We start from the raw sequence: 51,452 nt of genomic DNA on the forward strand, positions 1-51,452 counted from the left end.
CGCGTCTGCCGCGCCCTGGATCCGAATGCGTTCGGGCAGGTCGTGCCCGCCATGATCGGCGGTCAGCACCGCCAGATAGTCGATGCCCGCCGCATCGAGCACCGCGAAGAACTGGCCGAGGTCCTCGTCGAGCGACATGAGCTGCAGGCACATCTCGGTGCCCTGGTTGCCGAATGTATGGCCGACATAGTCGGTCGCCGACACGCCGACCGCCAGGATGTCGGTCGCCTCGCCTTTGCCCAGCCCCATGTCCTGGACCAGCCCCGCCGCCAGCGCGAGCGTTGCGCCGTCGAGCGCGGGCGACGCACGAAAGCCGCGCGCGTCGCCCGGCGCGCGCTGGAACCGGCCCGTACCGACGCTGTTGCCGCCACCGATCGCGATCGGCTGATCGACGCGCGCACATGCCGGCGGCAGGTCAAGCGGCGGCTGGCCCTGCGCGATCAGGCGCGCGACGGCGGCGTTCGTGCGATCGACCACGGGCAGCGTGGCGCGGCCTTTGAACGTCGCGAACTGCTTGCCGTCCCACCACCAGCTCTGGTCGGTGCGGCCGCCGCCCATCATTACCGCGGCGCGATCCTTGCCCGCGACGGCGACGTTGCGCGATCGCGGGTTCGCCGCCTTCAGCCGCTCGCCGAGCACCGGCACCTTCAGATGCACGGCGGAAACCGTATAGTCGGACGACGTGCTGCCCGGCGCGGTTTCGTCCTCCGCGCAATAGACGCTCTTGTCGGCACGCGCGGCGTTCAGGTCAGTCCAGTTGTTCGCGATGATGCCGCTGCGATAAGGCAGCGCGCCGGTCAGGATCGTCGAATGGCCGGGACAAGTTTCCGTCGCCGCATGCGCCTGGTAGCCGGAGGGAAACACCACCCCACTCGCCATGCGCGCCAGCCCGCCGGTAAAATGCGGCCGATATTGCGCGAACAGGTCGGCGGCGAACTGGTCGACCGAGATCGCGACGATCAGCCTGGGCGGGGCGGCGGGCGCAGCCGCGGGTCGATCGGCCGCCGGTGCGCGGGCGGGCTCGGCCGCGGGCGCATCGCTTTTTTGCGGCGCGGTCTGTGCATGTGCAACCATCGGTGCCGCGAGCGCGAACAACAGGGCGGGAGCATGGTGACGAAGGACGCGCATCGAATATCCCAACTGCTTTTTCGGATCGCCCGCGCTATGTTCCAACGCGCCGGGCTGGGCAAGGATGACGCATGGGTTCTGGATATTTCGGCGCGATGACAAAGGCCGCCTTGCGCCGGCTTTCAATCGTCACGCTGCTGCTCGTCACGCCGTTCGCATCGGCGCTGGCGCAGGAGGAGCTGCCCGGCCCGCATATCGCCATCGACCTGATCGCCGAAACCGATCGTCCCGCCCCGGGGCAGGAGGTGACGCTCGCATTCGCCTCCACCCCGCAGCCCGGCTGGCACGGTTACTGGAAAAATCCGGGCGAGGCCGGCATCGAGACCCAGCTCGCCTGGACGCTGCCCACCGGGGTCGCGGTCGGCCCGCTGGCCTATCCGGTGCCCCAGAAGCTGCTGATCGCGGGCATCATGAACTATGTCTATGAAGGGCCGTTCACGCAATTCGCGACGGTCCGGATTCCCGCCGACGCGGCGGTCGGCACGCGCCTGCCGCTGCGGGTGCGCACCGATTACCTGGTCTGCACCGACGAGATCTGCGTCCCCGAAAGCGCGGAGCTGTCGACCGTCCTGACCGTCGGCGACGGCGCGATCGATCCCGCGCGCCGCGCGCAATTCGACCGCTGGCGTCGCGCCCTGCCCAGGCCGATCGGATCACCCGCGACCTTCGCGGTCACCGGCAGCGGCGCCGACGCGCGCGTCCGCATCGCCATCCCCTACCCGGCCGACGCGCCGCTGGGCGACCCCGCCGCCGCCTATTTCTTTCCGCTGACCGCCGGCGCGATCGATTATGGCGCGGCCCAGACCGTGACGCGCGACGGCGACAGGCTGCTGATCGACACCGTCGCGGCGGGCAGTCCAACGGCGATCGAAGGCGTGCTTAAGCTCGGCGAAGGCGACGGGTTCCAGGTGCGCGCAGCCCCCGGCGCGGTGCCGACGACCGCGGGCGGCGGCGGTGCGGTCGACTGGCAGCTCGCCGCGCTTGCCCTGCTCGGCGCGATCGCCGGCGGGCTGATCCTCAACATCATGCCATGCGTCTTTCCGATCCTCAGCCTGAAGGCGCTCAGCCTGGCAAAGGCGGGCGAGAGCGACGCGCATGCCCGGGCAGAGGGCCTGGCCTATACCGCCGGCGTCGTGCTGGTCTGCGCCGCGCTGGGCGCGATGCTGCTGGGGCTGCGCGCGGCCGGCGCCACCGTCGGCTGGGCCTTCCAGCTTCAGGACCCGCGCGTCATCCTCGTCCTGCTGCTGCTGGTCAGCGCGATCGCGCTCAACCTGGCGGGGCTGTTCGAGCTGCCGACCCCGCAATTCGCGGCGCGCGCCACGGGCGGCGGGACAAAGGGCGCGTTCGCCACCGGCGCGCTTGCCGCCTTCATCGCGACACCGTGCACAGGCCCGTTCATGGGCGCGGCGCTCGGCGCGGCGCTGATCCTGCCCTGGTGGGCGGCGATGCTGATCTTCATCGGGCTGGGACTCGGGCTGGCGCTCCCCTTCCTGCTGCTCGGTTTCGTCCCCGCGCTCCGGCGGCGGCTGCCGCGACCGGGACCGTGGATGGACAATTTCCGCAAGGCGCTGTCGGTGCCGATGTTTCTGACCGCGCTTGCGCTCGCCTGGATCCTCGGGCGACAGGCGGGGGTCGACGGCATGGCGCTCGGGCTGGGCGCGGTGCTGGTCGCCGCGATCGGACTGTGGTGGACCGGGCGACGACAGGCGGACGGCAAGGGGCGGCAATGGCTGCCCGCGCTTCCCGCGCTCGCCCTCGCGCTTGCCGCGACCGCGCTTGTCCAGCGTGCGCCCGCCCAGGCGACCGATGCGGTCGCCGCGCTGCCGGACGCACAGGCGTTCAGCGAGACGAAGCTGGCCACCTTGCGCGCCGAAAACCGGCCCGTTTTCGCCTATTTCACCGCTGACTGGTGCGTGACGTGCAAGGTCAATGAAAAGGCCGCGATCGAAACCGCGGCGGTGGCGAGGGCGTTCGGCGACGGCAAGGTCGCGGTGCTGGTCGGCGACTGGACCAATGGCGACCCCGCGCTCGGTCGCTTCATCGAACGCCACAACCGCGCCGGCGTGCCGCTCTACCTATGGTATGCGCCGGGCAGTGATGAACCCAAGGTGCTGCCGCAAGTGCTGACCCAGGCGATGCTGACCGATCTGGCCGGCGGGGGAAAAGCCGGGGGGTGAGCGTCGTGTCGGCCGCGCGCCGGCTCTGCCGCCCAGTTCGGCAAAGGTCGCGGTGCCGACCGGATAGTCGCGCCAGGTTGCGTGGTCGAAATGCCACCATTCCTCCGGGATGACCGCAAAGCCCTCCGCTTCCATCGCGCGCCGCAGCAGGTCGCGGTTCGCGCGCGCCTCGGTGGTGCCGCCGCGAAAGTCGGCCGCCGCGCGGTGCGAGAATTCGTCATAGCGGCTCGGCATCGGCACGATGCGCCCGGTCGCCAGCTCGGTCAGGCCCAGATCGACCGCGCAACCGCGATTGTGGCGCGACCCCTGCGCGGGATCGGCCACGAATTCGCGGCTTTCGGGCGGCGTCGCTTCCCAGAACATCCAGGTCGCGTACCAGGGCCGATACGCGTCATAGATGACCAGCCCGAAGCCCTGCGCACGCAGCGCCGCCAGCACGCGGCCCAGCGCCTCGGCCGCCGGCCGCTGCAAAAATGCGCCCGGGCGGTCATAGACCGGCAGCCCCATGAAATTGTCCGCGGTCGCATAGCGGATGTCGAGGCGCAGCCCCGCGCCGGTCAGCGCGACAAGGTCGGCCGCACGCGCGCCGGGCTGCGGCGCGGGCGGGGTGGCGGCGAGCGCCCGCTGGCGCAGCGCCGCCGGGTCGGCGCGCACCGCGGCACGGATGCGCGCCTGCGCCTCCGCCCCGAAATCGCGGCGCGGGTTAAGCAGGCCATTGATCACCACCGACTGTCCGCCCTCGCTGAAATACAGCCTCCGCCCGTCGACGGCGCGCCACACGCCGGGTTCGGCCGGGGTCAGCATGCCGTCCAGCCCCATACCGATCGCGAACAGCGCGCCATCCGCCTCGCCGATCGTCACGAACCGTTCGGGTTCGCCATAATCGCCGATCAGGTCCATGCCGTAAAAGCACCGGTCCTGCGCCCAGCCCGGCGTGGCCAGCATCAGCGCCGCCCCCGCCACCAACCCGCCACGCAACACTGTCCGCCGCGCAATCATCGTGCGATCCGCCGGTTGAGCCATGTCGCCACCTCGCCTGCACCCTGCTTGTCGGTATCGCGGTCGACCCGGTAATTCGCCTCGCGCATCGCCTCGACCGGAATCGCGCCGACCAGCGGGCGCAGCGCCGCCAGAAAACGTTCGTCCTGCGTCCGCTTGGGCGCGACCAGCAGGATCGCGTCATAGCCCGGGATCGCGCCCTTGGGATCGCTGAGCACCGCCAGCCCCTGCGCCGCGATCCGCCCGTCGGAGGAAAAGGCGGAGATGACATCCGCTTCGCCGCTGTCGATCGCGCGATACATGAAGGTCGGATTGTACGCCCGCGCCGAGGCGAAACGCAGCCCGTAGGCGTCGCGGATCGCCCGCCATTCGCCGCGCTCCAGAAATTCGAGGTCTGCGCCCAGCTTCAGCCCCGGCGCGGCGCGCGTCAGGTCATCGAGCGAGGCGATATCGCGCGCCTTTGCATCGTCACCGCGCATCGCGAAGGCATAGGCATTCTCGAACCCCAGCGTGCCGACCAGCCCGACACCGTGCCGCTTCCGCGCCCATGTCGCCACGCCCGCGACGATCGCCGCGCGGCCAGGTACATCCGTGCGCCGCATCTGGTTGGTCCAGAGCGTCCCCGTATAGTCGACATAGACATCGATGTCCCCGCCGGCGAGCGCGGCAAAGGCGACACCCGATCCCAGCCCCTCGCGATAACTGACCCGGTATCCCGCCGCTTCAAGCCGCTGGCCGATGACGCGCGCCAGGATATATTGCTCGGAAAAGCCCTTGGCCCCGACCACGACGTCGCGCGGGGGCGTGACGAGCAGCGGTGCGACCGCAACCGCCAGGCCCGCGCCGAGCAGCGCCACGCTCGCCCATAATTGTCCGCGCCGCCGCGCCCGGATCGCCCCTTCGGCCAGCCCCAGCAGCGCGTCGACCGCGATCGCCAGCGCGGCGGCGGCGATGCAGCCCGCGAGCACCAGCGACCAGTTCTGGGTCTGGAGCCCGGCAAAGATCAGGTCGCCCAGGCTCGGCTGGCCGACCGTCGTCGACAGCGTCGCCGCGCCGATCGTCCAAACGGCCGCGGTGCGGATGCCGGCCATCAGCACCGGCGCGACCAGCGGCAGCTCGACCAGGCGCAATTTCTGTCCCGCCGTCATGCCGACGCCATCCGCCGCCTCCAGCACTGCGGGATCGAGATGGGTCAACCCGGTCACGCCGTTGCGGACGACCGGCAGCAGCGCATAGAGGCTGAGCGCGAGCAGCGACGGCAGGAAGCCGAGCGCCGGGATGCCGCCCCCCACCAGCCCCGACAGCCACAGCAGCACGGGATAGAACAACGCCAGCAATGCAAGCGCGGGCACGGTCTGGATCAAGCTCGCGAGCGCCAGCACGATGCGCGCCACCGCCGGCCGCCGCGCCGACCACAGGATCAACGGCGCACTGACCACCAGCGCCAGCATGAGCGCGGCCGCCGCGAGCAGCAGGTGGCGGGCCGCAAGCTCGGGCACGCGCGCGAATGCCTCGATCATCCGCGCGCCTCGATCTCGGCCAACCGGTGCGCCTGGTCGCGCGGCACCGCCACCAGCGCGTCGGCGGCGGAACCCGCGCGGCCGGCCAGCAGCTCGGCGGGCGTCGCATCGGCGACGATTGCACCACCCGCCATTACCAGCACGCGGTCGGCGAGCAGCAGCGCTTCGGCCATGTCGTGCGTGACCATCAAGGTCGTCAGCCGCATCCGATCGTGCAGCGCGCGGATCGCCTTGCCCAGCCCGTCGCGCGTCACCGGATCGAGCGCGCCGAACGGCTCGTCCATCAGCATCAGCCGAGACTGGCAGGCCAGCGCACGCGCGACGCCGACGCGCTGGCGCTGGCCTCCCGACAGCGCATCGGGCATCCGCGTGGCGAGGTCGGGGCTGAGTTCGACCAGCTCGAGCAGTTCGGCGACGCGTGCCGCATGATTGCGTTCACCGCTCAGCCGGAGGCCGATCGCGATATTTTCCCCGACGCTCAGATGCGGGAACAGCCCGACATTCTGAAACACATAGCCGATCCGTCGGCGCAACAGATGCGCGGGTTCGGCATCGACCGCGCGCCCATCGATCCGGACCGCTCCCGCGCTCGGCTCGACCAGCCGATTGACCATCTTGAGCAGCGTCGACTTGCCCGACCCCGACGTGCCCACCAATGCGACGAAGCTGCCGCCGGCAATGTCCAGCGTGACACCGCGCACCGCCGTCACCCCGCCCGGATAGGTCTTGGCCGCGCCGTCGAATTGCACCGCCGGGCCGGGATCGTGGTTTTGCGCTGGCATTGAAGCGGGTTGTGCGGGAAGGATGACGGAAAATCAAAGGGGAGAGCATCGCGTGGCGGCAAGCGTCGGCAAATCGGCATTCATCACCGGCGGCGGGTCGGGCATCGGCCGCGCGGTCGCCCGCCATTTCGCCGCGCAGGGCTGGCGGATCGGCGTCGCCGACATCAATGCGGCGGCCGCGGCGGAAACCGTAGCAATGCTGCCCGAAGGCCGGGCGGGTACTTACATCATGGACGTGCGCGACCGGGACCAATGGCGCGCTAGCCTGGACGCCTTCACCGGCGGTGCGGGGCTGGACCTGTTGTTCAACAATGCCGGCATTCCGATGGGCGGACCGTTTGCAGATACCAGCGCCGCCGACCTGGAGCGCACGATCGCGATCAATTTCACCGGCGTCGTCCATGGCGCGCATATCGGCTATCATTATCTCAGGCTGTCGCCCGGATCCTGTCTGCTCAACACCGCGTCGGCGGCCGGGATTTACGGCACGGCCGGCGCGGCGATCTATTCGGCGACCAAGTTCGCGGTGCGCGGACTGACCGAATCGCTCGAGGCCGAGTGGCGGCGCGAGGGGATCAAGGTGCGCTCGCTGATGCCCAGCTTCATCGAAACCCCGCTGCTCGACGGCGGCATCGTCGGATCGAACCTCAACATCCGCGAGCGCGTGACGTCGGCGGGGCTCGAGCTCACCCCGGTCGAGGAAGTGGCCGAGGCCGCGTGGCGCGCAGTGCATGGCGACGACGTGCATACCGTCGTTGGCAAGACCGCGAAGCGGATGCGGTTCGCCGCGCGCTGGATGCCCAAGCAATTGCGCCGCCAGGCCTCGCGCGGCCTGTGAGCCGGGACCGATGAGCGACCGCGCCACCCCCAACCTGCCGTCGCGCGACTTCGACGCGACCGAAGCCTTCTACGCCGCGATCGGCGAATTAGCCGTCTTATTGCTTGACCATACAGTTAAGCCGAGGCGACGCTCAGCAGTAATTTTATCAGCTCAAACTATCGAAAACAAAAAGCCTAGACATTCAAGCGCTTGTAGCATATTTTCAACGAGCTAAAACGTTAATCCCGAAAGGAGAGTCGGATGCTCAATATCCTGCGCTCGAAGGCTATACGTGCTCTAGCCGCGACCGTTCTCGGTCCGGCAATGTTGGTTATGATGCCTTCGCAGGCTTTCGCGATGAGCCCTTACCAATATGCGATTCAATCATGCTGGCCGGATCGATGGCAAACGGTGAATGGCGGCTTCGGAAGCTACGAAGAATGCTTCGACTGGCATCGTGCGCAGATGTGTCGCGCGCTCCCCTCCAACAGTCCCTATCTTGAGCAGTGTGAATTCTGATCGGATTGACGCGGCGGGAAATGGTATTTCCCGCCCATTTTTGGGTATGCATACGTAAATTTGAGACTGTACGGCTTTACTGATATCGTCGTCTTGATGATTATCTTCCTGGGTTCATGCGACTCAAATTTTGGGCCTGCCTTGCTCCTGAAGCGTAGCGAACCGGCGGTGTGGAGACCTGAAGATTCGTCGTCCTACATGTGGTTCAAAGATGGCACGAGACTTCGCTCAAGTAACGCCGCCGTGAAAAGAACCTGCGTTAACAAGGCCTAAATTCTTTCCCTATCCCGACCTCGATCCGTCCGGCAGTTCATTCGGCTGCTGCCTGCGCGTCGACGACGTCGACGGGCTCCATGCCGCCTGTGTCGCGGCGGGGGTCCCGCACGCCCGCACCGGCATGCCGCGCGTCAGCCCGCCCGTGCGCGATCCGGCGGCCGGGTTGCGCATCGGCTATCTGGTCGACCCCGACGGCACGCTGCTGCGGCTGGTGGCCAACGCCTGACCGGGCCGCGTCCCCTCTGGCCGCGCGCGCAAATCGCGCTATGGTCGCCGCGCACGCGGGCCGGGGCACGCGCGCTTTCGTCACGCCAGGGGACAATTTCACCCGAATGACCAGGTTCCTGATCGGCATCGCCGGCATCATCGTCATCCTCGCCATCGCCTATGCCCTGTCCGCCAACCGCCGTGCGATCCGCCTGCGCGTCGTCGGCGCGGCGTTCGCGCTCCAGGCCGGCATCGCGCTGCTCGTCCTCTACGTGCCCGCCGGCAAGGCGGTGATCGCGGGAATGGCCGGCGGCGTGTCGGCGCTGCTCGGCTATGCGAGCGAGGGGACCAAGGTCATTTTCGGCCCGATCGCCACCGACGCGACCTTCGGCACCGCCTTCGCCGTCTCCGCCCTGCCGGTCATCATCTTCTTCGCCGCGCTGGTGGCCGTGCTTTATCATGTCGGCATCATGCAGATGGTCGTGCGCTGGATCGGCGGCGCGATCGAAAAGGTGATCGGCGTATCGAAGGTCGAATCGCTGTGCGCGGCCGCCAATATCTTCGTCGGACAATCCGAATCGCCGCTGGTGATCCGCCCCTATCTCGCCTCGCTCACCCAGCCGCAGATGTTCGCGGTGATGTCGGTCGGCATGGCGGGTGTCGCGGGCACCATCCTGGCGGCCTATGCCGCGCTGCTCGGTCCCACCGCGCTGCCCTATCTGCTCGCGGCGTCGTTCATGTCGGCGCCGGGCGGGCTGCTGATGGCCAAGATGCTGATGCCCGACGATCCGCTCGCGCCGACCGGCGAGCTGCCGCTGGGCGACGACCGCGAGGCGCAGGTGATCGTGGCGGCCGAACATGTCGCGGAGGAAGAGCGCGCCGCCAACATCATCATGGCCGCCGCGATCGGCGCGCAGACCGGCGTCAAGATCGCGGTCGCGGTCGCCGCGATGGTGCTTGCCTTCGTCTCGCTCGTCGCGCTCGCCAACGGGCTGCTCGGCGCGGTCGGCGGCTGGTTCGGCCAGCCCGATCTCACCTTTCAGGCGATCCTGGGCGTCATCCTGTCGCCCGTGACCTTCCTCCTCAACATCCCCTGGAGCGAGGCGCAGGCAGCGGGCGGCCTGCTCGGTACCAAGGTCGTGCTCAACGAGTTCGTCGCCTTCGCCCAGCTCGGCGCGACCGAGGGGCTGAGCCCGCGCACCGCCGGCATCATTACCTTTGCGCTGTGCGGCTTCGCCAATTTCAGTTCGATCGCGATCCAGATGGCGTCCGCGGGCAGCCTGGCGCCCAATCAACGCCCCGTGATCGCAAAGCTGGGCATCCGCGCGCTGATCGCGGGCACGCTCGCCAACCTGATGTCGGCTGCGCTCGCCGGGATGCTGCTGCCGGGCTGACCGCCGCGCTTTACCCGGTCAGCGCGTCGGCACCGGCTCCGCACCCGAATAGTCATAGAAGCCGCGCCCGGTCTTGCGCCCGTACCAGCCGGCCTCGACATATTTGACGAGCAGCGGTGCCGGGCGAAACTTGGGATCGCCCGTGCCCTCGAACAGCACGCGGGTGATTTCGAGGCAGGTGTCGAGCCCGATGAAATCGGCGAGCGTGAACGGCCCCATCGGGTGATTGAGCCCCAGCTTGCACGCGGTATCGATGTCGGGGATCGTCGCCACGCCTTCGCCCAGCGCGAAGCACGCTTCGTTGAGCATCGGCATCAGCACGCGGTTGACGATGAAACCCGGCGCGTCGTTGGCATGGACGATCGCCTTGCCAAGCGACGTGCCGAACGCCTCGACCGCCGCGACCGTCGCGTCGCTGGTCGCCAGGCCCCGGATCACCTCGATCAGCCCCATGACCGGCACGGGGTTGAAGAAATGTACGCCGATGAACCGCGCCGGATCGGGCGAGGCCTGCGCCAGCCGCGTGATCGGGATCGACGATGTGTTGCTGGCCAGGATCGCGCCGGTGCCCAGCACCTTGCCGACGCTTTCGAAGATTCGGCGCTTGATCTCCTCACGCTCGGTCGCCGCTTCGATCACCAGATCGGCGGGGGCCATCGCGTCGGCGCTGGCGACCGGCTCGATCCGGGCGAGCAGCGCCTGTGCATCGGCACTCGTCAGCTTCTCCTTCGCCACCAGCCGGTCGAGCGATTTGGCGATCCCCGCCTTCCCCGCTTCCGCCCGGTCGAGCGCGACATCCGACAACAGCGTGCGATGACCCGCCGCCGCCGATACCTGGGCGATCCCCGCCCCCATCTGGCCCGCGCCGATCACGCCGATGGTCTTCATGTCCGTCTCTCCCGTTCGCTTCGCGGCCCTCCTATCGCGGCGGATGCGCTTCGGCTAGGATCGAAGCCATGATCGCGCTCTTGCTGATGCTGCTCGCCGCCGGTCCCACGCCCGGCGACCTCAAGACATTCGGCGACTGGGTCGTCGGCTGCGACAATGCGAAGCGATGTGCGGCGGTATCGCTGACCGTCGACAACGGCGTCGGCGACGCGACGATGCGGATCGAGCGCGAGCCCGGCCCCCTGGGCGATTGGACCGTGACGCTGACCCCGGACGCGGCAAAGATCGGCCGCGTCGCGGTGCGGCTGGACGGCGCGACGCTGGCGCGCGGCGAGATCGCCGATGCGGGCCTGACGATTACCGGGGCGAGCGCCGACGCGATCGTCCGGCGCATGGTCAATGGCAAGCAGCTGACCGTCGAGCGCCTGGTCGATGGCCGGGTGTTCACCCGCGTTTCGCTGACCGGCGCGTCGGCGACGCTGCGCTATATCGACGCCGAGCAGAGCCGGGTGGGCACGGTGACCGCGGTCGTGGCGCGCGGCAGTCGCCCGGCCAGCAATGTGCCCAGCTCACGCCCGCTGCCGGTGGTCGTTCAGGTACGCGCGCCCCGCAGGCCGCCCGAGGCGATCGGCCCGACGCTGCGCCGCGCGATCGAACGCGAAACCGGCTGTGCCGACGAACAGGGCGGCCCCGACCTCACCCCCGATCCTGTCCGGCTGGATGCCAAGACGACGCTGGTGCTGATCCCCTGCGGCGCGGGGGCGTATAATTTCAGCAGCGTGCCCGTGCTGGTACGCAACGGCAAGTTCAGCGTCGCGCCGTTCGACGTGCAGGTCGGTTTCAGCCCCGATGCCACGCTGCTGGTCAACGCCGACTGGGATACAGATCGCGCCCGTCTGACCGAATATTCCAAGGGCCGCGGGCTCGGCGATTGCGGCACGTCGAGCGAATATGCCTGGGACGGCGACCGTTTCCGCCTGGTCGAGCAGGCCGCGATGAGCGAATGCCGCGGGTCGATCGACTGGATCACAGTGTGGCGCGCAGCGACGATCCGGTGAACGGGTCGCGCGGTTTGAACGCCTAACCCCTCACGGCGCCATCGGGCGCGGTTGCGCTTCGGCCAGGATCAGCCCGAACCAGTCGCGCGCGTCGGTCCATTCGGCAACCGGGGTCCAGCCCCCTGCACGCAGCAGCGCGCGGGCATCGCGCGGACCGTATTTGTGGCTGTTTTCGGTGTGGATCGTCTCGCCCGCAGCGATGCTGAACGCCCGGCCATCGACGTGGAACGACACGTCGCGCAGCGCCTCCAGATGCATCTCGATGCGTGCGGCATCGTCATTCCAGATCGCGCGATGGCGAAACGCGTCGACGGGCAGGTCGCCGTCGAGTTCGCGGTTGATCCGCTCGATCAGGTTGAGGTTGAACGCCGCCGTCACCCCGCGCGCATCGTCATAGGCCGGGACCAGTATGTCGGCGGGCTTGATCCGATCGATCCCGATCAGCAGCATCGACCCCTCGCCCAGCGAGGCGCGCATCGTGCGCAACAGGTCGACCGCGCCGAACGCGGTCAGGTTGCCGATCGTCGAACCGGGAAAGAAGCCGAGCTTGGGCAGGTCGGCGACCGGGGCGGGCAGCCGCACCGGCTGCATGAAGTTCGCCTCGACCGGGTAGACCTCGATCGCCGGAAACGCGTCGGCGAGGCCGGCCGCCGATTCACGCAGGAAGTCGCCCGAAATGTCGATCGGGACATAGGCCGCGGGAGAGATGCAGCGCAGCAGGATCGGCGTCTTGGTCGACGATCCCGATCCGAATTCGATCACGGCGCGCCCGGTGCCGACGCGTTCGCCGATGTCGGCGCACGCCGCGTCCAGGATCGCGGTTTCGGTCCGGGTCGGATAATATTCGTCGAGCGTCGTGATTGCCTCGAACAGTTCCGAACCCCGCCGGTCGTAGAACCAGCGGGCGGGAATGGCGCGCGGGCGCGCCGCCAGTCCATTGAGCACGTCGGCGCGAAAGGCGGGATCGGCGAGCGAGGCCTGACCGTCCTCGATTTCGGGCTTCAGCATGTCACAGGTCCCTGGCGAGCCGCACGCCGGTGAACTGCCAGCGTTGGTGGGGGTAGAAGAAATTGCGGTAGCTGGCGCGCAGGTGCCCGCGCGGCGTCGCGCACGATCCGCCCTTCAGCACGAACTGCCCGCTCATGAACTTGCCGTTATATTCGCCGACTGCCCCCGCCGCCGCCGTGAAGCCGGGATAGGGGCGAAAGGCACTGCCGGTCCATTCCCAGACATCGCCGAAAAATGCCGGTCCGCCGGTCGACGGCCGCGGTTCGACCGGCCCGGCCGTATCAAGCTGATTGCCGCCCAGCGGGTCCTCGTCGGCCACGGCGGCTTCCCATTCCGCCTCGGTCGGCAGCCGCGCGCCGGCCCAGCGCGCATAGGCATCGGCTTCGTAGAAGCTGACATGCGTGACCGGGGCTGCCGGGTCGATGGCGCGCCGCCCGTCCAGCCCGAAACGCGTCCACGCGTCGTCGCGCCGTTCCCAATAGAGCGGCGCCTCAACGCCCTCTGCGCGCACCCACGCCCAGCCGTCGGACAGCCAGTGCCGGGGGTCGGCATAGCCGCCATCGGCGATGAATGCCGCCCATTCGCCGTTGGTGACCGTGCGGTCGGCGATCGCATGCGCGTGGAGGAGCACCGGATGGCGCGGGCCTTCGCAGTCGAAGCTGAAACCATCGCCGCCGTGCCCGACCGACGCGATGCCCGCCGGCCCCTCGATCCAGCGGATCGGCCCCGGCATCGCCACCGGAACCTTGCGCGCGCCCGGCCACACTGCCGGCTCGATCGGATTGCGCGCGAACAGGTGGAGAAGATCGGTGACCAGCAGCTCCTGATGCTGCTGCTCGTGATGGCAGCCGAGCTCGACCAGGTCGCGCGCCGCCGGCGGCAGGTCGGGAAGCGCGGCAACCAGCGCCGCATCCACCGCGGCACGATAGGCCTTGACCTCGTCCAGCGTCGGGCGCGTCAACAGGCCCCTGGACGGCCGGGCATGGCGCGCGCCCTCTGCATCGTAATAGCTGTTGAACAGATAGGGGAAGCGATCGTCGTGCAGGCGATAGCCCGTGACGAAATCACGCAGCACAAAGGTTTCGAAGAACCAGGTGGTATGCGCGAGGTGCCATTTGGCGGGTGACGCGTCGTCCATCGACTGGGCGGTGGCATCCGCATCGCTCAACGGCGCGACCAGCTGGTCGCTCAGCCGCCGCACCGCCAGATAGCGTTCCGCGATCGGGGCGGCCCGTGGCCTGGCTATGGTCTTGGCCATTCACGCCTCCTTCGCTCCGCGTGTTCACTGTCTGTGTGTCAATCCGGGCGGCGGAAATCTGTCGCTACATTGCTATTGTGACGCCCCGGGCACCCACAGAACGTCGCCGTCCGCCAATTGGTTCACATGACGGGCGAAAACGAACAGAAAGTCGGACAGCCGGTTGAGATAAGTCAGCGCCAGCGGGTTGAGCGGGACCGTCGCCGACGCGGCGACCGCCGTACGCTCGGCCCGTCGCGCCGTCGCCCGCGCGACATGCAGCGCCGCCGCCGCCGGGCTTCCGCCGGGCAGGATGAAGCTGGTCAGCGGGGCCAGGCCGCCATTGACGCGATCGATCGTCGACTCCAGCCACGCGATCTGGCCCGCCACGATCCGCAGCACCATGTCGCCGGGGGTGTAATCGTCGCCCGGCGTCGCCAGATCCGCGCCCAGATCGAACAGGTCGTTCTGGATGCGGCGGAGCAGCGCGAGGTCGTCCCCGGCCAGCAGGGTCGACGCAACGCCGATCAGCGAATTGACCTCGTCGACATCGCCGATCACCGCAATGCGCGGATCGGCCTTCGACACGCGGCTGCCGTCGACCAGCCCGGTCGAGCCGTCGTCGCCGGTGCGCGTATAGATGCGGTTCAGCCTGACCATGCGCGCCCGGGCCGATCAGCTCCGGCCGCTGGCGAACAGGATCAGCACGACGACGACGATCGCCAGCGCCTGAAAGAAGATGCGCTGCTGCATCATCTTGTTCGACTGGATGCTCGAGCGCGCCGGGCCCTCGCCCTTCAGCTCCGCCTCGGTGGTGCGCAGGAACGAGATGATGCCGCGCACCAGCGCCACCACCGTCGCGAGCATCGCTGCAATCAGCAGGATGATGAGGAAGGTCTGCATGCCCCCTATCTAGGCCGTCGCCAGCGCGAAACCAAGCGGAAGTCGCCCCGCACGCAGCTTTTGGGCAAGATCGTCCAAGCGACCGTCCGCATCGCGGAAGCGGTCGAGCGTCGACGCGCCGTCGCGCTTGGCGAGCCGCCGACCGTCGGCCGAGACGATCAGCGGGTGATGGTGATAGCGCGGCACGGCCAGCCCGAGCAGCGCCTGGAGCAGGCGGTGGACATGCGTGGCGGCGAACAGGTCACGCCCGCGCACCACGTCGCTCACGCCCTGTGCAGCATCGTCGACGGTCACCGCCAGGTGATAGCTGGCCGGTGCGTCCTTGCGCGCCAGCACCACGTCGCCATGCCCGAGCGGATCGGCGCGGATCGTGCCGGCAGTCGCGTCGTGCCAGTCGAGCGGCCCCACGCGGGCGACCGCGGCCGCCATGTCCAGCCGCCAGCTATGCGGATCGCGCGCCAGCCGTTCGGCGCGCAATCCGGGCGGCAGCGCGCGGCAGGTGCCGGGATAGACCGGTCCGTCGGGCCCGTGCGGCGCGCTCAGGCTGGCCGCCACCTCGCGCGCGATGTCGGCGCGGGTGCAGAAACAGGGATAGAGCAGACCCGCATCGCGCAGCTGGTCGAGCGCGGCCGCATAGGCATCAAGCCGCTGCGACTGATACCAGACCGGCCCGTCCCAGCCGAGCCCGAGCGCGGCAAGGTCGGCGAGGATCGCGTCGACATGTTCCGGCCGGCTGCGCGTCGCGTCGATATCCTCGATCCGGACAAGGAAGCGTCCCCCCGCAGCGCGCGCCAGATCGTGCGCGCGCACCGCCGACAAGGCGTGGCCGAGATGCAGCCGCCCAGTCGGCGACGGCGCGAAACGGCTGACGATCGGTTCGCTCAATCTGTCGCTCAACATGGCCCTTGACCGCGAGTCGCTGCACATGCTGTCATACGCGCGTCATCCTTCTTGGCGAAAGGCGGGGAGGATAAGGGAAGGGAGCCCGATGTATCATCCCGATCTGATCCGGCACCCCGACGGGTGCCCCGCGCTCGTCCTGAACGCGGACTATACACCGCTCAGCTACTATCCGCTGAGCGTGTGGCCGTGGCAGACCGCGATCAAGGCGGTGTTCCTGGATCGTGTCGACATCGTGTCCTACTATGAACGCGAGGTCCGAAGTCCCACCGCGAGGCTGAAGCTGCCTTCAGTCATCGCGCTCAAGCAATATGTCAAACCTTCCCAATTCCCCGCCTTCACCCGCTTCAACCTGTTCCTTCGCGACAAGTTCGCCTGCCAATATTGTGGCCATCCCAAGGAACTGACCTTCGACCACGTCGTCCCGCGCGCCCAGGGGGGCCGCACCACCTGGGAAAACGTCGTCACCGCCTGTGCGCCGTGCAACCTGAAAAAGGGCGGCCGCACCCCCAAACAGGCCGCCATGCCGCTCCACATCGCGCCGATCCGCCCGACCAGCTGGCAGCTTCAGGAACATGGCCGGCGCTTCCCGCCCAACCACCTCCACGAAACCTGGCGCGACTGGCTCTACTGGGACGTCGAGCTGGAGGCTTGAAACCGGCTGTGGGGCGCACCTGCCCGCATCCGCGACGCGGGCACGCTGATCCCGTTCAACGCGCGAGGCCACGGTGCTTGTCGGCACTGTCCTATCGGGTTAATACAGCAGCCCGATGAAAGCGACGCTGGATCACCCGTTGGACAATGTGAAGGGCGCGCGCGAGGGCGTCGCGAAGATCCTGCGCACGCTGGGCGATGAGCGTCCCGAAGCGCCGCCGCCGTCCGCGCCGCCGCCCCCGTCGCCACCTCGTTCCGGCGGGACGCCGCCCCCGCCGCCGTCCGACGAGCCGCCGCCGCTTCCCGCGCGCTGGCGGCCCAGCCGGATGCGCTGGATTGTGCGCGGGCTGGGCGCGGTGGCGGTGCTGTTCGTCGTGCTGGTCGCGTGGCTGGCGCTGACCGCTCCGCTTTCCAAGTCGCTCGAGCCGCCCGCCTCGCCGTCCATCACGCTCGTATCGGCCGAAGGCACGCCGATCGCGCGCAACGGCGCGATCATCGGCGATCCCGTCGACGCCGAAACCCTGCCCGCGCATGTCCGCGACGCCTTTCTGGCGATCGAGGACCGCCGCTTCTACGGACATTGGGGGGTCGACCCACGCGGCATCGCGCGCGCCGCCTTTCACAACATGGTCAGCGACGGACGTTCGCAGGGCGGCAGTACCATCACCCAGCAGCTGGCGAAGAACGCGTTCCTCAATTCAGACCGCACCTTCGGCCGCAAGCTGCGCGAAGTGGCGATCGCCTTCTGGCTGGAGGCGTGGCTGAGCAAGAACGCGATCCTGTCGCGCTATCTGTCGAACGTCTATTTCGGCGACAATGTCTATGGCCTCGATGCCGCCGCCGACCATTATTTCAGCCGCGATCCCGAAGAGCTGACGATCGCGCAGGCGGCGATGCTCGCCGGGCTGGTGAAGGCGCCGTCGCGGCTCGCCCCGACCGGCAACCTGAAGGGCGCGCGCGACCGCCAGAAGCTGGTCGTCGCCGCAATGGTCGATGCCGGTTTCCTGGGCGCGGACGAGGCCGAGGATGTCCGCCCCGCCCGGCTGAAGGTCAACCGGATCAAGGCGCTGCCGTCGGGCACCTATTTCGCCGACTGGGTGATGCCCGCCGCGCGCGACCGCGCGGGCGGCATCGACAATGACGGGCGCATCGAAACCACTTTGGAGATCAAGGCGCAGCGCGCCGCCGAGCGCGCGGTGCGCGGTGCGGGCCTGCGCGAGGCACAGGTCGCGATCGTCGCGATGCGCCCCGACGGGCGGGTGATCGCCATGGTCGGCGGCAAGGATTATGCGAAGAACCAGTTCAACCGCGCGACGTCGGCCTCGCGTCAGCCGGGATCGACCTTCAAGCTGTTCGTCTATCTGGCCGCCCTGCGCGCAGGCATGACGCCCGATACGATCGTCGACGATTCGCCGGTCGAGATCGCGGGCTGGGCACCGCGCAACAATGACGGGCGCTATCGCGGCGACATCACCCTGCGCACCGCCTTCGCGGTGTCGAGCAATGTCGTCGCCGCGCGCCTGACCCAGCAGGTCGGTCCGCGCGCGGTGATCCGCGCCGCGCGCGACCTGGGCATCTCGACCCCGATCGATCCGGAGGCGTCGATCGCGCTTGGCACGCCGTCGGTATCGCTGCTCGAGCTGACCGCCGCCTATGCCGCGATTGCCGCGGGCGAGGCGCCGGTCCGCCCGCGCGGGTTGAAACAGGTCGACGAACCGGGCTGGCTGGAGCGGCTGGGCGGCGGCACCCGGCGGTTGGGCGAACGCGAGCTGGCGCAGATGCGCGAGCTGCTCGCCGCATCGGTGTCCGGCGGGACGAGCCGCCAGGCGGCGCTGCCCATCCAGGTCTATGGCAAGACCGGCACGACCCAGGACAGTCGCGACGCGCTGTTCGTCGGCTATGCCGGCGGCATCGTCACCGGCGTTTGGCTGGGGAATGACGACAACACCCCCAATGCCGGGCTGACCGGCGGCGGCCTGCCTGCGCGCATCTGGCGGGCATTCATGTCCGACGTGATCGATGTCGGCGCGTATCCCGAGGAGGCGATCGAGGTCGACGAGGCGATCGAAAATGCGATCGACGCGGGCATCGACAACGACACGCTGTTCGACGCCGAACTGGACGACGGCACCGGGATCACGATCACCAGCGAAGGCGGCGTGACGCTGCGCAACGGCGACGGGGAAATCCCGATCGTGCCGCCATCACGCGAAGGCAATCCATTGCGTCTCGAGCGTTTTTCCGGACCCGGCGACCGCCGCGGCGATCCACCGCCCGAACCCGACGACAGCAACCCGCCGCAATAGCGCAACCCGCCAGCATTGACGCTGCGCGCGCAGGGCGTAAGGCGGCGGCCGATGCGCTTCTTTTCAGATAATGCTGCGCCGGTGTCACCGCAGGTGATGGCGGCACTGGCCGATGCCGACCGGCTCGACACTGCCTATGACGGTGACGGCTGGAGCCGCCAGCTCGACCATCGCTTTTCCGAACTGTTCGAAACGCGGGTCGAGGTGCTGTGGGTGGCCACCGGCACCGCTGCCAACGCACTCGCGCTCGCCGCATTGTGCCCGCCCCACGGCGCGGTTCTGTGCCACCACGACGCGCATATCCAGAACGACGAATGCGGCGCGCCCGAATTCTACATGCACGGCGCGAAGCTGATGCTGGTCGACGGGGTCGGTGCCAAGATGACCGCGGCGACGCTGGCCGACCGGCTGGCGACGATCCGCGACGACGTGCATCAGGTTCAGCCGCACGCGGTGTCGATCACCAACGCGACCGAATATGGCCTGACCTATCGCCCCGATGAAGTGGCCGCGATCGGCACGCTCGCCCGCGCGCGCGGCCTGTCGCTGCACATGGATGGTGCGCGCTTCGCCAATGCGCTCGCCTTTGCCGGCTGCACGCCCGCGGAAATGACCTGGAAAAGCGGCGTCGACGCGCTCAGCTTCGGCTTCGTCAAGAATGGCGGCATGTCGGCGGAGGCGCTGGTCTTCTTTCGCGAGGGCCTCGCCGACGCGACGCGCTATCGCCGCAAGCGCGCCGGGCACCTGTTGTCCAAGGGCCGCTATCTGGCCGCGCAGATCCTGGCGCTGCTCGACGACGATCTGTGGCTCGCCAACGCGCGCACCGCCAATGCCGCCGCGGCGATGCTGGCGACCGCGGTTCCCGACCGCCTGGTCCACCCGGTCGAGGCGAACGAGGTGTTCGTGCGGATGACGCCCGACGAAGCGGCCGCGCTGCGCCGCGACGGTTTCGATTTCTACGACTGGGGACCGGACGAGGCACGCTTCGTGTTCAGCTGGCACCATCGCGAAGACGCCATCCGGCCGCTCGCCGACGCGCTGGCGCGATTATGACCGCGCCCGGGCCGCCGGTCGCGCCGCCGCCGCAATCGACGCGGCTGGCGGTCCTGATCCCGTTCGCGGTCATCACGCTGATCTGGGGTTCGACCTGGATCGTCATCCGCGACCAGCTCGGCACCGTGCCGCCCAGCTGGTCGGTCGCGTATCGCTTCGGCATCGGCGGCGCGGTGATGCTGGTCTGGGCGGCGTGGCGCGGCGAGCTCGTGCGGCTCGACGCCCGCGGCTGGGCGTTCGCGTCGACGCTGGGCACCGCGCAGTTCGTGCTTAATTTCAACTTCGTCTACCGCGCCGAACAATATGTCACGTCGGGACTGGTCGCGGTGGTGTTCGCGCTGCTGCTCGTCCCCAATGCCATCCTGGCGCGACTCTTTCTGGGCCAGCGCATGGGCGGGCAGCTGCTCGCCGGCTCGGTCGTCGCGATGGCGGGCGTCGCCCTGCTGTTCATCCATGAAGCGCGCGTCGATCCGACCGCGACCGGCGCGGTCGTGACCGGGGTCGGCTTGACGCTGATGGGCGTCCTGTCCGCCTCGACCGCCAATGTGATGCAGGCCACCCGGCTGTCGCGCGCCTATCCAATGTCGCTGATCGTCAGCGTCGCGATGCTGGTGGGCGCGGGGGTCAATGTGCTCTTCGCGCTGATGACCGTCGGCGCGCCTGTATTCGACTGGCGGCCCAGCTACATCCTCGGCGTGCTCTATCTCGGCATCGTCGCCTCGGCGCTGGCCTTCACGCTCTATTTCGGCCTCATCCGCACGATCGGGCCGGCCAAGGCGGCCTATTCGAGCGTGATCATCCCGGTGATCGCGATGCTGCTGTCGACCGTGTTCGAGGGCTATCGCTGGTCGGCGCTTGCCGTCGCGGGCGGCGCGCTGGCGATGATCGGGCTGGTCATTGCGTTGAGGGCGCGCAGGCCGAACCGGTAGTCCGGGTAAAGCGGCCGCCAGCCCAGCACCCGCCGTGCACGCCCGTTGGCGATCCGGCGATTCTCGGCATAGAAATCGCGTGCCATCGGCCCGAGCCGCGCCGCCTCCAGCGTCTGGAGCGGCGGCAACGGCGCGCCCAGCAGGCGACAGGCATAGGCGATCACGTCGTTCTGGCTGGCGGGCAGGTCGTCCGCGAGGTTGTAGACGCCGGCGGGTGCAGCGAACCCGGCAACGACGCCGCGCGCGATATCGTCGACATGGATGCGGCTGAACACCTGTCCAGGCAGGTCGATGCGCGTCGCCCGGCCGTCGCGCACCCGGTCGAGCGCGGAGCGGCCGGGGCCATAGATGCCGGGCAGCCGGAACACCCGCGCCCCGATCGCGCGCCACGCCACGTCGGCCGCCGCGCGCTCGGTCCGCCGCCCGCCGCCGGTCGGCGCGGTCTCGTCGACCCAGGCACCGCCGGTGTCGCCATAAACGCCCGTCGCCGACAGATAGCCGACCCAGCCCGGATGCTCGCGCAGCGCGTCGCCATGGCGCGTCAGCACGGGATCGTCGCCCTCCGGAGGTACCGAAGAAAGGACGTGCGTCGCATTCCCAAGTTCAAAGGCGACCCGGTCGCGATCGTCGAACGCGATCGTGCCGTCGCGCCGCGAGCGGCTCGTCCCGACGACGCGCGCGCCTTGGGCTTCGGCCAGGGCGGCGATACGCTTCGCCGCATAGCCGAGCCCGAAGATCAGCAGCCGCACGACGCGCCCGCCCCGACGCGGCTATTGCGCGCCGTAACCGCCGTAGAGCGTGCCGAAAAAGTCGCCCTTGTTCCAGGCCGGGCGCTGATCGGCATCGGCGATCGCGCGCGCAATCGCGTAGTTCGCCTCGATGAAGCGAACGCCCGACTGCCAGTTGATCGGCAGCGAGACCTCGTCCGACGCCTGGTGGTAATGCTTGGCAAAAAACTCCTCGACCGCCGCCTTGCCGGCGCCCTTCTGCCCCGGCCACAGGAAGACCGACGGCACGCCCTGCTGGACGAAGCGATAATGGTCCGAACGCGTGAAGATGCCCTGGTCGGGCATCGGATCGGGCGAGAAGGGCACGCCCAGATCGCCGACCGCCTTGCGCACGATCGGCCCCAGCGTCGAACGGTCCGCGCCGAACGCGATCATATCCTCGAACGCATAGGTCAGGATCGGCATGTCAAGATTGACGTCGGCGACGATGTCCTCCTTGGGCACCGACGGATTGCGCGCGAAATAGTCGGAGCCGACCAGCCCCTTTTCCTCGGCGGTTACCGCCAGGAACAGGATCGACCGCCGTGGCGGCGTGCCCGACATCTTGAACCGTCGCGCTTCCTCGATCAGCGAAGCGATGCCGACCGAATTGTCCATCGCGCCGTTATAGATGGTGTCGCCATCCTTGCCCTTGCCGATGCCGACATGGTCGAGATGCGCGGACAGGACGACGATTTCGTCCTTCACCGCGGGGTCGCTGCCCGGCAGCAGCGCGGCGACATTATAGCTCGTGATCGGCTTGCGCGCCGTCTTGAGCGTCACGGCAAGGCGCGTCGGCAGCTCGACCGGCGTGAACTTGGCCCCGTCGGTCTCGGCACGCTTGGCGAGGTCAGCCCATTTGACCTTGGCACCGGCGAACAGCTTCTCCGCACCCGCCAGGCTGAGCGCCCCGACCCCCGGGGTGCCGGGCGCGGGCACGTAGCCCGTGCCATCCGGGTGCGCCCAGGTCATGCGCGCGCTGTCCCAGCTGTCGACCGAGCGGCTGAACGGGCGCACCTTCGCGGTGATCGGCGACTCGAGGATGATGACGCCAACCGCCCCCTTGGTCGCGGCATAGGCGATCTTGTTGCCGTTGTTGCCGAAATGGGCGCGCTCCTCGCCGGGAAAGGCCCGCGGCGCGCCACCGAAAAAGGCGACGATCTTGCCCTTCACGTCGACCGATCCATAATCCTTGCGGCCGAACTGCGGCGCGTCGATGCCGTAACCGACAAAGACGACCGGCGCGTCGACGCGGGTCACGTCGCGGCTGGGATCGGCACCCGGCAGGTAATCGGTGCCGAACTCAAGGGTCTCGCTCTTCCCCCCACGGGTCAGGACGAAGCTGCCCTTGTCGACCGGCGTGTAGCTGAGCAGCGGCACCTTTTGCAGGAAGCTGCCCTTGTCGCCCGCGGGCTTCAGCCCCTGGGCATAGAATTGCGATGCGACATATTCGGCCGCGATCTCATATTCGGGCGTCCCCGCTTCGCGGCCCTTGAGCGCGTCGGACGCCAGGAACATCACATGGCTGCGCATCAGCGCCTGTTCGGGCGTCAGCTCGGCCTCCGCCGCGGCCGGCGCGGGCGCCGTTTCCTGGGCAAGCAGCGGCGCGGACGACGCGAGCAACACGGCAGCAATCGAGAAACGGAACATTGGCATCCTCATCAAAGCGGGCATAAAGGACTGCTAGCAGCGTCCGGCCGGTTTTCGCAAACGGTCGAACGCAAATTCATGCATTCCGCACTATCGGCCCAGTGCTGTTCGATCCGGACCCCAGATCATGCTCGATGTCCAATATGCCGCAACGCCCCCCGAAGTGACGCGGCTCGATGCCTATCGCCCGCCCGACTGGCAGGTGACCATGGTCGATCTGGCGTTCGAGCTGGCCGCCGATCGCACCGTCGTCACCGCACGGCTTTCGGTCGAGCGCGCGGGCACGCACGACCGGCCGCTGCGCCTCGACCATGACGGCCTGACGCCGCTTGCGATCGCGGTCGACGGCGTCGCGTGTGACGCGGCGGCGTGGACGCTGGACGCGACTCAGCTGACCATCCGCCTGCCGGGCGCGGCGCACGTCGTCGAAACCCGTGTCGAACTGGCCCCGGGGCGCAACACCCAGCTGATGGGCCTCTATGCCTCGGGCGGCATCCTGTGCACGCAATGCGAGGCCGAGGGGTTCCGCCGCATCACCTTCTTCCCCGATCGGCCCGACGTGCTCAGCCGCTACCGCGTGCGGATGGAAGCCGACAAGCGCCGCTACCCGATCCTGCTCGCCAATGGCGATCCGGTCGCGGCGGGCGACCTGCCCGACGGTCGCCACTTCGCCGAATGGAACGACCCCTTCCCCAAGCCGAGCTATCTGTTCGCGATGGTCGCCGGCGACCTTGCCGCCAACCGGGCGACGTTCACGACAATGCGCGGGCGCGAGGTCCAGCTCGCCATCTGGGTGCGCGAAAAGGACCTGGGCAAGACCGATCACGCGCTCCACGCGCTCAGGACTGCGATGGCGTGGGACGAGCGCGTCTATGGCCGCGAATACGACCTGGACGTGTTCAACATCGTCGCCGTCGATGACTTCAATTTCGGGGCGATGGAGAACAAGGGGCTGAATATCTTCAACAGCCGCTACATCCTCGCCGATCCCGACACCGCGACCGATTACGATTATGACGCGGTGTCCGCGGTGGTCGCGCACGAATATTTCCACAACTGGTCGGGCAACCGGGTCACCTGCCGCGACTGGTTCCAGCTCAGCCTCAAGGAAGGCTTCACCGTCTTTCGCGACCAGAGCTTTTCCGCCGACCAGGGTTCGACCGCGGTCAAGCGGATCGAGGATGTCCGTTCGTTGCGCGCGGCGCAGTTTCCCGAGGATGCCGGGCCGCTCGCCCACCCCGTGCGCCCGGAATCCTATATCGAGATCTCGAATTTCTACACCGCGACGATCTATGGCAAGGGCGCGGAAGTCATCCGGATGATGGCGACCATCCTGGGACCGGAGAAATTCCGTGCCGCCACCGACCTGTATTTCGACCGCTTCGACGGCACCGCCGCGACGTGCGAGGATTTCGTCGCCTGCATGGAGGAAGCGAGCGGCATCGACCTGAGCCGCTTTCGCCTGTGGTATTCGCAGGCCGGGACCCCGCGGCTGAAGGCACGGATCGCGCATGATCCCGACGCCCGGCGCGCGACGTTGACGCTTGAACAGACGGTGTCGCCGACACCGGGCCAGCCGGTCAAGCAACCCATGCTGCTGCCGCTCCGGCTGAAGCTGTTCGGGGCCCGGAGCGGCGCGACGCTGGCCGACGAGCAGCTGATGCTGATGGACGAAGCCACGCTCGATCTCGCCTTCGACGACGTCGGCGAGCCGCCGGTGCTGTCGATCAATCGTGGCTTTTCCGCGCCGATCATCGTCGAGACCAATCGCACCGCCGACGACCTGGTGTTCCTGTCCGCGCACGACGACGATCCGTTCGCCCGCTATGAAGCGATGCAGCAGCTGATGCTCGACACGCTGGTTGCTGCAGTGACGCGCGGCCAGGCCGGGCATCAGCCGGTGATCGACGCGATCGCCAAGACGCTGGCCGACCCCGCGCTCGACCCGGCCTTCATCGCGGAGGCGGTGCTGCTGCCGTCGGACAGCTTTATCGGCGATCAGCTGGAGGTGGTCGATCCAGATGCGATCTTCCGCGCGCGCGAGGCATTGCGGCGCGATATCGGTCGCCAGCTCGAGGGCCAGTGGCGCGACGCCTATGCCGCAACGCGCGCCGATCGCTTCGAATATTCGCCCGCGGCCAAGGGCGCACGGCGGCTGCGCTCGGTGGCGCTCGGCTATATCAGCGCCGCGGGCGCGCCCGACGCCGCCAGCCTGGCCTTTGTGCAGTTCGAGCAGGCGGACAACATGACCGACCGCCAGGGCGCGCTGACCACGCTGGCGAGCAGCCTGTCGGACAAGCGCGTCGCCGCGCTCGACATCTTCTACCAGCGCTATCGCGACAATGCGCTGGTGCTCGACAAATGGTTCTCGACCCAGGCGCTGTCGACGCGCGACGACACGCTCGACCTGGTGCTCGAACTCGCCCGCCACCGCGATTTCACGCTGGCCAACCCCAATCGCGCCCGCGCGCTGGTCGGCGCGTTCGGGGTCAATCAGCGCGCCTTCCATGCGGCCGACGGGCGCGGCTATCGCTTCGTCGCCGACCAGCTGCTCGCGCTCGACAAGCTCAATCCCCAGACCGCGGCCAAGCTGCTGCCCCCGCTCGGCCGGTGGCGGCGCTTCGATCCTGCGCGCGCGCAGCTGATGCGCGCGGAACTGGCACGCATTCTGGCGACGCCGGGGCTGAGCAAGGACATGATCGAGCAGGCGAGCAAGAGCCTCGCCGACTGACGCGGGGTGCTGGACGGCTGCGGGCCGTTACAGCGCCGCCAGCCCGCGCGCGACCGCGCGCAGCGTCGCCGGGTTGAACTGGACCCAGATATGGCTGCTCGCGATTTCGGCGTGCGGCTGGGCGGGATCGTGGCAGATGGCGCCGTTGACCAGGCCGTCGCGCGCGCTCCAGATCGCCAGCGTCGGCACCGGCGGCACCCGCGCGGCCTGTTCGCCGAACGCACGGACCGCCGGATCGTCGATCCGCGCCCCGGACAGCATTTCGTAGGCGCGCCAGACATTGGTCGCGGTCGGCGGGCCAGCGAAGGGCGCGCTGATCGTCACCACGCCGCGCACCTCGTCCGGATGCCGATGCGCGGCGATCCGCGCCATGATCCCGCCGAGCGAGACGCCGATCAGGGTCACCGGCCGGCCGGTTTCGCGGTGGACGTCGGCAACGCGCGCGAACAAGCGGTCACCCTGCGCGCCGATCGTGCGCTGGCCAAGGTTGCGCCCCAGCCCCCATCCGCGCGCATCATAGCCGATCGCGCACAGATAGCGCCGCAAGGCCACATTCGACCGATCGGAATTGAACAGGCCGGGCAGGATCAGCACCGGACGCCCGTCGCCCCGCGGCACGTGCTTCAGGTCGCGCCAGGCAAAGGGCAGCCGTGCCATCTGTCCCGCCGCGCGCGGCAGCTCGCCCGCCAGGAGGCGCAGCGGCGGCGGCCCTAGAACCACCACATCACCCCGAAGGAAAACGGCGTCCAGCGGCCGACGCGCACCCCCGCCCTGCGCAGCATTCCGGCGGTCCACGCGTTGCAGGTGCGGATCGCGTCATAATGGCCGCGCGCCGGGTGGAACACGTCATGGCCCGCATAGCCCGATGCCGCCGCGCCCGGCGCGAACTGGTCGCGCAGCGCCGCCTGCAAGCGGGCGAACTCGGCCGGCCGCAACGTGACCGCACGCACCGAACGCCCCGCGACCGGCGCGGCGATATGTTCGACATGGAGCACGGTGCGGTCGCTGCCGACCAGCGCCGCGAGCGCGGTTGCGGGGCTGAGATCGCGCCAGGTCGGCGTGTCGATATAGAAGGCGCGGTCGCCCCAGCCGATCGCCAGCCAGGGATGGGCGAGATGACGGCGATCGCGCACCCCCTGGCCCGCCAGGATCACGCGCCATTCGGGGCCTAGCGCGGCCTTCGGCACCGCGATGCCGGTGTGCACGCCATTGTCCTCGATGAAGATGCGCACCCCGGTCGCGGGCGCGCGCCACCCGGCATTGGCGGGCAGGATCGATCCGCTCAGCGCGGCGATCAGATAGGCGAGCGGCAGCAGCGCGATCAGGCCGAACCCGCGCGCCAGTCCGCGCAACATCGTCCGATTTCGTTTCATTCCCGGCCATGCTATCCCGTTCGCATGGCCAGCGATACACACGTCTTTGCCGCGCCGCCGCCGGGCGCGGCCGCCGACTGGACGATCCCGCAGGACTGGGATCGTTTCAGCGACGCCGAACATGGCGTGTGGGACACGCTGTTCGAACGCCAATCGGCGCTGTTGCCGGGCCGTGCGTCCGACGCGTTCCTGCGTGGCATCGACGTGCTGCGCCTGTCGCGTCCGGGCATCCCGGATTTCGCCGAACTGTCCGCGCGGTTGATGGACCTGACCGGGTGGCAGGTGGTGGCGGTGCCCGGGCTCGTCCCCGATGACGTGTTTTTCGATCACCTCGCCAACCGCCGTTTCGTCGCGGGCAACTTCATCCGCCGCGCCGACCAGCTCGACTATCTCCAGGAACCGGACGTGTTCCACGACGTGTTCGGCCATGTGCCGATGCTCGCCGATCCGGTGTTCGCCGACTATATGGCGGCCTATGGGCGCGGCGGCCTGCGCGCGCTGGAATACGGGTCGCTGAAACAGCTGGCGCGGCTATACTGGTACACGGTCGAATTCGGACTGATCGAGGAGGCGGGTGCCCTGCGCATCTATGGCGCGGGTATCGTGTCGAGCGCGTCGGAAAGCCGCTTCGCGCTGGAGGATCCGAGCCCCAACCGCATCGGCTTCGACCTGAAGCGGGTGATGCGCACCGACTATCGGATCGACGATTTCCAGCAGAATTACTTCGTCATCCCCAGCTTCGACGAATTGCTCCGCGTGACGGTCGAGACCGATTTCGCGCCGCTCTATGCCGAACTCGCCACCCTTCCCGACATCGCCATCGCCGACATCCTGGCCGAAGACCGCGTCATCACCCGCGGGACCCAGGAATATGCGCTGGCCCGCGCGGCGGGATGAGCGCCTTTAGGAGCGGTCCACCTCTATCGAGCCACCCTCTCCGTCACCCCGGCCTTGCGCCGGGGTCCCGCTGCCTGCGCCGGCGCAAGAAAAAGCGGGACCCCGGGTCAAGCCCCGGGGTGACCGATAAATTGATTTGCTTATGTAACCCGATCCGCCCGCTCACCAGCTCCCATAGCCCGGCGCTTCGCTCGGCACCGCCGGCCCCAGCCGGGTCGCGGCGCGCCAGCCGTGGCGCGGGCGCTTGACCAGTCGCAGCACCGGCCAGTCGCCATCGCCGCGCCGTGCCGCCAGCCGCAGCCCCTGGCGGCGATAGGCGTGCGCCACCGCACCGGCCTGCGCATCGAGCAACCCGGCGAGGATCAGCGTCCCGCCGGGCGCCAGCGCGGCCGCCAGCGCTGGCGCAAGGTCGATCAGCGGACCCGCCAGGATATTGGCGATGATCAGATCATAGGGCGCACGCGCCACCAGCATGGCATGGTCGATCCCCGGCGCGACGGCGAGCGCGATCCGCCCGCGCTCGCTTCCCAGCGGCACGCGGTTGATCGCGGCATTGTCGCGCACCACGCCGATCGAAACGGGATCAATGTCCGACGCCGCGACATAGGCCGCCGGCCACAAATGCCGCGCGGCAAAGGCGAGCAGGCCCGTCCCGGTGCCGACATCGACGATGTTGCGGAACACGCAGCCCCGGCGTTTGAGTCGGTCGAGCTCGGCCAGGCACCCCGCGGTCGTCGCATGCCCGCCGGTGCCGAAGGCGAGGCCGGCGTCGATGCGCAACGCGACCGCACCCGGCGGGACGGTGCCGCGATTGGTTTCGGTGTGGACATAGAATCGCCCGGCATGGACCGGCTCGATCCCCGCCTGGCTCAGCGTCACCCAGTCGGTCTCCTCGACCCGCTCCAGCGCCGGGCGCGCCGTGGCCGAGCTGGGGGCGAGCGCGCGGACCGCCGCGATCGCGGTGCGGCCGGGCCTGGTCTCGAAATAGGCGTCGATCTGCCACGCCATTGGATCGTCGACGACGCGCTCGCTGGTCATCAGCACGGGCACCGGGTCGATCAGCGCCACCGCCTCCAGATCGATCGCCTCCGCCTCCGCGCGCGTGCATCCCAGGGTGAGCTTCCAGCTCATCGCGCGCGCGCCTGCGCCTGCGCCTCGGTCGCCAGTCGCGCCGCGAGCCGCTGGCGCGCAGCGTCGGCATAGCGGGCGCATGCGCCCCGATCGACGAGCGGCGCGCTTCCCGCCAACCGGGGGTAGAGGTCGCTTGCGCCCGGATGCGGGGTGATCAGCACGTCGCACGGCAGCCCGGCGACACGGTCGATCGCGGCACGGAACGCGGCGACCACCTCCGGATGGTCCGAATACCGGTAATCGTCGGCGGCGTAGGCGGTCAGGCTGTCGGCATAGACGAAGTCGAGGCAACGCGCGCCGTCGCAGCTGCGCCACGACCAGCTCGTCGATCCCGGCGTATGCCCCGGCGTCGCGTGCGCGGTCAGCCCAATCGGGCCGACCCGGACGACATCGCCGTCAGCGACCGTGCCGTCGACCGGCGTGCCGGGAAAAGGATCGTTGAGGCCGAGCTGCGGGTCGCCCGGCTGAGCGCGCCCGGTTTCGATCGCGGCGCGCGCGGGCGCGCGCACCCGCAGCTGCGCCCCGGTCAGCCGGCGCAGCTCGGCAAGCCCGCCGGCATGGTCGTTATGCTCATGGCCGTTCAGCAGGATGCGCACGTCGCCGGCGCGGAAGCCCAGACGCGCGATATTGTCGGCGATGCCGGCGGCGGCGCGATCGGTCGCCCCGTCGATCAGGACATGGCCGGCGTCGGAGGTGACGAGCAGCGCGACGATGCCGCACGTCCCGACCAGATAGACATTGGCGTGGACGCGCGCCGGCGGGGCCGGGTCGCTCCAGCCATCGCGATCCCGGCACGCGGCCGCGAGCGCGGCGCCGGTAAAGGGGCTTGCCGCCTGTGCGGGCGCGGGCGGAGAAACGGGCGCGTCCGCAGGCGCACAGCCGGCGAGCGCCAGACCCGCCAGCAGCCCCCTAACGAACATAGCTCGCCCCGTTGGCGTCGAGCACTGCGCCGGTCATCGACTCGGGCGCGTCGAGCGCACAGAAGCGCGCGATCGCGGCAATTTCGTCGGGGGTCGCGACGCGGCCGAGCGGGATGTCGGCGAGCAATTTGTCGCCGCCGCGGCTGGCCAGATACTCCTCGGCCATCCCCGTCATCGTGAAGCCGGGGCAGATCGCGAAGGCGAGGATGCCCTGCCCCGAATAGGCGCGGGCGATCGACTTGGTCATCGCCACCATCCCCGCTTTCGACGCCGCATAATGCCAGTGCGCCGGGCTGTCGCCGCGATAGGCGGCGCGGCTGGCGATGTTGACGATCCGCCCGCCCCGCCCGCGCGCCTGCCAGTGGCGCACCGCCAGCCGGCACAGCTCGGCCGACGCGGTCAGGTTGATCCGCATCGTGCGTTCCCACCCCGCCACCCAGGCGTCATGGTCGAGGTCGATCGGCGCGGCTTCGAACACGCCGGCGTTGTTGACCAGCACATCGATGTCGCCGCCGAGCGCGTCGATGGCACGCGCCCACAGGTCGCGGGGGGCGGCCGGGTCGGCCAGGTCGGCGGCGATGCCGCTCGCGGTGCCGTGTCCGACCACGGTCGCGCCGGCCCGGTCCAGCGCGGCAAGGATCGCGGAACCGATGCCGCGGCTGGTGCCGGTGACGAGAATCTTGAGGCTCATGCCGCGGGGCTTAGCCCGCGGCACCGCGGCGCGAAAGCCCGCTCAGGCGGCGGCGACCGCGGCGGAGAAGTTCTCGGCCGCGCGCTGCAGCGAGTTCAGGCGCTCATCGACGTCGGTCGAATCGCGCTCGAGCGATTCGAGTTCGCTCGATACCCGGTCGGTGTCCTCGCGGATCGCGCTGATCGTCTGCGACATCGAATCGGCCGCGAGCGCGGTTTCATCGACCGCGGCGGTGATCGCGGTGACGGTGCGGGCCTGCAATTCCATGACGCTGCGGATGCGATTGGCGCTGTCCTGCACCTCGCCGACGATGTCGCGGATCGACGCGTTGATGTTGACGGTCGACTGGGTCGCGTCCTGGATCGCGGCGATCTGGGCGGCGATGTCGTCGGTCGCCCGCGCGGTCTGGCTCGCCAGGCTCTTCACTTCCTGGGCGACGACGGCAAAGCCACGCCCGGCATCGCCGGCGCGCGCCGCCTCGATCGTCGCGTTGAGCGCGAGCAGATTGGTCTGGCCGGCAATGTCGCGGATGAGACCCAGGATCGATTCGATCGACTTCGCATGGACCGACAGCGTGTCCGAAATGCTGACCGCCACGCCCGCCTGGCCCGACGCGCGCGTCGCGATGTCGGCGGCGGCCTCGACCTCGATGCGCGCGTCCTCGATCGCGCGGATCAGCCCGGCGGCAGTCTGCGCGGCCTCGCGCATCGCCACGGCAGACTGTTCGGCGGCAACGGCGACTTCCGACGTCTTGCTGACCATGCCCCGCGCCGAAACCGAGGCCTCGTGCGCCTGGACCCGGATGCCGGAACCCAGCGTGGTGACGCCTTCGATCGATTCGGCGATATCGTTGCGGAACGCCTGCGCGCGCGCGAAGCGTTCGGCGTTGGCAAGTGCCGCGTCGCTTTCGCCCAGGCGCGAAGCGATCAGGTCGGCCTCCACCAGCACCAGGCGCATCAGTGCATCGCCGGCGGAACGCAGCCGCGCCGGATCGTGACCGATGCGACTCTCGATCAGCTTGAATGTCTCGCTATGCGCCAGCGACATGGCCGCGAACAGCAGCTGCAGCGGGACGCCGGCCTGGTGCGTGTCGATCGCGTTGCGGAACGCGATCTCCATCCATGCCTCGTCATAGGGATTGCCGAACTTCAGTTTCGCAAAGCCCGCGCTACCGGCGATCCGGACCTGCAGCTGGCGCTGATCGAGATTGAGGTCCTTGCCCGCGTTCTTCATGATCGAGCCGAAATAGGCCCAGAACGCGGTGGCCAGTTGGGTCCAGTCCGCGTCCGAAACCGTTTCGGTGATGATTGCACAGCCTTCGCGGATACCGTCATCCCAATCGAACGAGCGGATACGTTCGCGTGCGGCGCGGGTGTCGCCGCCCCATCCGCCGACGTCCGCATGTCGTATCTGCGCCATCCTATCCGCTCCCTTATGCGGCGACCTTTGCGACGAACTCGCCGGCGCCTGCCTTCAATGACCCGATTTCGTTGTCGAGCGCCTCGAATCCGCGGCCGACCTGTTCGATCTCCGAGGCGACGCTTTCGGTATCCTCGCGAATCGCCGCGATCGTGGTCGACATCGAATCGGCGGCGAGCGCGGTTTCATCGACTGCCGCGGTGATCGCGGTGACGGTCTGCGCCTGCACTTCCATCGCGCGCCGGATGCGGATCGCGCTTTCCTGAACCTCGGCCACCGTGTCACGGATCGACGCGTTGGTTTCGACCGTCGACTGGGTCGCCTGCTGGATCGTCGCGATCTTGGCGGCAATGTCGTCGGTCGCGCGCGCCGTCTGGTTGGCCAGGCTCTTCACTTCCTGCGCGACGACCGCGAAACCGCGCCCGGCATCGCCCGCGCGTGCCGCCTCGATCGTCGCGTTGAGCGCAAGCAGGTTCGTCTGGCCGGCAATGTCGCGGATCAGACCCAGGATCGATTCGATCGACTTCGCATGGTCGGACAGCGCGGCCGACATTCCGACCGCATTGCCCGCCTGGCTCGAGGCGCGCGTCGCGATATCGGCGGCGGCCTCGACTTCGGAGCGCGCGTCCTCGATCGCGCGGATCAGCCCGGCAGCGGTCTGCGCGGCCTCGCGCATCGCCACGGCAGACTGTTCGGCGGCGGCCGCCACTTCGGACGCCTTGCCCAGCATCCCGCGCGCCGACACCGACGTGTGCTCTGCCTGGCGGCGAAGCGCATCGCCCTCGCGCGACGCCCGCTCGACCGTTTGCCCGATATCGTTGCGGAACTGTGCGGCGAGCGCGTCGCGCGCCTGCGCGGCGGAATGCTCGCGATAGCAATTGTACAGCGCGACGGTGATGTCGCTTTCCAGCGCGGAGAGGCGCATCAGCGTGTCGATCATGCCGGGCAATCCCTGATCGCCGCGATCGACGCGCCGCATCAGCACTTCGAGCGCGGCGCGGTCGCTGGCGTTGATCATCGACAGCAGCGCCATCGGCGGGACGCCCGACGTATAGGCCGCCGCGACCGATCGCTCGATCGATTCGACCCACCCCATCGCGCGGACGTTGAGAAAGCGGTTGCGCAGGAATTCGACGCCCAAGTCGATCATTTTTTCGGTTTCGTGCGGTGCCCAATCGCGCTGGTCGGCGAAACAGCGCAGCCACTGGTGCCAATAGGCCTCCGCGATCCCCCGGATTTCCGGCTCCAAAACCTGCCATACGGTGCGGCTGGCCTCGGTCATCTGGCTGTCGAAATCGAAGACGCGCAGGCGGGACGACAGGTCGATCGACGCAGCGAACCGGTTGCTCGGGGCGGAAGCGATTGAATTTGAGCCACTTGTCACGACCGGTCCTCATTCTCACTGCGGGGTCACGCACGACATTCGCCCGGCCAGAGATAGGTGGTGAATGGTTAAGGCCGGGTTAGTCCCGGGTGCCGTCGAACCAGCTTGCATCATGCTGCACCGCGACTAATTAGACCGCAGCGAAAGGATGCACCTTGGCCACCGCAAAAACGTCGACCCGCCCGCTTTCCCCCCATCTCGGCATCTGGAAATGGGGCCCGCACATGCTGGTCTCGATCCTCCACCGCGCCACCGGCGACGGGATGGCGCTGGTCGGACTGGGTCTGATCACCTGGTGGCTGGCGGCACTTGCCGGCGGGCCTGACAGCTATGCCGCGTTCGTCGACCTGTTCACGGTCAAATCGGGCGCGCTCAACATCGTCGGCTATGTCTTCGGGATCGGATTGACCCTGTCCTTCTTTCAGCACACGGCGTCGGGCATCCGTCACTTCGTGCTCGACACGGGCGCTGGCTACGAACTCAAGGGCAACAAGCGCGGCGCGATTTCGACCATGGTCTTTTCGATCGTCGCGACCCTGGCCTTCTGGGCCTGGCTGACGGTGGGGAAATAAGATGGGTAACGGAACGAGCATCGGCCGGGTCCGCGGCCTCGGCCCCGCGAACGAGGGCACGCATCACTGGTGGCATCAGCGGCTGACCGCGGGGTCGAACCTGGCGCTGATGGCGTGGTTCCTCGTCTCGATCGCGCGGCTGCCGGCCTATGACCATCAGACCCTGGTCACCTGGATGGCATCCGCCTGGGTCGCGGTGCCGCTGATCCTGCTGGTCAGCAGCCTGTTCTATCATGCGCGTCTGGGACTTCAGGTGCTGATCGAGGATTATCAGCGCGAGGAGAGCCGCGTCGTGCTGCTCGTCCTGCTCAACGGCGCCGCGCTGCTCGGCTGGGCGATCGCCGCCTTCGCCATCCTGAAAATCGCCTTTAGCGGAGCCGCCACGGCATGACCGACGCGTACAAGATCATCGACCACAGCTATGACGCCGTCGTCGTCGGCGCGGGCGGCGCCGGGCTGCGCGCGACGATGGGCATCGCCGAGGCGGGGCTGAAGACCGCGTGCATCACCAAGGTGTTTCCGACGCGCAGCCACACCGTCGCGGCGCAGGGCGGGATCGCCGCCAGCCTGGGCAATATGGGCCCGGACCACTGGACCTGGCACATGTACGACACCGTCAAGGGATCGGACTGGCTGGGCGACCAGGACGCGATCGAATATCTGTGCCGCGAGGCGCCGGCGGCGGTCTATGAACTCGAACATGCCGGGCTGCCGTTCAGCCGCACCGACGAGGGCAAGATCTATCAGCGCCCGTTCGGCGGCATGATGCAGAATATGGGTGCTGGCCCGCCGGCGCAGCGCACCTGTGCCGCCGCCGACCGCACCGGCCATGCGATGCTGCATACGCTGTATCAGCAGAGCCTGAAGTACGACGCCGACTTCTTCATCGAGTATTTCGCGCTCGACCTGATCATGGAAAACGGCGCGTGCCGGGGCGTCGTCGCGCTCTGCATGGAGGACGGCTCGATCCACCGTTTCCGTTCGCATGCCGTCGTGCTGGCGACCGGCGGCTATGGCCGCGTCTATCAGTCGGCGACGTCGGCGCACACCTGCACCGGCGACGGCAATGCGATGGTGCTGCGCGCCGGCCTGCCGCTGCAGGACATGGAATTCGTGCAGTTCCACCCGACCGGCATCTATGGCGCGGGCGTGCTGATCACCGAAGGCGCGCGCGGCGAGGGCGGCTACCTGACCAATTCCGAAGGCGAGCGGTTCATGGAACGCTATGCCCCTTCGGCCAAGGACCTTGCGTCGCGCGACGTCGTGTCGCGGTCGATGGCGATGGAGATCCGCGAAGGCCGCGGCGTCGGCAAGGAAGCCGACCACATCTATCTCCACCTCAACCATATCGACCCCAAGGTGCTGGCCGAGCGGCTGCCCGGCATCACCGAGACCGGCAAGATCTTCGCCGGCGTCGACCTGACGCGCCAGCCGCTGCCGGTGGTGCCGACCGTCCACTATAATATGGGCGGCATCCCGACCAATTATCATGGCGAAGTCGTGCATATCCGCGACGGCAACCCCGACGCGGTTGTCCCCGGCCTGTATGCGGTGGGCGAAGCGGCGTGCGTTTCGGTGCACGGGGCCAACCGGCTGGGCTCCAACTCGCTGATCGACCTGGTGGTGTTCGGCCGCGCGACGGGCCTGCGGATCAAGGAAACGCTGAAGCCCGGTACGGCGCACAACCCGCTGCCCAAGGATTCGGCCGAACTCGCGATCGGGCGGCTCGACCATTTCCGCAATGCGAGCGGCAGCACCGCCACCGCGAAGCTGCGCACCGACATGCAGAAGACGATGCAGCGCCACGCCGCCGTGTTCCGCAACGACGAACTGCTCAATGAGGGGATTGCGGCGATGACCGCGCTCTATCAGGGGATGCAGGACGTCCGCGTCGTCGACAAGTCGCTGATCTGGAACACCGACCTGGTCGAAACGCTCGAACTCGACAATCTGATGGGCCAGGCGATGGTGACGATCCGTTCCGCGCTCAACCGCAAGGAATCGCGCGGCGCGCACGTGAACGAGGATTATCCGGAGCGCGACGACGCCAACTGGATGAAGCACACCGTCGCCACCTTCGACGGCTGGGGCGGCAAGGGCGGCACGACCGAAATCGACTATCGCCCGGTCCACGACTATACGCTGACCGACGAAATCGAGTACATCCAGCCGAAGAAGCGGGTGTATTAAGGGCCGACGGTTAACCTTCGCAGTCGCGTGGATTGGCGAAAGCGAGTGGGCTAACCCGTCGCCTCCAACCTATCCGCCAGCCACATCTTGATGAGCGCCTGTCGCGTTACGCCGCGCTTCTTTGCTTCGCGATCCAGCCGCAACACCATCAAGGCGGGAAAATCGACATTCACCCGCTTGGTCGGACCGTGAAGCGCCTCGGCGTTGTCGAAATCGAAATAGGGGCGCATGTCGGCACCCTCATCGAACAGCCGGTCCAGCTCTTCGGCGCTAATCTTCTTGCGTGCCACGTCCATATAGCTCTTCCTCATAATCGCGCGCGCGCCGGGCCGAGATGATGCGAACCTTGCCGTTCCGGTAGGTCATGATCGCCGTCCACAGCCGCGTGCCGATCCGGCCGATCACCAGCCAGCGCTCCTCATCTGTCGGCACGGCAGATCTGAGCCGCTTGGCCGATGCGTCCAGCCAGATCGCCTGCGCTTCCTCAAAATCGATCCCATGCTTGGCTCTGTTCGCCGCGCTCTTCGCCGGATCGAATTCGAACATGGCTCTTGATATACCATTTTGGTATAGAAACACACCCCCGAAAGCGCGCGCTACCCTGCGCAGGAGGACGTCCGATGGCCGAGATCAACGTCTATTTCGCGACCAATCGCAATCACCTGTCCGACAACAAGCGGGCGGTGTTCGGCGGCCGGTTCAATCCGGATGGCGTCGCCGCACTGCGCTTTGGTCGCGCGACGTTCCGCGCGGGTGACGACGGGCCGGTGATGACCGGCATCACCGTGTTCGACGAAACGATGGCGGGCGCACCCGCGGGGGGCTTCACCAAAACGGGCAGTGCGCAGCTGATGGATGCGCTGCACGGCCGGATGGCCAAGGGCCGGGTCGATACGCTGGTTTACATCCACGGCTTCAACGTCACTTTTCTGGAGGCGCTGACCGATGGCGCGCGGATCGCGGTGACGCTGCCGCAGGACGTCAACATCATGGTGTTCAGCTGGCCGTCCGACGGCGAAGCGGTGCCCTTCATGTCCTATTACAGCGACCGCGAGGATGCCCGCGCCTCCGGCCCGGCGCTGGCGCGCACCTATCTCAAGCTGCTCGATTATGTCTGCGAGCTGCCGGCGGACGATTATTGCCTGCGCAACCTCCACATCCTGGCGCATTCGATGGGCAACTATGTGCTGCGCCAGGGCATCCAGGCGCTGCATGCCAAGCAGCCGACGCGGATGGTGCGGCTGTTCGACCAGGTGCTGATGATCGCCGCCGACGAGGATGACGATGCGTTCGAGCGCGACGACAAGCTGCGCATGCTGCCCAGCCTGTCGCGGCGCATCACCCTCTATCACAATCGTTTCGATCGTGCGCTGCTGGTGTCGGACAAGACCAAGGCCAATCCCGACCGGCTGGGGTCGGATGGCCCGCGCATGCTCGACCTGCTGCCCGCCAAGGTGAAGATCGTCGACGCGAGCAAGGTCGCGGGCATGGCCGACCGTCTGGTCATGCACAGCTATCACGTCCGCAGCGCGTCGGTCGCCGCCGACGTCGCCGCGGTGCTCGCGGGCGAGGAAGACGCGCGGATCGGCAACCGCGAGACGATCCGGCCCGAGCGCGCCTATCGCCTGATGGCGTGACCCCGCGACCACTGGACGCGGCCGCGTCGCCGCGCCATCGTGCGCTGCGGGATCAAGGGGAGACGCGCGGACGTGCGGAACAGGTGGCAGGGCGGGCGCGCGGCGGTGCTGGCGATGATGGCGCTGATGACCGCCGCCGACGCGCAACAGGCCGCCTTTGTCCCCGTCCAGCATCGCGCGCCGCCGCCCGATTTCCTCTATCGCGCCGGCGACGGGGCGGTCGCCGCCTTTGCCGATGCCGGAATGCAGGTCGAGCGGGATCGCGGCGCGCGCGACGCGCTGGCCGAACATCGCCGGCTGGCCGCAGCACTTGGGCAGCTCGAGCCGCAGCGCCCGGGCGTGCTCGACACCTATGTGCTGTCGGTGGCGCTCGACAGCGACCCCGTCTTCGGGCGTGAGGCGCGCGAGGCCGCACGCGTGCTCGCCCGCCGCTACGGGGCCGATCGCCGCACGCTGGTGCTCGCCGGTTCGGACGGAACACGCGCGAGCGAATTGCCGATCGGATCGCCCCAGGCGCTTGGTGCCGCGCTCGCCGCGGTCGCCGAGCGCATGGATGTGCGCGAGGACGTGCTGGTCCTGTTCACCACCAGCCATGGCGGGCCGTTCGGCATCGTCTATCACGACGGCGACAGCGGCTATGGCGGGATTTCGCCGATGAAGCTGCGCGCGATGCTGGGCGAACTTGGCCTCACACGGCGGCTGCTGATCGTCAATGCCTGCTATTCGGGGGTGTTCATCGGCCCGCTGGCGAGCGACGACAGCGTGATCGTCACCGCAGCGGCGACCGACCGGTCGTCCTTCGGCTGCTTCGCCGAGAACGACTGGACCTTTTTCGGCGACGCCTTCGTCAATCGCGCGCTCCGGAAAGCCCAGCCGATCGAGGCGGCCTTTACCGAGGCGCGCAACCAGGTGGCCGTGTGGGAAACCGAAGCGACGCTGACCCCGTCGCGGCCCCAGGTGAGCATCGGTGCCGCCGCGCACCGCTGGCTCGCCGCGATCGACGGTGCCGTGCCGACCACGGCCAGCGCCCCGGTCGGGCGACCGACCGACATCGGCGCGCTGGTCGCGCTCCAGCGCGAGGCGCGCGCCAGGGACCCGCGCTGAGCGGCGACAACCCGCAGCGACCCTCGCAATTGTTGCGCACGCGGAACCTTGGCCGTCGTCGCGCGCTTGGGGGGCCATGACCGACAACACCGAAGCCGACGCCACCATCCACCGCTATCCGCTGCTCGCCCGACCGCATGTCGCGCTGGCGGGGCCGGTCGATCACGCCATGTACGCGCAGTTCCGCGAACAGGTCGCCGCCGCCCCCGCCGGCGGGCCGCTGGTCATCGCGCTGTCGACGCTGGGCGGTGACCCCGAAGTCGCGCGGCTGATGGGCGACGAAGTGAGGCTGCTGCACGAATATCAGGGCCGTGAAGCGCTGTTTCTCGGCAAGGTCGCGGTCTATTCGGCCGGTGCGACCTTCATGTCGGCCTTTCCCGCCGACCGCCGCTTCCTGACGCGCGGCACGCGGATCATGGTGCATGAGCGCATCCTGGCGAAGCAGATCGACGTCAATGGCCCGCTGCGCACCTGTGTCGCCAGCCTGAAGGCGAGCCTCCACGAGATCGAGCATTCGATCCGCATCGAGGAGGAGGGGTTTCGCGATCTTGTCGCCGGCACGCGGATCGATTTCGAGGAGTTGCGCCGCCGCGCGCCCGAAAACTGGTATATCGAAGCCGAAGAGGCACGCGATCTCGGCCTCGTGCTCGACGTCATCTGAACCCCGGCGCCGCCTGCCGGCGCGGCGACGTCAGACCGAAAATCCGCCGTCGATGTCGATCGTCGTCCCGGTGATGTAGCTCGCCTCGTCACTGGCGAGGAATGCGGCCAGCGCGGCCACTTCCTCCGCCCGGCCATAACGCCCGAGCGCGACGTGCTGGGCCAGCATCGCGGCGAAATCGCCATCGGCCGGGTTCATGTCGGTATCGATCGGACCCGGCTGGATCGCGTTGACCAGGATGTTGCGCGGACCCAGGTCGCGCGCCCAGCCACGCACCATTCCGGCGACGGCGGCCTTGGTCGCGCTGTACACCGCGGCCCCCGGCACAGGCACGGTGTGCGCATTGACGCTGCCGATCACGAGAATGCGGCCGCCGTCCGCCATATGGCCGATCGCGGCGCGCGTGCCGGCGAACACCCCGTCGACATTGACGCCGAACTGGCGGCGGTAATTCTCGATCGTGTCGCTGTCGATCGTGCCCAGCCCGAACACGCCGGCATTGTGGACCAGGATGTCGAGTCCCCCCAGCGTGTCGACGGCGCGCACGACCGCCGCCTCGACCGCGGCGACATCGGCCGCGTCGGCCTGGATCGCCTCGGTGCGCCGGCCCGCGCCCGTGATCGCGGCGGCGACCTGCTGGGCCGCGTCGTGATTGCCGGCATAGGTGATGACGACGTCGGCACCGTCGGCTGCCAGCCGTTTTGCGATCGCCGCACCAATGCCGCGCGAACCGCCCGTCACGATCGCCCGCTTGCCCGAAAGGTCCGCCATCTTGCCGCTCCCATGTGATCCGGCACGGCAACCCTGATCGGTTGCCGGCCCGGAGCGACTATGGGCGCGCCGCACGATCATTCAACCGATTGCGGCGCGCCCGACACCGGGAGGTGAACGCTTTGCGCAAGGACGGCGTGCTCCGGCTATTGCCGGCGCTCAATCGGCGATGCGGATCGCCACCTTGCCGCGATGGCTGCCGCTGCGCAGCCGATCGAACGCAGCTTCTGCGTGGTCAAAGGCGAACACCTCGTCGATGACCGGACGGACGCCGGATGCGAGCGCGGTCGACAAGTCGGCGACCGACCCGACATAGACGCCGCGCAGGTTGATCGCGTTCATCAGGATCGCGCCGGTGTTCACTTCGCCCGCAAAGCCGGTCAGCACGCCGACCAATGCGACTTCGCCGCCCGAGCGCACCGACGCCAGCGCCTGGTTGAGCGTGCCCGGCCCGCCGACCTCGACGACATGGTCGACGCCCGCACCGCCCGCGATCCGTGCCGCCACCACGCCCCAATCCGGTGTGTCGCGATAGTTGATCGTCGCGTCCGCACCCAGCGCGCGGGCATGGCCGAGCTTGTCGTCGCTGCTGGAGGTCACGATCACCCGCGCGCCTGCCCGCTTGGCGAATTGCAGCGCGAAGGTAGAGACGCCGCCCGTCCCCTCGACCAGCACCCAGTCGCCCGGCCGAATGCCGCCGCCGCCGAACAGGCAGGCCCAGGCGGTAACGCCCGCGCAAGGGTAAGCCGCCCCTTCGACGAACGACCAGTCGTCGGGCAGGACCGCGACGGCGCTTGCCGGCACGACGATCCGTTCGGCGAGCACGCCATCGACAACGCCGCCGCCCAGCGCGCTGGCCTGCTTGGCGGCGGTGAACGGCCCTTCCGTCCAGTGCGGCATGAAGCCGATCGCGACGCGTTGGCCGGTCCGGTCCGCGGCCACGCCATCGCCCACTGCGGCGATGACACCTGCGCCGTCGGACAAGGGAATCAGGTCGGCGCGTTGCTCGCCGCCATAGCGCCCGTCGCGGACGATCAGGTCGCGATAGTTGAGCGTCGCCGCTTTCAGGTCGATCAGGACTTCGCCGGCCCCCGGTACCGGATCGGCCTCATCGCTCAGCTTGATGGCCCCGCCGGCTGGGTCAAGTCGATATGCACGCATGGTTAAGCTCCTTTTGTGGTGGAGCACGCCAACTAATCGCTCGTCGCGCTTGATTGCAGTACGTACAAAAACAACATGTACGTACATGGATGATAGTATCAGGGGTCCGCGCCGGCGCGCGACCAAGACCGGCTGCGCGGTCGAAGCGACGATGAGCGTGATGGGCGGGGTGTGGAAGCCGGTGCTGGTGTTCCACCTGCTGTCGGGCCGCTTGCGCTTCAACGCGCTGTGCCGGCTGACCCCCAATGCGACGCCGCGGATGATCACGCTCCAACTGCGCGAGCTGGAAGCCGACGGCATCATTCGCCGGATCGTCTATCCCGAAGTGCCGCCGCGCGTCGAATATGAGCTGACCGATTTCGGCCGCACGCTCGAACCCGTGCTGGTCAGCCTGCGCGACTGGGGCGACGCGTTCCAAAGACAGGGTCACCAAGCAGGAGCGGATGACGCGCGCGACCGTTGAGCTGATAGGTCGATGCAATCACGCCGCAGCAATATGGCCCTTGTTCCGTTTGCGGGCCGCACGAGACTGCGATATCCGCCGCTCCGAACTTGATCGCAGCGCACAAAAGCGCCACATCGCGAGGCGAAGGAGTAGTGCATCGCCATGGCCGAATTCACCCTGCCCAAGAACAGCAAGATCCGGAACAACGGCAAGGTTCACAAGGCGCCCGCCGGTGCCAAGCGGGTGAAGCGCTTCAAGGTCTATCGCTATGATCCCGATGCCGGCGAGAATCCGCGCTACGACACGTTCGAGCTCGACCTGGACGATACCGGCCCGATGGTCCTGGATGCGATCATCAAGATCAAGGCGGAGCAGGACCCTTCGCTCACCTTCCGCCGCTCGTGCCGCGAGGGGATTTGCGGCTCGTGCTCGATGAACATCGACGGCAAGAACGGCTTGGCTTGCACGACGGCGATCGAGGACATCAAGGGCGACATCCGCATCACGCCGCTGCCCCACATGGACGTGATCAAGGACCTCGTCCCCGACTTCACCCATTTCTACGCGCAATACGCGTCGATCAAGCCGTGGCTGGAGACGGTGACGCCGCCGCCCTCGGGCAAGGAGCGCTTCCAGTCGCCCGAGGACCGCGCCAAGCTCGACGGCCTCTACGAGTGCATCCTGTGCGCCTGCTGCTCGACCAGCTGCCCCAGCTACTGGTGGAACAGCGACAAGTTCCTCGGCCCCGCGATCCTGCTTCAGGCCTATCGCTGGCTCGCCGACAGCCGCGACGAGACGACGGGCGAGCGGCTCGACCAGCTCGAGGATCCGTTCCGGCTCTATCGCTGCCACACGATCATGAACTGCGCCAATGTCTGCCCCAAGGGGCTGAACCCGGCCAAGGCGATCGCCGAGATCAAGAAGCTGGAAATGGACCGCGTGCTCTGATCGCGTGACGATGCGCCCCGACGCGGACGGCCCCGCGTTCCACTATCACGACGATCCCGACTGGCCGGGCTGGAAACGCTGGACGCTTAGCGACACGACGCGCTTCAACGCGACGCTGGGGCCGTTGCGTGTCAGGGTGGAGGACGGCATCGCGCGGGTCGCGATGGTGCCGGCGCACCAGCATTCCAACCTGTCGAACCATCTGCACGGCGGCGCGCTGCTCGGCTTCATCGACTGCGCGCTGTTCGGGGCGGGGCGCGCGCTGGGCGTACTGACCGCGGGCACGGCGGTCACGCTCGACCTGTCGACCCAGTTCATCGCGGCAGGACGCATGGATGTGCCCGTCGAGGCGCAGGTCGAGCTGCTTCGCGAGACCGGGCGGCTGCTGTTCATGCGCGGCTTGGTCGTCCAGGCGGCGCAGACGATCGCAAGCTTCACCGCCACGATCCGCAAGCCGAGTGCGCGATGAGCCGGGTGATCGCCGAATATCGCAGGCTGGTCGCTGCCGGGGAGCTGCGCACCGATGCGACCCAGGCAGCGGCCGCCGAACGGCTCGACGCGCTTGCCGACGCGCTGGAAGCGGTGCCGAAACGTGGCAGCATCCTGTGGCGCGCGCTGGGACGCCTGCCCGAACCGCCGCGCGGCGTCTATCTGTGGGGCGGGGTCGGACGCGGCAAGTCGATGCTGATGGACCTGTTCTTCAATCAGCTCGCGATCCGTCGGAAGCGCCGTGCGCATTTCCACGACTTCATGATCGACGTGCACGAGCGGCTGAACGATGCGCGCAAGCAGGAGGTTGACGATCCGATCCTGCCGGTTGCCGCCGCCATGAGCGAGGATGTCCGCCTGCTCGCCTTTGACGAGCTGATCGTCAACAATCCCGCGGACGCCGCGATCCTGTCGCGGCTGTTCACCGAGATGTTCCGGCGCGGGGTGACGGTCGTCGCAACCTCCAACCGCGCGCCGGACGAGCTTTACAAGGACGGGATCAATCGCCCCCTGTTCCTGCCCTTCATCGACCTGATCCGCGAACGCTGCGACGTCGTCGCGCTCAACGGCCCGGTCGATTACCGCCGCGACCGGCTGGGGCGGATCGACACCTGGCTGGTGCCCAACGGGCCGGAAGCGACGGCGGAGATGTCGGCCGCCTTTTTCCGTCTGACCGACTATCCGGTCGAGGATCGCGCGATGGTGCCGACCGAGGAATTGGCGGTGCGCGGCGGGCGGACTTTGCACGTGCCCAAGTCGCTGAAGGGTGTTGCGGTATTCAGCTTCAAGCGACTGTGTGGCGAGGCGCGCGGCGCGGCCGACTATCTGGCGATCGCGCGGCGTTTCCACACGGTGTTCCTCGTCGGCATCCCCAGGCTAGGGCCGGAGAACCGCAACGAAGCCGCGCGCTTCGTGACGCTCATCGACGCCCTGTACGAACACAAGGTCAAGCTGATCGCCGCCGCCGATGCGGTGCCGGAGGCGCTGTATGAGACAGGCGACGGCCGTTTCGAGTTCGAACGCACCGTCAGCCGGTTGAACGAGATGCGTTCGGAAGCGTATCTGGCGCTGGGGCATCATTAGGCGCAATGCCGCCTTGGTCGTCCTTCCCGCTTGTCCTGAAGGGCTGACCGGAGATCCTTAACCGAGGCGCAACCCCACTGCCCCCGTCACCCCGGGCTTGACCCCGGGGTCCCGCTTTTTCTCGCGCGGGATAAGGCAGCGGGACCCCGGCTCAAGGCCGGGGTGATGGAAGGAGCAGGTTGGAGAGGCACCTCACCTTGATTAGCGCAGGCCGGAGTCCACCCCCTATGTCCAAGCTCAGCATCAACCGCGACACCCAATTGTGCATGTCGCTGTCCGCGCGGCCCGGCAATTTCGGGACGCGGTTCCAGAACCATCTCTACGACGCACTGGGCCTCGACTTCGTCTATAAGTCCTTCACCACCGCGGACATCGCGGCCGCGATCGGCGGCATCCGCGCGCTGGGCGTGCGGGGCTGCGCGATCTCGATGCCGTTCAAGGAGGCGGTGATCCCGCTGATCGACGCGCTCGACCCGTCGGCGGCGGCGATCGGCGCGGTCAACACCATCGTCAATGATGACGGCCGGCTGACCGGCTACAACACCGACTATAGTGCGGTCGCGGCGTTGATAACCGAACATCGCGTGCCGCAGGATATCGACTTCGTGCTGCGCGGGTCGGGCGGCATGGGCAAGGCGGTGGCGAGTGCGCTCGCCGATCATGGCTATGCCAACGGCACGATCGTGACCCGTGACGAGGCGTCGGGCCGCGCGCTCGCCGGCCGATTGGGGTATCGCTGGACGCACGCGGTGACGCCCGGACCCGGATTGCTGATCAACGTGACCCCGATCGGGATGGCGGGCGGGCCGGAAGCCGACGCGCTTGCCTTCGACGAAGCGGCAGTACGTGCCGCGACGATGCTGTTCGACGTCGTCGCTATTCCGGTAGAAACCCCGGTGGTGCGTCTGGCACGCCGCCTGGGCAAGCCGGTCATCACCGGCGATGAGGTGTTGGTGCGGCAGGGGCTTGAACAATTCGTTCTCTATACCGGTTGCCGCCCGTCGGCGGATCACGTGGCACGCGCCGCGCGTTTCGCGCTGGGCTGACACGTTCTTGCACTTGCGAATGATGTGCAAAGAAACCCTTGTTTTGGCTAGGCTCCGTGCTTGTCAGCGCGCGTCAAACGGCCTAAGCCGCCACCGTTTCCCGGCCCGACGGGCCGCCTGCTGACCCATTTCGAGGGAGGTTGTATGGCTCGCAAGAAGATCGCGTTGATCGGCGCTGGCAATATCGGGGGCACGCTCGCGCATCTCGCCGCGCTAAAGGGGCTTGGCGACATTGTGCTTTTCGACGTGGTCGAGGGCGTGCCGCAGGGCAAGGCGCTGGACCTGAGCCAGTGCGGTCCGGTCGAGGGCTTCGACGCGACGATCATCGGCACCAATGACTATAAGGACATCGCCGGCGCCGACGTGATCATCGTTACCGCTGGCGTCGCGCGCAAGCCGGGGATGAGCCGCGACGACCTGCTCGGCATCAATTTGAAGGTGATGAAAGCGGTCGGCGAAGGGATCGCCGCCAACGCCCCCGACGCCTTTGTCATCTGCATCACCAATCCGCTCGACGCGATGGTGTGGGCGCTGCGCGAGTTTTCCGGTCTGCCCCACCAGAAGGTCGTCGGCATGGCGGGTGTGCTCGATTCGGCGCGCTTCAGCCATTTCCTGGCGGACGAGTTCAAGGTGTCGGTCAAGGATGTGAACAGCTTCGTGCTGGGCGGCCATGGCGACACGATGGTGCCGGTGCTCGAATATTCGACCGTCAGCGGCATCCCGGTCAGCGACCTGATCGCGATGGGCTTTTCGACGAAGGAGCGCATCGACGCGATCGTGCAGCGCACCCGTTCTGGCGGCGGCGAGATCGTCGCGCTGCTCAAGACCGGCTCGGCCTTCTACGCCCCTGCGACCAGCGGCATCGCGATGGCTGAAAGCTATCTGTTCGACCAGAAGCGCGTGTTGCCGGGTGCCGCGCACCTGACCGGCCAGTATGGCGTCGACGACCTCTATGTCGGCGTGCCGATCGTCATCGGCGCGGGCGGCGTCGAGAAGATCATCGAGATCAACCTGTCGGATGAGGCCAAGGCCAACCTCCAGGTCAGCGTCGACGCGGTCAAGGAATTGCTGGTTGCGTGCAAGGCGATCGACGGGTCGCTGGTGTGAAGCGCGTCGTCCCGGCGGAGGCCGGGACCGCTTGATGCCCTTGCGCCGCCAGATGGATAGCGGTCCCGGCCTTCGCCGGGACGACGAAAGAGAGACCGAATGAGCATCCTCGTCGACAAGAATACCAAGGTCATCACCCAGGGGATGACCGGCAAGACCGGGACTTTCCATACCAAGGCGGCGCTGGATTACGGCACGCAGATGGTCGGGGGGGTAACGCCGGGCAAGGGCGGTACGGTGCATGAGGAGCTGGGCCTGCCCAATTTCGACACCGTCGCCGAAGCGGTCGAGAAGACCGGCGCGACCGCATCCGTCATCTACGTGCCGCCGCCGTTCGCCGCCGATTCGATCCTGGAGGCGATCGACGCCGAAGTGCCGCTGATCGTGTGCATTACCGAGGGCATTCCGGTGCTCGACATGGTCAAGGTCAAGCGCGCGCTGTCGGGCAGCAAGTCGCGGCTGATCGGCCCCAATTGCCCCGGCGTGCTGACGCCCGGCGAGTGCAAGATCGGCATCATGCCGGGCAGCATTTTCTCCAAGGGCTCGGTCGGCGTCGTGTCGCGTTCGGGCACGCTCACCTATGAAGCCGTGTTCCAGACGACCAATGCGGGCCTCGGCCAGACCACCGCGGTCGGAATCGGCGGCGATCCGGTCAACGGCACCAACTTCATCGACGTGCTCGAGCTGTTCCTGGCCGATGATGCAACGACAAGCATCATCATGATCGGCGAGATCGGCGGATCGGCCGAAGAGGAAGCCGCGCAGTTCCTGAAAGACGAAGCGAAACGCGGGCGCAAGAAGCCGATGGTCGGCTTTATCGCCGGCCGCACCGCGCCGCCGGGACGCCGCATGGGCCATGCCGGCGCAATCGTCTCGGGCGGTCAGGGCGGTGCGGAAGACAAGATCGCGGCGATGGAAGAAGCCGGCATCCGCGTATCGCCCAGCCCGAGCCTGTTGGGCGAAACGCTGGTCGAAGTGTTGAATAGGTAAGGAGTTTCCCTTCTCCCTTGAGGGGAGAAGGATACGCAGCCTTGGTGCCGCAAGGCACCTAGGCGGAGTTGGATGAGGGTGATTGGCCGGGCGCAGCGCCCGGTATCCGCCCCCTCACCCAGCTTCGACTAGGCAGCAAGCTGCCAAGTCTGCGCAACCCTCTCCCACAAGGGGAGAGGGGAGCGAGGATGGGACCATGGGTTACGAAGGCCAGGATTTCGACGCGGCCGCCGGGGTGAGTCCGGCATTCATCGAATCGCTCTACGCGAAGTATCGCCAGGACCCGGGCTCGGTCGAACCCGGCTGGCAGGCGTGGTTCGACGGGCTCGAAGGCGCGATGCAGGGCCCGAGCTGGCAGCGAAAGGGCTGGCCGCTCGCCGACACCGACGCGCTGACCGCAGCCCTCGACCCGACCCAGATGGAACCGGCGGCCAAGCCCGCCAAGGGCGGCGCCGCCCCCGCGCCCACCGCCTCTGCCCCCAAGCCATCGGCGGACGAGGTCGCGCGCGCGGCCGGCGATTCGATCCGTGCGATGATGCTGATCCGCACCTATCGCGTGCGCGGGCACCTCGCCGCCAATCTCGATCCGCTCGGTCTCGCCAAGCACGAGATGCCCGAGGATCTGAAGACCGAATATCACGGCTTTCCCGACAGCGAGATCGATCGGCCGATCTATCTGGGCGGCGCGCTTGGCCTTGAGACCGCGACGGTGCGCGAACTGGTCGATGTGCTGCGCCGCAATTACTGCGGCAATGTCGGCCTGGAATATATGCACATCGCCGATGTCGAGGAGCGCCGCTTCCTCCAGGAGCGCATGGAGGGCAAGGACAAGGCGATCGAGTTCACGCCCGAGGGCAAGAAGGCGATCCTGTCCAAGGTGATCGAGGCCGAGCAGTGGGAGAAATTCCTCGGCAAGAAATATGTCGGCACCAAGCGCTTCGGCCTCGACGGCGGCGAAGCGATGATCCCGGCAATGGAATCGATCATCAAATATGGCGGCGCGATGGGCGTACGCGAGATCGTGTACGGCATGGCGCATCGCGGCCGGCTCAACATGCTCGCGAACGTGATGGCCAAGCCGTATCGCGTGATCTTCCACGAATTTTCGGGCGGATCGGCCAATCCCGACGATGTCGGCGGGTCGGGCGACGTGAAATATCACCTCGGCACCTCCACCGACCGCGAGTTTGACGGGGTGAGCGTCCACATGTCGCTGGTCGCCAATCCCAGCCATCTCGAGGCCGTCGATCCCGTGGTGCTCGGCAAGGTGCGCGCGCTCCAGACCTTCCGCGACGACCTGGAAGAGCATGAGCAGGTGCTGCCGGTGCTGATCCATGGCGACGCGGCGTTCGCGGGCCAGGGGATCGTGTGGGAGTGCCTCGGTTTTTCGGGCATCCGCGGGTACAATACCGGCGGCTGCATCCATTTCGTCATTAACAACCAGATTGGCTTCACCACCAGCCCGCAATTCGCGCGCTCGTCGCCCTATCCGTCGGACGTGGCGAAGGGGGTGCAGGCACCGATCTTCCACGTCAACGGCGACGACCCCGAAGCGGTCACCTTTGCCTGCAAGATGGCGATCGAGTTCCGCCAGCGGTTCAAGCGCGACATCGTCATCGACATGTGGTGCTACCGGCGCTTTGGCCATAACGAGGGCGACGAGCCGAGCTTTACCCAGCCGCTGATGTACGCCCGGATCAAGCAGCATCCGCCAGTCAGCGAAGTCTATGGCAGGCGCCTGGTCGAACAGGGCGTGATCGCGGCCGATTTCGCCGCCGCCAAGGTCGACCAGTTCACCGCGCTGCTCGAAGGCGAGTTCGAAAGCGCCAAGAGCTACAAGCCCAACAAGGTCGACTGGTTCGCCGGGCGCTGGTCGGGGCTGCACGTTCCCGCCGACCCCGAAACCGCGCGGCGCAGCGTGCCGACGGGCATCGACCGCAAGTTGCTCGATTCGCTCGGCCGCACGCTCACGCAGGTGCCCGAGGGGCTGGCAATCCACAAAACGCTGGGCCGCGTGCTGGATGCCAAGAAGGAGATGTTCGCCAGCGGCAGCGGCTTCGACTGGGCGACCGGCGAGGCGCTGGCGTTCGGATCGCTGCTGTCGGAGGGCTATGGCGTCCGCCTGTCGGGCCAGGATTCGGGGCGCGGCACCTTCAGCCACCGTCATGCCGTCTGGGTCGACCAGGGCGACGAGCACAAGTTCGTGCCGCTCAACGAAATCCCGCATGGCCGGTTCGAGGTGCTCGACAGCCCCTTGAGCGAATATGGCGTGCTCGGCTTCGAATATGGCTATGCGCTGGCCGACCCCAAGACGCTGGTGCTTTGGGAAGCGCAGTTCGGCGATTTCGCCAATGGCGCGCAGATCATGATCGACCAGTTCATCGCGGCCGGCGAAGCCAAGTGGCTGCGCGCCAACGGCCTCGTGATGCTGCTGCCGCACGGCTATGAAGGCCAGGGGCCCGAACATTCTTCGGCACGGCCCGAACGCTTTCTGCAGCTGTGTGCGCAGGACAATATGCAGGTCGCGAACTGCACGACGCCGGCGAATTATTTCCACCTGCTGCGCCGCCAGATGCACCGCAACTTCCGCAAGCCTTTGGTGGTGATGACACCGAAATCGCTGCTGCGGCACAAGATGGCGATGTCGCGGGTCGACGATTTCCTGGGCGAATCGCATTTCATGCGCATCCTGTCCGATCCCACCCCGCCTGCGGACACCGACGTCAAGCGGCTGGTGCTGTGCAGCGGCAAGGTCGCCTATGACCTGATCGAGGCGCGCGATGCCGCGGGCGACAAGAACACGGCGATCGTGCGGATCGAACAGCTCTATCCCTTCCCCGGCGAGCCGCTGACCGTGCGGCTGAAGCGGATGACGGGGCTCGAGGAAGTCGTCTGGGCGCAGGAAGAGCCGAAGAACAACGGCTACTGGTTCTTCGTCGAGCCGTTCATCGAGCAGGCGCTGGCCGATGCGGGCAGGGCACCGATGCGCCCGCGCTATGCCGGCCGGGGTCCCGCGGCGTCGCCCGCGACCGGATTGATGAAGCGGCACACCGCTGAACAGGGCGCACTGATCGCCGACGCGCTGGGACACAATGTGCGCGAGGAAATTCGCCGAACCCGCAAGGGATAAGTCCGATGTCGTCGCGCAGGCCGGGGCCGCTGGCAGCGGTGCGCGAAATGGATAGCGGCCCCGGCCTGCGCCGGGGCGACGAGATGAGAAGAAGGGCCTGAAGAGATGGCAACCGAAGTCAAAGTGCCCGTGCTGGGCGAATCGATCACCGAAGCGACGCTGGGCGAATGGCTGAAGCGGCCGGGCGAGGCGGTAAAGGCCGATGAACCGATCGCCAGCCTGGAGACCGACAAGGTGTCGGTCGAGGTGCCCGCCCCCGTCGCCGGCGTGATGGGCCAGCAGCTCGTCCAGCCCGGCGATACGGTTCAGGTCGGCGCGGTGATCGCGACGGTCGATGCCGGCGACGGCGCGGCGGCGACACCGGCTCCGGCAGCGGCGCCTGCGCCCGCCCCGGCAC

The 51,452-nt window shown here is 68.0% G+C and carries 49 protein-coding genes and 1 pseudogene; 27 read left to right on the forward strand and 23 right to left on the reverse strand.

Annotation, left to right across the window (positions count from 1 at the left end; translation table 11 throughout):
- Positions 1–1,074, reverse strand: a 1,074-nt coding sequence (locus AX709_RS05910) for an alkaline phosphatase family protein (protein WP_443026329.1), incomplete at its 3' end; no start/stop codon positions are given.
- A 125-nt stretch (positions 1,075–1,199) separates the two neighbouring features.
- Between AX709_RS05910 and AX709_RS05915 the strand changes: the two genes are divergently transcribed.
- Positions 1,200–3,305 (forward strand): protein-disulfide reductase DsbD family protein, encoded by a 2,106-nt coding sequence (locus tag AX709_RS05915; protein WP_231727438.1) that lies wholly within the window; start codon positions 1,200–1,202, stop codon positions 3,303–3,305.
- Here the strand turns inward: AX709_RS05915 and AX709_RS18170 are convergent.
- Genes AX709_RS18170 through AX709_RS05930 form a run of 3 tightly spaced genes read right to left on the reverse strand, consistent with a single transcriptional unit; the run spans position 3,204 to position 6,606 of the window.
- A complete protein-coding gene (locus AX709_RS18170) occupies positions 3,204–4,328 on the reverse strand; it encodes a M15 family metallopeptidase (RefSeq protein WP_197418926.1) in 1,125 nt (374 codons plus the stop codon). The genes AX709_RS05915 and AX709_RS18170 overlap by 102 nt on opposite strands.
- On the reverse strand, positions 4,301–5,824 hold the full coding sequence (locus AX709_RS05925) for an ABC transporter permease/substrate-binding protein (protein ID WP_066547849.1): 1,524 nt from the start codon (positions 5,822–5,824) through the stop codon (positions 4,301–4,303). Before AX709_RS05925 ends, AX709_RS18170 begins: the two co-directional genes overlap by 28 nt.
- Positions 5,821–6,606 carry an ATP-binding cassette domain-containing protein gene (locus tag AX709_RS05930; protein ID WP_066547852.1) on the reverse strand — a complete coding sequence of 262 codons (786 nt, stop codon included), beginning with the start codon at positions 6,604–6,606 and terminating at the stop codon, positions 5,821–5,823. Before AX709_RS05930 ends, AX709_RS05925 begins: the two co-directional genes overlap by 4 nt.
- 52 nt (positions 6,607–6,658) lie before the next feature.
- Between AX709_RS05930 and AX709_RS05935 the strand changes: the two genes are divergently transcribed.
- The 4 genes and pseudogenes from AX709_RS05935 (at position 6,659) to AX709_RS05940 (ending at position 9,822) form a co-directional block, all read left to right on the forward strand.
- Positions 6,659–7,444 (forward strand): SDR family oxidoreductase, encoded by a 786-nt coding sequence (locus AX709_RS05935; RefSeq protein ID WP_231727439.1) that lies wholly within the window; start codon positions 6,659–6,661, stop codon positions 7,442–7,444.
- A 243-nt stretch (positions 7,445–7,687) separates the two neighbouring features.
- Positions 7,688–7,945: a hypothetical protein gene (locus tag AX709_RS18550; protein ID WP_156454172.1), complete on the forward strand. Its 258-nt coding sequence runs from the start codon at positions 7,688–7,690 to the stop codon at positions 7,943–7,945.
- Between the two features lie 271 nt (positions 7,946–8,216).
- Positions 8,217–8,447, forward strand: a pseudogene (locus tag AX709_RS19105) (bleomycin resistance protein); the annotation flags it as partial.
- A 106-nt stretch (positions 8,448–8,553) separates the two neighbouring features.
- A complete protein-coding gene (locus AX709_RS05940; protein WP_066483086.1) occupies positions 8,554–9,822 on the forward strand; it encodes a NupC/NupG family nucleoside CNT transporter in 1,269 nt (422 codons plus the stop codon).
- 18 nt (positions 9,823–9,840) lie between these two features.
- On the opposite strand, the gene AX709_RS05945 is transcribed toward AX709_RS05940, so the two are convergent.
- Positions 9,841–10,710 carry a 3-hydroxyacyl-CoA dehydrogenase NAD-binding domain-containing protein gene (locus tag AX709_RS05945; RefSeq protein WP_066547855.1) on the reverse strand — a complete coding sequence of 290 codons (870 nt, stop codon included), beginning with the start codon at positions 10,708–10,710 and terminating at the stop codon, positions 9,841–9,843.
- A gap of 68 nt (positions 10,711–10,778) precedes the next feature.
- Here AX709_RS05945 and AX709_RS05950 point away from each other — a divergent pair, with 68 nt between their 5' ends.
- A complete protein-coding gene (locus AX709_RS05950; RefSeq protein WP_066547857.1) occupies positions 10,779–11,768 on the forward strand; it encodes a DUF1176 domain-containing protein in 990 nt (329 codons plus the stop codon).
- A 30-nt stretch (positions 11,769–11,798) separates the two neighbouring features.
- Here AX709_RS05950 and egtD read toward each other — a convergent pair whose 3' ends face one another.
- The 5 genes from egtD to gluQRS form a co-directional block, all read right to left on the reverse strand.
- Positions 11,799–12,776, reverse strand: a complete 978-nt coding sequence (gene egtD / locus AX709_RS05955) for an L-histidine N(alpha)-methyltransferase (protein ID WP_066547858.1) — start codon at positions 12,774–12,776, stop codon at positions 11,799–11,801.
- Between the two features lies 1 nt (position 12,777).
- Positions 12,778–14,034: an ergothioneine biosynthesis protein EgtB gene (gene egtB, locus AX709_RS05960; protein WP_066482986.1), complete on the reverse strand. Its 1,257-nt coding sequence runs from the start codon at positions 14,032–14,034 to the stop codon at positions 12,778–12,780.
- 72 nt (positions 14,035–14,106) lie between these two features.
- Positions 14,107–14,673 carry a cob(I)yrinic acid a,c-diamide adenosyltransferase gene (locus AX709_RS05965; protein WP_066482988.1) on the reverse strand — a complete coding sequence of 189 codons (567 nt, stop codon included), beginning with the start codon at positions 14,671–14,673 and terminating at the stop codon, positions 14,107–14,109.
- 15 nt (positions 14,674–14,688) lie between these two features.
- Positions 14,689–14,916, reverse strand: coding sequence for a twin transmembrane helix small protein (locus AX709_RS05970; protein ID WP_066482991.1), 228 nt, complete (start codon positions 14,914–14,916; stop codon positions 14,689–14,691).
- Positions 14,917–14,925: 9 nt separating this feature from the next.
- Entirely contained in the window at positions 14,926–15,816 is an 891-nt protein-coding gene (gene gluQRS, locus AX709_RS05975; protein ID WP_197418927.1) for a tRNA glutamyl-Q(34) synthetase GluQRS, read from the reverse strand.
- Positions 15,817–15,904: 88 nt separating this feature from the next.
- On the opposite strand from gluQRS, the gene AX709_RS05980 reads away from it, so the two are divergent.
- The 4 genes from AX709_RS05980 (at position 15,905) to AX709_RS05995 (ending at position 20,758) form a co-directional block, all read left to right on the forward strand.
- On the forward strand, positions 15,905–16,471 hold the full coding sequence (locus AX709_RS05980) for an HNH endonuclease (RefSeq protein ID WP_066482995.1): 567 nt from the start codon (positions 15,905–15,907) through the stop codon (positions 16,469–16,471).
- A gap of 115 nt (positions 16,472–16,586) precedes the next feature.
- Positions 16,587–18,776, forward strand: a complete 2,190-nt coding sequence (locus tag AX709_RS05985) for a transglycosylase domain-containing protein (RefSeq protein WP_066547860.1) — start codon at positions 16,587–16,589, stop codon at positions 18,774–18,776.
- A 51-nt stretch (positions 18,777–18,827) separates the two neighbouring features.
- Entirely contained in the window at positions 18,828–19,829 is a 1,002-nt protein-coding gene (locus AX709_RS05990) for a threonine aldolase family protein (RefSeq protein ID WP_066483003.1), read from the forward strand.
- Positions 19,826–20,758: a DMT family transporter gene (locus tag AX709_RS05995; protein WP_066483005.1), complete on the forward strand. Its 933-nt coding sequence runs from the start codon at positions 19,826–19,828 to the stop codon at positions 20,756–20,758. Before AX709_RS05990 ends, AX709_RS05995 begins: the two co-directional genes overlap by 4 nt.
- Here AX709_RS05995 and AX709_RS06000 read toward each other — a convergent pair.
- Complete coding sequence (locus AX709_RS06000; RefSeq protein WP_066547862.1) at positions 20,668–21,507, reverse strand: NAD(P)-dependent oxidoreductase; 840 nt, start codon at positions 21,505–21,507, stop codon at positions 20,668–20,670. The two genes, AX709_RS05995 and AX709_RS06000, sit on opposite strands and share 91 nt — an antisense overlap.
- Before the next feature lie 21 nt (positions 21,508–21,528).
- Positions 21,529–23,175 (reverse strand): M28 family metallopeptidase, encoded by a 1,647-nt coding sequence (locus AX709_RS06005; protein ID WP_066547864.1) that lies wholly within the window; start codon positions 23,173–23,175, stop codon positions 21,529–21,531.
- Positions 23,176–23,302: 127 nt separating this feature from the next.
- Between AX709_RS06005 and pepN the strand changes: the two genes are divergently transcribed.
- The gene (gene pepN, locus AX709_RS06010; RefSeq protein WP_066547868.1) at positions 23,303–25,906 is read left to right on the forward strand and encodes an aminopeptidase N; all 2,604 of its coding nucleotides are present in this window, start codon (positions 23,303–23,305) and stop codon (positions 25,904–25,906) included.
- A 27-nt stretch (positions 25,907–25,933) separates the two neighbouring features.
- On the opposite strand, the gene AX709_RS06015 is transcribed toward pepN, so the two are convergent.
- Entirely contained in the window at positions 25,934–26,626 is a 693-nt protein-coding gene (locus tag AX709_RS06015; RefSeq protein ID WP_231727440.1) for an esterase/lipase family protein, read from the reverse strand.
- On the reverse strand, positions 26,617–27,261 hold the full coding sequence (locus AX709_RS06020; RefSeq protein WP_082731654.1) for a TIGR02117 family protein: 645 nt from the start codon (positions 27,259–27,261) through the stop codon (positions 26,617–26,619). The genes AX709_RS06015 and AX709_RS06020 overlap by 10 nt, the downstream gene beginning before the upstream one ends.
- 42 nt (positions 27,262–27,303) lie before the next feature.
- Between AX709_RS06020 and phhA the strand changes: the two genes are divergently transcribed.
- Complete coding sequence (gene phhA / locus AX709_RS06025; RefSeq protein WP_066547870.1) at positions 27,304–28,176, forward strand: phenylalanine 4-monooxygenase; 873 nt, start codon at positions 27,304–27,306, stop codon at positions 28,174–28,176.
- A gap of 162 nt (positions 28,177–28,338) precedes the next feature.
- Here phhA and AX709_RS06030 read toward each other — a convergent pair whose 3' ends face one another.
- The 5 genes from AX709_RS06030 to AX709_RS06050 are packed head-to-tail and all read right to left on the reverse strand — an operon-like array spanning position 28,339 to position 33,619.
- Entirely contained in the window at positions 28,339–29,307 is a 969-nt protein-coding gene (locus tag AX709_RS06030) for a 50S ribosomal protein L11 methyltransferase (protein ID WP_066547872.1), read from the reverse strand.
- On the reverse strand, positions 29,304–30,227 hold the full coding sequence (gene bla, locus AX709_RS06035; RefSeq protein ID WP_082731652.1) for a subclass B3 metallo-beta-lactamase: 924 nt from the start codon (positions 30,225–30,227) through the stop codon (positions 29,304–29,306). The genes AX709_RS06030 and bla overlap by 4 nt, the downstream gene beginning before the upstream one ends.
- The gene (locus tag AX709_RS06040; RefSeq protein ID WP_066483016.1) at positions 30,217–30,918 is read right to left on the reverse strand and encodes an SDR family NAD(P)-dependent oxidoreductase; all 702 of its coding nucleotides are present in this window, start codon (positions 30,916–30,918) and stop codon (positions 30,217–30,219) included. The genes bla and AX709_RS06040 overlap by 11 nt, the downstream gene beginning before the upstream one ends.
- 42 nt (positions 30,919–30,960) lie before the next feature.
- Entirely contained in the window at positions 30,961–32,337 is a 1,377-nt protein-coding gene (locus AX709_RS06045) for a methyl-accepting chemotaxis protein (protein WP_066483019.1), read from the reverse strand.
- A gap of 13 nt (positions 32,338–32,350) precedes the next feature.
- The gene (locus tag AX709_RS06050; RefSeq protein WP_082730854.1) at positions 32,351–33,619 is read right to left on the reverse strand and encodes a methyl-accepting chemotaxis protein; all 1,269 of its coding nucleotides are present in this window, start codon (positions 33,617–33,619) and stop codon (positions 32,351–32,353) included.
- Positions 33,620–33,876: 257 nt separating this feature from the next.
- On the opposite strand from AX709_RS06050, the gene sdhC reads away from it, so the two are divergent.
- Genes sdhC through sdhA form a run of 3 tightly spaced genes read left to right on the forward strand, consistent with a single transcriptional unit; the run spans position 33,877 to position 36,483 of the window.
- Entirely contained in the window at positions 33,877–34,293 is a 417-nt protein-coding gene (gene sdhC / locus AX709_RS06055) for a succinate dehydrogenase, cytochrome b556 subunit (protein WP_066483022.1), read from the forward strand.
- A 1-nt stretch (position 34,294) separates the two neighbouring features.
- Positions 34,295–34,684: a succinate dehydrogenase, hydrophobic membrane anchor protein gene (gene sdhD, locus AX709_RS06060; protein WP_066547875.1), complete on the forward strand. Its 390-nt coding sequence runs from the start codon at positions 34,295–34,297 to the stop codon at positions 34,682–34,684.
- Positions 34,681–36,483, forward strand: a complete 1,803-nt coding sequence (sdhA, locus tag AX709_RS06065) for a succinate dehydrogenase flavoprotein subunit (protein WP_066547878.1) — start codon at positions 34,681–34,683, stop codon at positions 36,481–36,483. Before sdhD ends, sdhA begins: the two co-directional genes overlap by 4 nt.
- A 50-nt stretch (positions 36,484–36,533) precedes the next feature.
- On the opposite strand, the gene brnA is transcribed toward sdhA, so the two are convergent.
- Positions 36,534–36,779: a type II toxin-antitoxin system BrnA family antitoxin gene (gene brnA, locus AX709_RS06070; protein WP_197418928.1), complete on the reverse strand. Its 246-nt coding sequence runs from the start codon at positions 36,777–36,779 to the stop codon at positions 36,534–36,536.
- Positions 36,754–37,029 carry a BrnT family toxin gene (locus tag AX709_RS06075; RefSeq protein ID WP_066483034.1) on the reverse strand — a complete coding sequence of 92 codons (276 nt, stop codon included), beginning with the start codon at positions 37,027–37,029 and terminating at the stop codon, positions 36,754–36,756. The genes brnA and AX709_RS06075 overlap by 26 nt, the downstream gene beginning before the upstream one ends.
- A gap of 74 nt (positions 37,030–37,103) precedes the next feature.
- On the opposite strand from AX709_RS06075, the gene AX709_RS06080 reads away from it, so the two are divergent.
- From AX709_RS06080 to AX709_RS06090, 3 genes are all read left to right on the forward strand, one after another.
- A complete protein-coding gene (locus AX709_RS06080; protein WP_066483035.1) occupies positions 37,104–38,120 on the forward strand; it encodes an alpha/beta hydrolase in 1,017 nt (338 codons plus the stop codon).
- Between the two features lie 72 nt (positions 38,121–38,192).
- A complete protein-coding gene (locus tag AX709_RS06085; protein ID WP_231727441.1) occupies positions 38,193–39,224 on the forward strand; it encodes a C13 family peptidase in 1,032 nt (343 codons plus the stop codon).
- Between the two features lie 76 nt (positions 39,225–39,300).
- Entirely contained in the window at positions 39,301–39,885 is a 585-nt protein-coding gene (locus tag AX709_RS06090) for a peptidase S14 (RefSeq protein ID WP_066483037.1), read from the forward strand.
- Positions 39,886–39,915: 30 nt separating this feature from the next.
- Here the strand turns inward: AX709_RS06090 and AX709_RS06095 are convergent, their stop codons facing one another.
- Both AX709_RS06095 and AX709_RS06100 read right to left on the reverse strand, forming a co-directional pair.
- Positions 39,916–40,656, reverse strand: a complete 741-nt coding sequence (locus tag AX709_RS06095) for an SDR family NAD(P)-dependent oxidoreductase (RefSeq protein ID WP_066547887.1) — start codon at positions 40,654–40,656, stop codon at positions 39,916–39,918.
- 159 nt (positions 40,657–40,815) lie between these two features.
- Positions 40,816–41,817: a zinc-dependent alcohol dehydrogenase family protein gene (locus tag AX709_RS06100; protein ID WP_066547889.1), complete on the reverse strand. Its 1,002-nt coding sequence runs from the start codon at positions 41,815–41,817 to the stop codon at positions 40,816–40,818.
- Positions 41,818–41,902: 85 nt separating this feature from the next.
- On the opposite strand from AX709_RS06100, the gene AX709_RS06105 reads away from it, so the two are divergent.
- The 9 genes from AX709_RS06105 to AX709_RS06145 form a co-directional block, all read left to right on the forward strand.
- A complete protein-coding gene (locus AX709_RS06105; protein WP_066547891.1) occupies positions 41,903–42,280 on the forward strand; it encodes a winged helix-turn-helix transcriptional regulator in 378 nt (125 codons plus the stop codon).
- 144 nt (positions 42,281–42,424) lie between these two features.
- On the forward strand, positions 42,425–43,210 hold the full coding sequence (locus tag AX709_RS06110; protein ID WP_066483046.1) for a succinate dehydrogenase iron-sulfur subunit: 786 nt from the start codon (positions 42,425–42,427) through the stop codon (positions 43,208–43,210).
- Positions 43,211–43,220: 10 nt separating this feature from the next.
- Complete coding sequence (locus AX709_RS06115; RefSeq protein ID WP_066483111.1) at positions 43,221–43,679, forward strand: PaaI family thioesterase; 459 nt, start codon at positions 43,221–43,223, stop codon at positions 43,677–43,679.
- The gene (gene zapE, locus AX709_RS06120) at positions 43,676–44,782 is read left to right on the forward strand and encodes a cell division protein ZapE (protein WP_066483049.1); all 1,107 of its coding nucleotides are present in this window, start codon (positions 43,676–43,678) and stop codon (positions 44,780–44,782) included. The genes AX709_RS06115 and zapE overlap by 4 nt, the downstream gene beginning before the upstream one ends.
- A 227-nt stretch (positions 44,783–45,009) precedes the next feature.
- Positions 45,010–45,828 (forward strand): shikimate 5-dehydrogenase, encoded by an 819-nt coding sequence (locus tag AX709_RS06125; RefSeq protein WP_066547903.1) that lies wholly within the window; start codon positions 45,010–45,012, stop codon positions 45,826–45,828.
- Positions 45,829–45,972: 144 nt separating this feature from the next.
- Complete coding sequence (mdh, locus tag AX709_RS06130) at positions 45,973–46,935, forward strand: malate dehydrogenase (RefSeq protein WP_066547905.1); 963 nt, start codon at positions 45,973–45,975, stop codon at positions 46,933–46,935.
- A gap of 99 nt (positions 46,936–47,034) precedes the next feature.
- The gene (gene sucD, locus AX709_RS06135; RefSeq protein ID WP_066547907.1) at positions 47,035–47,925 is read left to right on the forward strand and encodes a succinate--CoA ligase subunit alpha; all 891 of its coding nucleotides are present in this window, start codon (positions 47,035–47,037) and stop codon (positions 47,923–47,925) included.
- A 196-nt stretch (positions 47,926–48,121) separates the two neighbouring features.
- Positions 48,122–51,055 carry a 2-oxoglutarate dehydrogenase E1 component gene (locus AX709_RS06140; protein WP_066547914.1) on the forward strand — a complete coding sequence of 978 codons (2,934 nt, stop codon included), beginning with the start codon at positions 48,122–48,124 and terminating at the stop codon, positions 51,053–51,055.
- 105 nt (positions 51,056–51,160) lie between these two features.
- The coding region (locus AX709_RS06145; RefSeq protein WP_331709702.1) for a biotin/lipoyl-containing protein at positions 51,161–51,452 on the forward strand (292 nt) is incomplete at its 3' end.

Source organism: Sphingomonas sp. CCH15-F11 (assembly GCF_001557005.1).
In the GTDB taxonomy this organism is placed as follows: Bacteria; Pseudomonadota; Alphaproteobacteria; order Sphingomonadales; family Sphingomonadaceae; genus Sphingomonas.

Excerpts from the sequence above, each read along its gene's own strand:
- AX709_RS05915 (WP_231727438.1), top strand. The coding sequence starts at position 1,200 with ATGGGTTCTGGATATTTCGGCGCGATGACAAAGGCCGCCTTGCGCCGG.
- AX709_RS18170 (WP_197418926.1), bottom strand. The coding sequence starts at position 4,328 with ATGGCTCAACCGGCGGATCGCACGATGATTGCGCGGCGGACAGTGTTG.
- AX709_RS05925 (WP_066547849.1), bottom strand. The coding sequence starts at position 5,824 with ATGATCGAGGCATTCGCGCGCGTGCCCGAGCTTGCGGCCCGCCACCTG.
- AX709_RS05930 (WP_066547852.1), bottom strand. The coding sequence starts at position 6,606 with ATGCCAGCGCAAAACCACGATCCCGGCCCGGCGGTGCAATTCGACGGC.
- AX709_RS18550 (WP_156454172.1), top strand. The coding sequence starts at position 7,688 with ATGCTCAATATCCTGCGCTCGAAGGCTATACGTGCTCTAGCCGCGACC.
- AX709_RS05940 (WP_066483086.1), top strand. The coding sequence starts at position 8,554 with ATGACCAGGTTCCTGATCGGCATCGCCGGCATCATCGTCATCCTCGCC.
- AX709_RS05945 (WP_066547855.1), bottom strand. The coding sequence starts at position 10,710 with ATGAAGACCATCGGCGTGATCGGCGCGGGCCAGATGGGGGCGGGGATC.
- AX709_RS05950 (WP_066547857.1), top strand. The coding sequence starts at position 10,779 with ATGATCGCGCTCTTGCTGATGCTGCTCGCCGCCGGTCCCACGCCCGGC.
- egtD (WP_066547858.1), bottom strand. The coding sequence starts at position 12,776 with ATGCTGAAGCCCGAAATCGAGGACGGTCAGGCCTCGCTCGCCGATCCC.
- egtB (WP_066482986.1), bottom strand. The coding sequence starts at position 14,034 with ATGGCCAAGACCATAGCCAGGCCACGGGCCGCCCCGATCGCGGAACGC.
- AX709_RS05965 (WP_066482988.1), bottom strand. The coding sequence starts at position 14,673 with ATGGTCAGGCTGAACCGCATCTATACGCGCACCGGCGACGACGGCTCG.
- AX709_RS05970 (WP_066482991.1), bottom strand. The coding sequence starts at position 14,916 with ATGCAGACCTTCCTCATCATCCTGCTGATTGCAGCGATGCTCGCGACG.
- gluQRS (WP_197418927.1), bottom strand. The coding sequence starts at position 15,816 with ATGTTGAGCGACAGATTGAGCGAACCGATCGTCAGCCGTTTCGCGCCG.
- AX709_RS05980 (WP_066482995.1), top strand. The coding sequence starts at position 15,905 with ATGTATCATCCCGATCTGATCCGGCACCCCGACGGGTGCCCCGCGCTC.
- AX709_RS05985 (WP_066547860.1), top strand. The coding sequence starts at position 16,587 with ATGAAAGCGACGCTGGATCACCCGTTGGACAATGTGAAGGGCGCGCGC.
- AX709_RS05990 (WP_066483003.1), top strand. The coding sequence starts at position 18,828 with ATGCGCTTCTTTTCAGATAATGCTGCGCCGGTGTCACCGCAGGTGATG.
- AX709_RS05995 (WP_066483005.1), top strand. The coding sequence starts at position 19,826 with ATGACCGCGCCCGGGCCGCCGGTCGCGCCGCCGCCGCAATCGACGCGG.
- AX709_RS06005 (WP_066547864.1), bottom strand. The coding sequence starts at position 23,175 with ATGTTCCGTTTCTCGATTGCTGCCGTGTTGCTCGCGTCGTCCGCGCCG.
- pepN (WP_066547868.1), top strand. The coding sequence starts at position 23,303 with ATGCTCGATGTCCAATATGCCGCAACGCCCCCCGAAGTGACGCGGCTC.
- AX709_RS06020 (WP_082731654.1), bottom strand. The coding sequence starts at position 27,261 with ATGTTGCGCGGACTGGCGCGCGGGTTCGGCCTGATCGCGCTGCTGCCG.
- phhA (WP_066547870.1), top strand. The coding sequence starts at position 27,304 with ATGGCCAGCGATACACACGTCTTTGCCGCGCCGCCGCCGGGCGCGGCC.
- AX709_RS06030 (WP_066547872.1), bottom strand. The coding sequence starts at position 29,307 with ATGAGCTGGAAGCTCACCCTGGGATGCACGCGCGCGGAGGCGGAGGCG.
- bla (WP_082731652.1), bottom strand. The coding sequence starts at position 30,227 with ATGTTCGTTAGGGGGCTGCTGGCGGGTCTGGCGCTCGCCGGCTGTGCG.
- AX709_RS06040 (WP_066483016.1), bottom strand. The coding sequence starts at position 30,918 with ATGAGCCTCAAGATTCTCGTCACCGGCACCAGCCGCGGCATCGGTTCC.
- AX709_RS06045 (WP_066483019.1), bottom strand. The coding sequence starts at position 32,337 with ATGGCGCAGATACGACATGCGGACGTCGGCGGATGGGGCGGCGACACC.
- AX709_RS06050 (WP_082730854.1), bottom strand. The coding sequence starts at position 33,619 with ATGACCGAGGCCAGCCGCACCGTATGGCAGGTTTTGGAGCCGGAAATC.
- sdhD (WP_066547875.1), top strand. The coding sequence starts at position 34,295 with ATGGGTAACGGAACGAGCATCGGCCGGGTCCGCGGCCTCGGCCCCGCG.
- sdhA (WP_066547878.1), top strand. The coding sequence starts at position 34,681 with ATGACCGACGCGTACAAGATCATCGACCACAGCTATGACGCCGTCGTC.
- brnA (WP_197418928.1), bottom strand. The coding sequence starts at position 36,779 with ATGGACGTGGCACGCAAGAAGATTAGCGCCGAAGAGCTGGACCGGCTG.
- AX709_RS06075 (WP_066483034.1), bottom strand. The coding sequence starts at position 37,029 with ATGTTCGAATTCGATCCGGCGAAGAGCGCGGCGAACAGAGCCAAGCAT.
- AX709_RS06080 (WP_066483035.1), top strand. The coding sequence starts at position 37,104 with ATGGCCGAGATCAACGTCTATTTCGCGACCAATCGCAATCACCTGTCC.
- AX709_RS06090 (WP_066483037.1), top strand. The coding sequence starts at position 39,301 with ATGACCGACAACACCGAAGCCGACGCCACCATCCACCGCTATCCGCTG.
- AX709_RS06095 (WP_066547887.1), bottom strand. The coding sequence starts at position 40,656 with ATGGCGGACCTTTCGGGCAAGCGGGCGATCGTGACGGGCGGTTCGCGC.
- AX709_RS06100 (WP_066547889.1), bottom strand. The coding sequence starts at position 41,817 with ATGCGTGCATATCGACTTGACCCAGCCGGCGGGGCCATCAAGCTGAGC.
- AX709_RS06105 (WP_066547891.1), top strand. The coding sequence starts at position 41,903 with ATGGATGATAGTATCAGGGGTCCGCGCCGGCGCGCGACCAAGACCGGC.
- AX709_RS06110 (WP_066483046.1), top strand. The coding sequence starts at position 42,425 with ATGGCCGAATTCACCCTGCCCAAGAACAGCAAGATCCGGAACAACGGC.
- AX709_RS06115 (WP_066483111.1), top strand. The coding sequence starts at position 43,221 with ATGCGCCCCGACGCGGACGGCCCCGCGTTCCACTATCACGACGATCCC.
- zapE (WP_066483049.1), top strand. The coding sequence starts at position 43,676 with ATGAGCCGGGTGATCGCCGAATATCGCAGGCTGGTCGCTGCCGGGGAG.
- AX709_RS06125 (WP_066547903.1), top strand. The coding sequence starts at position 45,010 with ATGTCCAAGCTCAGCATCAACCGCGACACCCAATTGTGCATGTCGCTG.
- mdh (WP_066547905.1), top strand. The coding sequence starts at position 45,973 with ATGGCTCGCAAGAAGATCGCGTTGATCGGCGCTGGCAATATCGGGGGC.
- sucD (WP_066547907.1), top strand. The coding sequence starts at position 47,035 with ATGAGCATCCTCGTCGACAAGAATACCAAGGTCATCACCCAGGGGATG.
- AX709_RS06140 (WP_066547914.1), top strand. The coding sequence starts at position 48,122 with ATGGGTTACGAAGGCCAGGATTTCGACGCGGCCGCCGGGGTGAGTCCG.